Origin of the sequence: Vibrio sp. 10N.239.311.G01 (assembly GCF_041465805.1) — a bacterium.
Taxonomy (GTDB): Bacteria; Pseudomonadota; Gammaproteobacteria; order Enterobacterales; family Vibrionaceae; genus Vibrio; species Vibrio crassostreae_C.
Genome location: NZ_JBFSRM010000017.1, coordinates 57,672 through 114,056 on the forward strand (window position 1 = coordinate 57,672; position 56,385 = coordinate 114,056).

Genomic DNA, 56,385 nt, shown 5'->3' on the forward strand with positions numbered 1-56,385 from the left:
TCAGCTGCGCCAACCGCTTGTTGCTTCGCGTGGTAGAAAGTACCTAAATCACGCAGAGGTTGGTAAAACTCTGGCGCCAAGATAAGGATAAACAAACCTGCGAATAGCGTAATGCCAACGCCGTAGTGGCCGAAGTTAAGCTCGCCGATGTAAGTGAAACCAAAGTAAACCGCCGTCATCGCAATCGAGATAGACGTGAAGAACTCAAGCACAGCAGAAGACAAGAAAGCGATCTTCAATACATCCATAGTGCGCGTTCTGAACACCTCTGAAGCACCTTTCAATACTTCGGTTTCAGCGCTAGTACGGTCGAAAAGACGAATCGTTGTCATTGATTGCAAACGGTCGTAAAAGTGACCTGAAAGACGCTGAAGCGCTTTGAAGTTTTTACGGTTTGCATCAGCCGCTTTCATACCTACAAGTGCCATGAACATCGGCACCAGTGGCGCAGTCAGTAGGAAGATAAGGCCAGCTGCCCAGTTTACTGGGAATACCACGACCAAAATAATGAACGGAATCATTACCGACAAAGACATCTGAGGTAAGTAACGAGAGAAGAAGTCTTGCATGTCTTCAACTTGTTCTAGCAACAACGTTGCCCACGTACCGGCAGGTTTGCCTTTGATATAAGCAGGGCCCAACTCACGTAACTTATCAAGGATCAGTTGCCTGATGTAGACACGGATCTGTTCACCACAGCGATAACCTGCGATCTCACGTCCCCATGTACAGCCAGCACGGCCAACGACCGATAATGCCAAGCCTGCGAAATGACCAACCAGTTCAGACTTATCGACATTTTCGATGATCAGCTGGTGAAGAATAGAGGCGAGAAGAGCTGCTTGAGCAATTAAAAACACGCTTGAAAGTACGCCAAGGCTAATCGCAATCATAAGCCAGCGTTTCGCTAACTTACTCTGTTGCTTAAGCCACTTGTTCAAGCTGCGTTGTTTTTTCTTATCCATTATGAAGGCTTAATGATAATTATTATTTGTTGAGGGCGGCTAGTATACAAAAGAAAGCCCAGTGGATATACCACTGGGCTCTAGGGATTTACAACAAAATGTGATGACGCCCTGCATCTACTGAGGCGAGAGCACCGATAATCAAATCTGCAATCTCAGATTTACTTATCGTTAAGGCCATCTAGGAAGCGTTCAGCATCCAGTGCAGCCATACAACCTGTACCAGCAGAAGTGATTGCTTGGCGGTAGTTGTGGTCCATTACATCACCTGCAGCGAACACGCCTGGGATGCTGGTTTGTGTCGCGTTACCTTCAAGACCAGACTGAACAATGATGTAATCATCTTTCATGTCGACTTGGCCTTTGAAGATTTCAGTGTTTGGTTGGTGACCGATAGCAATGAATGCGCCCATTACTTCGATATCTTCTGTCTTGTCAGACTGAGTATCTTTAATACGAACGCCAGTCACGCCCATGTCGTCGCCTAGAACTTCGTCTAGCGTGCGGTCAGTGTGAAGAACAATGTTGCCGTTCTCTACTTTGTCCATTAAACGCTTCACTAGAATCTTTTCAGCGCGGAACGTGTCACGACGGTGAACTAGATGAACTTCAGACGCGATGTTAGATAGGTAAAGTGCTTCTTCAACAGCCGTGTTACCACCACCAACAACTGCAACTTTCTGGTTGCGGTAGAAGAAACCATCACATGTAGCACAAGCAGAAACGCCACGGCCTTTAAATGCTTCTTCAGACTCCAAACCTAGGTACTTAGCCGATGCGCCCGTTGAGATGATCAACGCATCACACGTGTACTCGCCAGAATCGCCTTTAAGACGGAAAGGGCGGTTTGAAAGGTCTACTTCGTTAATGTGGTCGAACAGGATCTCTGTTTCAAAGCGCTCTGCGTGCTCTTTCATGCGATCCATCAGTGCTGGACCCGTTAAACCTTCAGCATCACCCGGCCAGTTTTCCACTTCTGTTGTGGTTGTAAGCTGACCACCTTGCTGCATACCCGTAACAAGTACTGGGTTTAGGTTTGCACGAGCAGCGTAAACTGCAGCTGTATAGCCAGCAGGGCCAGAACCAAGAATCAATAAATTACAGTGCTTTACGTCGCTCATGAGGACTCCGAAATTGAAATTGTTTTTATTTATAATCGCTTAGGATTGTATGGAAAATATGGAGGCAATAAAAGGTTAAACAAGGGCAGAAGTGTAATTAATCGTTATACGTTAGAACATAACCGAACTAAATGATGGTCTTGTAATCCTGTGTCTTAGATCAATAGCGATAAGTCAAGGAAAGTGCTCTTGCAAACAGCTATGCATATTGCTCACTTTTAGGGCCTTCTTGATCATGGTGTTTCTATAGCAGTATTTACTTTTTTTCGTATACATTGATGAGTAGAAAAACAAGAGAACCTGAATCCTATGTTTTATTTTAAAAAGTTTGCGTTAAAAGACGCTGCAAGAATTCATCAAAATTAGCGTGCAGATAAGCGACCACAAGACGCACTTTTAGTATGAACGGCATGATTACAAACAGGTGTAATGTTGGTTAATACTTGAACTGTTGAGTGTTTCTCGGTTGTTATTTTTTTGTATGTGTTATTATTGATATTTATATATTGCGCGGAATCATTTGAACTCTATGCAGATTCTAATCCTTTTTATCAATGTGTTTATTGTGTGCCTGAATTCGGTTTTTGCTTCTCCGCTGCAGGTCAGCGGGGAACAATCTGTGTTAGCTAATGAAGCTGTAAGATGGTATGAAATGCCTTTGTTATCTGATCCAGTCGATTTTCCCATATTAAAAAAACACATTGAATCCTCTCCAAGGATTGAAACGATATTTGGTGGTGAAGGGGCGTTTGGGTTGAGAGTTGATTTGGCCAACTCCGATATCAAGTCGTCACAACAAATAGTTACACTCCGTGCAAACTATTTGGATCAAGGTTGGGGGTACTGGCAATCAACAAATGGTCAAGTAAGGCGAATACTTGATTTTGGCCAATTAAGTAACAAGAGTATCTTGCATCTGCATAGGCAAAGCTTCCCGTTAATATTGAATGCGGAGGAATCTGGAACACTTTGGCTCTACTTGGAAGCAAAGAAATTTCCAAAGGCAGTTAACTTCACTCTTCAACCTGAATATCCATTTTATATTCACGTTTTCCGCAACAATACGCTCACATTAGCTTCTATTACTGTCATGCTAACGTTGGGAGTTTTCGCTCTTTTTTGTTACTTTCAAACTAAACATCCAGTCACACTGGCTTGTGCTGGTTATGTTGGGCTACATGGCCTGGGATGGTTCGCCGCTTCAGGCGCTTGGGGGTACTTATTATCAAGCCAAAGCTGGAACCCAGTTTATTTTGGAATGGTATTGTTTCCGTTTGCGGTTGCTTTTTCTTGCTATTACACAAGATTATTGTTTGGATTTCCGCAGCATTTTATTCGTATTAATCTTACCTTTCAGGCCTTTAGTTGGCTGTGTGTCATTATCGGGTTTATTAATGTCTTTGCCCCGTTTTCGTTGACTTTTGTTATGTCCCATTTAATTGCGGCAATCTGGGTGCCGACAATGATAGTGACTGGCGTATTGATGGTTTATCAACGAAACTTTGTCGCTAAATATTATTTGATCGGTGGTCTTTGTTATGGCACGGCTTTGGTATATTACATTTTTGCGCATTTTGCACCATTGCCGACTCAGAGATCGACAGAAGTCATCGTTGTTGTTGCATTAGCAATAGATTGTACCTGCATTTTATTGTCACTGATTGAATGGTTGCGGATTCAACAACATCAACATCAGAAAACCTATATCCAGTCGAGGGTGGATAGTTTAACGGGGCTTGGAAACCGGCTGGATTTTAATGATGCGAGTAAACAATTAGTACATCATTCCTATTGTATCGTCTTCATCGATTGTGATGGCCTTAAATCGATTAATGATACTTATGGTCATGATGAAGGGGATCGCTTTTTAGAATACACCAGCCGCATGATGCGAGAAAAATTTACAGACCTTGGAATGGTTTATCGAGCTGGTGGCGACGAATTTATCTGGTTGTTGAAAGTGGATAAAGAGAAACAAGTTGAGGCTCTCTATTCTCAGATTGAGCTTAGAGTGACTCAGGTGGAAGAGCAAATTCGCAGTGCTGATTGGCCTCAGTCTGGCCTCAGTTTTGGAAGCGCATCTAGTTTTGAATGTGTCAATTTTTCTGAGTGTTTGAGCTTAGCTGACCAGCGAATGTACCAGCAGAAGCGCTCGAAGAACGGTTTTAAAAATCAGTCCAGTGAAATTGAGTGTTAGCTAAATTCCCTATTTTCTAAGTGAATCGTTTTAAGTCTAGTTAACTTATTTTCGTTTTGACTTTTGGTGTAAATGTCACCAAAGGTGGCTCTTTTAGCAACCAACCTTTCAAGCTTGCTTACCCTCTCATCTGTTTTGTGTAGAACATTCCCAATCTTTATAGTCGCCTATTTTTAACGAATTCTAAGTTAGGACATAAAGGCAGACCATCATATTCCAAATAAACGCATCATTTATAATTGTAGGTTTTATTAGAAAGCACTCTATTTGAGGGCGGTCGAGTTCCCCCCGAACTCGACCTGTTCCAGACGCGCAAGCAAAGGCGTTTGGTTTCTGGCTTAGTCATAAATTAACCAATTTCAGTTTGTTGTGTAAATAATCAATAGCTTGGCAACTGATAGGTAGGTCGTATTTTGCTGTGCAAAAGCATAGAAATGAATGATGGCGAGAGTGATGCCTGAGCTCATGCAAGGAGGCTGGCGTATTGAAGCAAAAGGGCTGACACAATATGAAACCTGGCTTGCTAGTTAATAATATCGTTAAATTTAAATTTGTAGGGATTTATAACTAGCTAGTGGAGTGTGCTAGTTTTAAGAGTTGGTCATCTTTTATTCTGGTGTTATACACTGCTTTTGAATCTCAGGTTAGATTTAGTGTCTGAATTATTAAATCTGACGGGATAAATGATTGTTTAATGTTGATTTGGCAAGATCTTCAAGTATCCTTTATGTAAATAAAACGTTAAATATCGAAAGTTAATTAACAATCATTAAGGAGTCGATGATGTTACATGCTCACGAAAATACCCTACATATTACCCACCTCAGTAACCACGCGGTTAAGGAGTTGTCACCTTCATTCTCTAAGCTACCAAGCACAGAGCATGCGGATGGACAGTTCCGATTGAGAAGGTACTCAGTGGTTGAATTCAGTAATGGACAAGTCGTTGAGCTAGACAAACATAACTTTGTTCAGTCTGAAGACATTAATCACTTTCAAGGTGACGTTGTTCGTCAATTCGAGCCGATTGAAGCACAAATTCTAAGCAGCGAAGGCATGCAAGAGATGTGTGAATTGTTTATTGAAACCAACGGGCTTGAAGACGGACAAGAAATCGAAATCCATCAAATCCGCATTGCCGCTATTTTTGAAGAAACTCAAGTTGCACCAGAAGGTGTTCACCAGGACGGTTTTGACCACATCGCGATCATTGGTGTTACTCGCCACAACATTGTGGGTGGTGAAGTGATGCTTTATCAAGATAGCCACGAAGCACCGTTCTTCAGAAAAGTGTTAGGCGATGGTGAAGTGGCAATGCTTGCTGATAGTAAGCTTTGGCACAATGCACAACCGATTCGTACCATAGACCACGGCGAGATGGGCTACATGGATGTGTTTGTTCTAACGGCTAAGGATGCGCGCAATGTCCTTCACTCTTAATGATGTGCGCCAGCAGTTTAGCGCGCTAGGCCAATACCATAACGGTAAGCCGGTGACCTTTTTTGATGGGCCGGGTGGCTCTCAGGTACCTGAGAATGTTTTAGCTTCAATGACCGAATACCTAGGGCATTTTAATTCAAACCTAGGCGGCCACTATTTTTCTAGCCAAAAGACCACAAGCTTAATGCAGCAAGCAAGAGAAGCGGCGCAAGCACTGCTTAATGCGGAGTCTTCTGGCAATGTTGTGTTTGGTGCCAACATGACTTCGCTGACATTTCAGCTTAGCCGAGCGATCAGCCGTGATTGGCAAGCTGGCGATGAGGTGATTGTTACCGCGCTAGACCACTACTCGAACGTATCTAGCTGGCAGCAAGCGGCAGACGACAAAGGCGCGATAGTTCGCCAGGTTCGTGTCGACGAGTCAGATTGCAGTTTGGATATGGCGCATTTTGAGTCACTGTTGAACGAGAAAACCAAGCTTGTCGCGGTGACGTTTGCTTCGAACACGACTGGCTCTATTGTCGACATGGCAAAAGTTATTGAGCTTGCACATCAGCATGGTGCGCAGGTTTATGTCGATGCCGTTCATTACGCGCCACATCACTTGATCGATGTTCAGCAGCTGAATTGTGATTTCTTAGCGTGTTCAGCGTATAAATTCTTCGGCCCGCATGTGGGCATTGCTTATGTTGCACCTCAATGGCTACACACGTTAAAGCCTTACAAGGTTGAGCCTGCAACCAATATTGGCCCAGGCCGTTTTGAAACAGGTACGCAAAGCTTTGAAGGCCTTGCAGGTGTGATTGCGGCGGTAGATTACTTGGCGCAATTCGGTGAGCCAACCGACTCATTGCGTTCTCGTTTAGAGCAAAGCTACGCGCTTTATAATAAGCATGAAAGCCAGCTCAGTGAGTACTTCCTTAAACGCTTGTCTGATCTTGAAGGGGCAAAGCTTTACGGGAAAACAGAGTTTGATTCGAACCTAAGAACGCCAACCTTTGCGGTTACCTTTGAAAACCATTCTCCAGAGTTCATCGCCAAGAAGCTGGGTGAACATAATATTTGTGTGTGGAACGGACATTTCTACGCATTAGGTTTGGTGAAACAGTTGGGTATTGAAGAGCAGGGCGTGGTGCGTATTGGTTGTATGCATTACAACTCGATTGAAGAGATCGACTTGCTGTTCAATGTGCTTGAAGGGATCTTGCGAAGTAATTAGCGAGAAGCCATTAGCAAGAAGTAATTAATAAGAAGTCACTTGCCTTTGCTGTTTGTGCCTTTAGATCGAAAAAAGAGCTTATTTGAACAACGCCAGTTATTCGAATAAGCCCTTGATTTAACTAAGACAGGTGCTTAACCAGAGTTGCACCTACAGCGTGCGCGCTGGTTGGGTTTTGGCCAGTAATCACTCGCTCATCAACAATCACAAGCTCTTGCCAAGGTTGAACCTTGTTGAAACGCGCTGCGCTGCGAGCAAGAGACTCTTCCAGTAGGAACGGAATGTCGTTGATGGTGCCAAAGTCGATCTCTTCTTCACGTGTAAAGCCAGTCACCGATTTAGAGCTTAGTAGCTTCTCGCCGTTGCTTAAAACAATCGGAAGCAGCGCCGCAGGGCCGTGACATACTGACGCAATCACACCACCATCTTCGTAATGCTTAGCCGCAATAGCAGCGAATTGCTCGTTGGTTGCTAGGTCTGAAAGCAAACCGAAACCACCTGGGTAGAAGATAGCATCGTAGCTTTCTGCATTAATTTGGTTTACAGGAATCGTATTGTTGATGCGGTTTTGGAAGTCATCATCAGCCAAGATCTCAGCGTTTACTGAATCCCCTTCAATATCGGTTCCGTACAATGGGCCTTTACCACCCTTGATAGAAGCGATGTCGTACTCAAAACCCGCAGCAATGATCTCTTTGAGAGCATGAGTCAGTTCAGGCGCATAAGTACCATTCGCTTGATCTGTATCGCCTAGTGTTGCGTGGTTAGTTACAGGTATTAGTATTTTTTTCATGATTCGTCCCTTTGAGCTGCTGTTTTTTTTATTTAGGTGCTGACGCTTTTCGTTAAGCACTGAAGCTTTTCGTTAGGCGCTAGGTATCGCGTTGTTACTTAGCTATCGCCGCCTTGTTGTATCTAATACTAGTTCCAAACTGATTAGGTGATAATATACGAAACAGGCAAAACATTGTTGCTATATAGCAAAGATAGAATGCGAGTAGATTAAGTATGGATAGCTTTGAAGGGATTAATGAATTTGTTGCGGTCGCCGAATGCCACGGCTTTTCAGCAGCCGCTAAACAGCTAGGTTGCAGTACCAGCCATGTGAGTCGGCAGGTTTCAAGGTTGGAAGAGAGAGTGGGAGTGGCCCTGCTTGCGCGTTCAACACGGATGGTTAGCCTGACTGAATCGGGCCACACTTATTACCAACAGTGCAAAGACTTGGTGATTGGGCTGCAACAGGCCAATGAACAAGTCACGTCTCAACAAACTCAGTTGAGTGGTACTTTACGTGTTAGTGCGGCGGGCGCATTTGCAGAGAACCATGTTGCCGCGGCGCTGATGGAATTTGCTAAAGATCATCCTGAGCTCACCATAGAAATGAATTTCAATACCAAGATGGTTAACTTCATCGAAGATGGCATCGATTTCGCGATTCGTTATGGTCGATTGGACGATTCAGGATTGGTGGCAAGAAAGCTGGTTGATCGCCCGATGGCAGCGGCAGCAAGCAAAGATTACATTGCTGAGTTTGGTGCTCCAGCGAATCCAGAACAACTCAAGCTGCACAGCTGTATTATCGCCAACAGTGACCAGTGGTTGTTCGAGAACGATGGAAATCCGCTAACCGCAGTCAGAGTTCATGGCCGTTGGAAAAGCAACAATTCAAGCGCTGTACTGAAAGCTTGCGAAGAGGGGCTTGGCATCGTTTATCTTCCTAAAAGCAGTTTCAATGGCAGTCTTAGCAATGGAAAACTCGTCCCTGTGTTAGAAGAGTATTGGGGAGCGGGCACAAGCAGTTGGATTGTTTATCAGAACCGTCGTTTTCTTCCACAGAGAGCACGGTTAGCTATCGACTTCTTAGTCTCATATTTCTCTGATTGGAATGAATAGTTCGTAGGTTTAAAGAATAGTGCGCAGGTTTAAAAGAATAGCGAACAGGATTTGAAGTGGTTGGGAGCGGATTCTTTCATCAGTTCAAGGCCAAAAGTAGAAAAAGATAATGGTTACATTGGTATAGGTTATCTATTTCTGTTTTTTGACGCGAATAATGGGATTGAGATGCTTGTCTACTTTTACTAACTCGTGTTAGCAATTGAGTTGTAGAGAAGGCCGCAACAGTACGATATACTAGATGGCATATTAATGTCCCTAGCGCGTGATAGATTGTGTGGAAGCGTTGGCAGGATGTGTTGTTATGCTCCAGTTTGTGGAGTATAGCGAGAGTGCGGAGTTGGCAATGTCTTCAATAAATTTCGAATCCACGTACGGTGTAATAACTATTCAAGATATGAATGTAGTTAGTGTAGACGCTAATTATGCTCGCATCTATGGATACCAATCACCCGAAGAACTACTTACTAATATAGATAGCTTCCTAGATCTAATCTCAGAAGAATACCATGTTTTAGCCTATCAAAATTACCTTGAAACGATCAGTGGTCAACGCGATCCGCAGGTCCACACCTATGTTAATGTTGATCGCAATGGTCGAGAGTTCACAGTGTTCTCTATTGACCATGTGACAGAGTGGCAAGGTCGGCCAGCACTGCAAGTCACGGTGATCGATCTTTCCCCTGCGATTCAGCTACAAAATGCGGTGCGTGAACAAGATAAGATGTATCACGATATGATCATGCAATCCGGGCAGGGCATCTTGGTTCACCGAGAGTTCAAACCGCTGATGGTCAATCAATCGTGGGTCAACATGCAAGGCGCGGCTTCCATCGAGCAAGTTCTAGAGCTGGACTCGATTCTTGAATTGGTGCCAAAACAGAATGCCGATGGCATCAGCAAGCACTATCAGGCGATCGTGTCGGGTGAGTTGTCTGGCACGAGTACCGTGGTTGAAAATATCGGCTTTGACGGCGTTCATCGGTTCTTCAATATTTACGACAATGCGATTACTTGGAAAGGTCAGCCAGCCGTTCAGGTTGTACTCGAAGATGTGACTCAAAAGGTGATGTTGGAAAAGCAATTGGTTCATCAAGCGAATTACGATGAAATGACTGACTTACTCAATCGCAGAGCGATTTATGAGTGGTTAAGGGAACATATTGCCTCTGATACTCATGTCGTCAGTATGCTGCTTGATATCGATGACTTCAAATCGATCAATGATACTTACGGCCATATGGTCGGTGATGAGGTCATTTGTGCTTTGGCTAATATTACCAAGCGCAGTGCCGAGAAAGCCGGCGGAGTCGCAGGCCGTTGGGGTGGCGAAGAGTTCATTATATTTATCCCAAACACGTCTCTTGAAACAGCACACGAAGTGTCAGAAGAGATTCGCCAACAGTTCAATCAAGTTGAATTCAGAATCGATGAACAGTTACGATTTAATTCGAGTGTCAGTATCGGAATCAGTGATAGCCAAGCCTGTGAAGACGGTGTCACGATTGATGCACTCGTGAATTTAACCGATCAATCTCTCTATCGCGCGAAAGCCAACGGCAAGAATTGTGTAGACGGAGATGTGGTTGCGCTCTAACGCCTAAAATCGTCATCGAAAGCGAATAGGATCGACAACGAAAAATGCCCTCAAGTCATCACTTGAGGGCATTTTAGTTTTTGGCTATTCACTAAGCGCTTCTAACTATAAGAAACGCCTCTAACTATAAGAAACGTTTAAGTTCTACAAGTTATGCCGACACTTCCACTTCGTAAGAACCAAATTTACGGATGTTAATCACACCAGTATCTAGGATTAGGTATTGGCCTTTAATGCCTTGAAGTACGCCTGTCACTTCAGGGTTCTTATCAAAGTTATGCGACACAATCTTCACTGGGTGCTGTTCAACTGGGTAGCTCAATGAAGTGATGTTTTCGCTCAGAATCTCGATAGCATCATCACCAAACTTCGCTCTGATCTCTTGGATTTTATCCTCAACCAACGGCAACAGTTCTTTGGCTTTTTCTACCAATTCCATATCGTCGCCGTCGCCTTTAAGCAGCGTGCGCCAGTTGGTTTTGTCAGCAATGTGCTTTGCTAACTCAACTTCGATCAGGCCAGAAATCTGACGTGTTTTTACCTTCAAGATAGGCAAACCTTGAGTCGCGCCTTGGTCAATCCAACGGGTAGGGATTTGAGTGTGACGAGTGATACCTACTTTTAGGCTTGATGTGTTCGATAGGTAAACGAAGTGATCAACCATGCAGTTCTCTTCACCCCATTGAGGCTCGCGACACGTGCCTTCATCGTAGTGACAAGTCTCTGGCTTCATGATGCACATGTCGCAGCTTGCTAGCTTTTTCATGCACACAAAACAGTGGCCTTGAGAGTAGCTCTTCTTAGTTTTCTTACCACATGAGCAGCAAAAAATATTGCCGGTGTGAGTGAGGTTGATGGTTTTACCAATCAGAGGGTTTAGCTCTACAAACTCTTCGCCTACAGGCAAACGGTAGGTAACCGCGCCATCAAGGGAAGCACTCATCTTTTTGAGTGTTCCTTTTGCTAATAAAGACATGACATTACTCGTTGTATTTTGATTATTATTTCGTCGACTCGATTGCGCTGTGAGCAGGCAGTACGGTTAACGATGATTATGCGATGAGTATAACAAATAGAGCCTGTTTTTATACGCAATATTACTTGATTCTCGCCGTGAATAATCAACAGCAAATACATCCATTAAAATATAGTATGACATTTTGTTCGGGCGTGATATAACGTTTTTTAGTGATTTATTGGTATTAAGATCACTAATTTATCTAACTTGTTTTTTATCGTGAAATCCCAACTATAGGGATATTAAGCAGGAAGCTTAGACGTGAAGTGGATCCATAAGATTGTTATCTTTCTAGTTATCGCAACGCTTGCCATTGTGCAGTATTACCGTGTGAGCGGAAATCGTGTGATAACGGCAATTACCCCTGATAAATATGAATTTATCGCGACCAGTGATCAAGTTGATAGGGGAGTCAGTACGTCCCAGTTATCCTATGAAAATGGACAGTACACTCTCGATTGTGAACTTAAAGAATCTGAGTATCCGTGGCCTTACTGTGGGCTGTCGATTCGTATCAACCCTGACATCACCTCGGGCCTTGACCTTTCTCAGTACCACACCTTTAGAGTGAACATTGATTACCATGCGGAGGCTGACTCTAGTGGCCGTTTGAGAACCTATCTACGTAACTACAACCCTGCTTATTCAGTTCCTGATGACGAGTACACGCACAAGTACAATGGGATGGAGTTTTCTCCAGGAATCGATGGTGGTGTGATTGAAATCCCGATCAAAAATCTGCAAGTGATGACATGGTGGCTGGCTGACAACGACATTGCGTTAGAGCATTCGGCCCCTGAATTTTCGAATGTGAATATGGTTGAGTTTGCTACTGCGTCTGGAGCGAAACTCGGTCACCACAGAATCGTCATCCTCAGTATTGAGTTCGAAGGTTCGTATATCACCGCAGAAAGCTTGTTCATGATCCTACTGTTTGTGTGGGTGGGGACGGGCACCGTATTCTTGCTGTCAGAGTTAAACCGTTCAAGAAAACGCATGGTGATCGCAGAGAAAAGACATCACCACTTAAAGAACGTCAATCGCGCACTGAGAGAACAGAATTTTGAATTTTCAGAGATGGCCCATCGTGATGAGTTAACCGGAATACTAAACCGCCACGCGATTCGTGATTGGTTGAAAATGCAGTCACAACATGTGAAGCAAGGACATGGCAAGCTGGGTATGTTGTATCTCGATATCGACTACTTCAAGAGTGTAAATGACAAGTACGGACATCAAATGGGTGACCATATTTTACGCGAGTTCAGCATGGTGGTGGGCAGTTCGATCAGCGCTACCGACAAGTTGGTGAGATGGGGTGGTGAAGAGTTCATTGTTTTTTGCCCTGAGACCGAAGCCGGAGAGGCGCAGATAAAAGCTGAACGCATTCGATTATTGGTTAGCCAGCACCTTTGGGTTCATGGCGATCCGCTGACATGCAGTATCGGTGTTGCCGAGATGAAGCAAGAGCGAGTGACAGAGACCATTGCTCGCGCTGATGAAGCTTTATATCAAGCAAAGCATTCAGGTCGAAACCAGGTGATCTTGAGTCACTAATCTGAAAATTGTTTTGATGAGTTTATAAGCCACACGTGCATATGTGACGTGTGGCGTTTTTATGGTTCTTCTCCCAAAAGCCAAAACAAAAAAGGTGGCGCGGGGCCACCAAAAGGGAAAGCGTTTCTTGTTTTTATATGCCCGTTCAGTGCTTGCTTACGCTGAACGGGCATTTTTGTCTTGGTTGAACCGGGGGAAGTTCAACCAGTTTAGGGGAGCATTCCTGTAAGCATGCGCTTATAGAACGTTAGTGTTTACCAGAAGATCCAAGCGAACAGAGTCAGAACTAGGATACAAACTAGGTTCAACACCATACCGATTCGCATCATCTCTTTCTGCTTGATGTGACCCGAGCCAAACACGATTGCGTTTGGTGGTGTTGCAACAGGAAGCATGAAGGCACAAGACGCAGCAACAGCGATCAGTGCAGACAAAATAACTGGCGACATACCAAGTGCTTCAGCGATGGTTGCGAATACTGGCACCAGAAGTGCTGCACTCGCTGTGTTACTCGCAAATTCCGTTAGGAATACCACGAACGCTACCACGGCTAGAATCGTAAGCAGTACGCCAGCTGTTTCTAAAAATCCGCTTAGTGAGTGTGCTAAGAATACGCTGGTTCCTGTCGCTTTTAGAATGTTACTTAAGCAGATACCACCACCGAATAGGATAAGAACACCCCAGTCCGTTGTCTTCTCAACGTCTTTCCATTCCACCGCTCTAGAAGCGCCAAGCAGTACAATTGCGCCAATCGCTACCAAGCTATCAAATTTAGAGAATCCGCCAATCATTGCGTTGATTGGTTTACCGAATATCCAAAGCGTTACGGTTAGAAGGAAGATAGACAGTGTGATTTTCTTGCTGTTTGTCCATTCAACTGGGGCATGGTCTAGCTCGAATTTGTGGTCAAGCTTCGGCTTAGTCATCACGTAAAGAATAATCATCGCGATTGGCAGTAAGATCATTGAGATTGGTAGGCCAAGTGCCATCCACTCTGTGAAGCTCAAGCCAACTTCTGCCGCCGCAATTGCGTTTGGTGGGCTACCAACCAAGGTTGCGATACCACCAATCGATGCACAGTAAGCGATACCCAGTAGTACGAACACGTAGGTGTTGCGGTCTTCACTTTGGTCAACCTTGTTCATGATGCCAAGAACAAGAGGAAGCATCATTGCTGTGGTGGCTGTGTTTGAGATCCACATTGATAGACCTGCACTCACACCGAACAACATGAACACAGCGACCGACATTCTGCCTTTTGCTATCAGCAGCACTTTGTCAGCTATCGCTTTATCTAGCTCTTGCTTGTTCAGTGCAGCTGCTAATGCGAAGCCACCCATGAATAAGAAGATGATCGGGTTTGAAAAGTTAGCCAGCGCTGCGGGCGTATTGAACACACCAAACAAGACAGCCAAGAGTGGAACGAGCAGAGCGGTGATGCTGACATGAATAGCTTCGGTTAACCATAGAACCGCAACGAACACGAGAATACTCAAACCAGTATTGACTTGTGATTCGAAAGGAAGGGTGTTGAGCAAGAGTGCGAATAGCGTGAAATTACCAATTAATATCATGCTGTTGCGGGTGAACAACCAGTGTTTCAGTGTAGTAACAAGTGCCGTCATAAGACGCTCCTTTTGTTTATCCTCGTTGTATTGGTGCACGACTTCATTGAGTCATGCTTATTATTGTCGAGGTATATAGCTTGATGTAGGGTCAGACTTTGTTGGAAGAATGTTACTCAAGTTAATAAAGGAGTGTTGGTGTGTTTTTGCTTAACAATGGGGAAGTGTGAGGCAACAAATTCAAAATGTGTAGTTTTCTACACATCGGTCTCTGCTGGGTCTGCAATCGGGCTTGTTATAGGGTCTACAATAGGGTTTACAGTGGGGTCGGTGATAGGGTTTGGGATCGGAAATGATTCCGGTTTTGGACTCGGTTGAATGGGCTCTTTAGGTCCAAGGAACTTTGGCGTTGTCCCCATAATATACAGATCAAGAAATGCCTTGGTACGCGCAAACACTTCACGCAAACGTATTGAGCTTCCCGAGTGATGGGTTGGTCCTGAAACCGCTAAACACTGCGCGTGAATATCGTAAGAATTGGCGATGAATAACGCTCTTTCACAGTGGAATTTTTGAGTGATGATCAGAAAGTTATCGGTATCGAATATCTTTTTGGCGCGAACAATCGAGTCTAAGGTTCTGAAACCCGCGTAATCTAGATTGATGCGTTCCTCGGGGACGCCCGCTTTTAACAAGTCGCGTTTCATCGTCCACGGCTCATTGTAAGAGCGATGAGCGTTATCGCCGCTCAGTAGAAATTGGTCCACTTTTTCACGATCGAACAGCTCAATCGCGGCTTCGATTCGGTGCTTATAATAGTCGTTGAGTGTTCGACCCAAATATTTGCTCGTGCCAAGCACAACGGCGACCTCAAGCTCGGGCACTTCATCTATATCGTAGATGATGCGATCTTCCGCTTGCCATGAAACCCAATAATCGATCGCAATAACCGCAGCGCTGCCTACTAAGAACACGAGGAAAGCGCCAAACAGAAAACCTTGCAGTTTTTTGTAAGCTTTTTTTATGTAGCTACGGATAATGTGAGAATCAAATTTCACTCTCGGTATGGTCCTTTCACTGAGCATTAATTTTTGAGTGCTCGATAATACCAAATAAAAATGAGAAAAATCAGTTAAAAAGACAAGACAGTTTAAAGAAAAAAGCCCCTGCAATTGCAGAGGCTCATATAAGAGTCGTTAACGCTCTTTATTCCAAGCGCAGTACGCTTTATTAGAATGCCGTGCGCTTGTAGCGACGGTAAACTGGCTGCCAGAAGTGCTGGTCAATCGCTTGTTGCAGTGCTTCTTCAGTGATCTCTAGAGCAACGCCCTGTTCAATCGCCTTTTTACCTACCGCAAGAGCAATTTTCTTAGATACCGTGTGGATCTCTTCCAATGGTGGAAGTAGAGCACCTGTGCCATTGATTGCTAGTGGAGAACACGTAGCAAGTGCACGGCTTGATTCCATTAGCATTTCGTCAGTGATGCGTGAAGCATTCACAGCCAATACACCAAGGCCAATACCTGGGAAGATGTAGCTGTTGTTACACTGAGCGATTGGGTAAGTTGTGCCGTTGTGAACGACTGGCTCAAATGGGCTACCTGTCGCAACAAGTGCTTGGCCATCAGTCCAACGAATAATGTCGTTTGGCGTCGCTTCAACACGGCTTGTTGGGTTCGACAGTGGGAACACGATAGGGCGTTCACTGTGTAGGTTCATCTCTTTGATGACTTCTTTGCTGAATAGACCCGGCGCCCCAGATACACCAACCAATACTGTTGGTTTAGCGTGACGAACAACGTCTAGTAGTGAGAAGCCAGTGCCATCGCTTTCCCAGTCTTTAGTATTTGCGTTGGTTTGAACTAGGCGCTGTTGGAAATCAAGCAAGTTCTGCATGCCTTCCTGTAGCAGACCCCAACGGTCAACCATGTAAACTTGAGAGCGTGCCTGTGCATCGCTGATACCTTCAGACACCATTTGAGCAATGATAGCTTCAGCAATACCACAACCCGCAGAACCCGCACCCAAGAAGGTGATACGTTGGTCTGAAAGTTTGCTGTTTGCTGCTTTACATGCTGCAAGTAGAGAACCAACCGTTACGGCTGCTGTGCCTTGGATATCATCGTTGAAACAACAGATGCGATCTTTGTAGCGCTCAAGCAGTGGCATTGCGTTCTTTTGTGCGAAATCTTCGAACTGAACTAATGCATCAGGCCAACGGCGTTGAACCGCTTGGATGAACTCTTCAACGAATGCATCGTAGTCAGCACCCGTAATACGAGGATGACGCCAGCCCATGTACATTGGGTCAGCAAGACGTTGAGGGTTGTTAGTACCCACATCGAGCACGATTGGTAGCATGTAAGCTGGGCTGATACCGCCACAAGCTGTATAAAGTGCTAGCTTACCAATTGGAATACCCATACCACCGATGCCTTGGTCTCCCAAACCAAGAATACGCTCACCATCCGTAACCACGATAACTTTAACGTTGTGGTTTGTCGCATTATTCAGTAGGTCATCGATACGATCGCGGTTCGGGTATGAGATAAACAGACCACGGCCACGACGGTAAATATTTGAGAAGTTCTCACATGCTGCGCCAACGGTTGGCGTATAAATGATAGGCATCATTTCAGAGATGTGGTTTTGAACTAAACGATAAAAAAGCGTTTCATTAGTGTCTTGGATGTTACGAAGGTAGATATGCTTATCCATATCACTTTCGAAGTTACAATATTGTTTGTATGCACGTCCTACTTGCTCTTGGATTGTTTCGGTTGTTTCCGGTAACAAACCTTCAAGGTTGAAAGAACTGCGCTCTTCAGCAGAGAATGCGCTGCCTTTGTTTAGAAGAGGTGTACTTAGTAGAGCAGGACCAGCATAAGGGATATATAGAGGGCGTTTATCGTTGTTCATTGGATGCCTAATATGGGAGAAAGGGTAACTAAAAAATGATAACGGTTTAGTTATTCAATTGTAAATAGTTTCTCCGCGATCTGAGCAAACAAAATGATATTCTTACCTCTGTCCCACACTTATCGAATTTCAACACGATAATTCGTTATACTTTGCTCACACTTTTTCGCTACTCGCCATTTTATGTCATTACTTCCCATCGATGCTTATCAAAACGTATTCCACGAACAAATCGCTAATTCTCACCTTGTCGTAGAGGCGGAAACCGGATCAGGTAAATCAACGCGCCTGCCACTTTGGGCTTCTCAGCATGGACGAGTGCTGGTGGTGGAACCAAGACGTATCGCGTGTACGTCATTGGCTAAATACCTCGCACAGCAATCGGGTGAGAAGCTTGGTAGCAAGGTTGGCTATGCGATTAAGCTTGAGTCAGAGTATAACGAGCAAACTAACGTTGTTTTTGTGACGCCCGGTATCGCGCTGCGTTGGTTATCAGAAGACGGATTAGCCAGTTTTGATGTGATTGTGGTGGATGAGTTTCACGAGAGGCGCTGGGACATTGATCTGCTGGTGGCGATTCTGAAACAAAAAGAGAGCCATCGCTTGGTGATCACTTCAGCAACCATTGAAGGGGAGCGTCTTGCTGATTACTTGGATGCGAATCGAATTAGCTGCGAGGGGCGAACTTATCAAGTTGAGATTGAACACAGAGCGAATGAATCCAGAACACTGCCTGATAGTCGACATCTAGGGCAGCGCATCGTGGAAGAAGTTAATCATCAGTTGATCGCTTCTTCTGGCGATATGTTGGTTTTTCTACCGGGTAAAAAAGAGATCGTGCAATGCGAACAAGCCTTAGCGAAAAATCCAGATATCCAAGTTGTTAAATTGCATGCGTCGGTCAGTGATAAAGAGCGAGATTCAGCGTTATCGGGTCGGAATATCCATACTGAAGGTAATGGTTTGAGAAAGGTCATCCTTGCGACCAACGTTGCAGAAACCTCATTAACCATTCCTGACATTGGCGTGGTGATAGATTCAGGATTAGAGAGACGCACCGTTCAGCGTAATGGCAGAGCCACACTGATGCTTAAATCCATATCACGAGCGAGTGCCAAACAGCGAGCTGGCCGCGCGGGTAGGGTAATGGATGGCGTTTGCGTGCGTCTATATGGTGAACATGCGGCGTTAGAGTTAGTCACACCGCCTGAATTGCAGCGTGAAGAGCTGACTGAACCTATGTTGGCCGCAGCATGTTGTGGATCTCCGCTTGAGAGCTTGTCCTTCCTTGACCCTATTCCAGAGAAATCACTCAACAGTGCAACTCAAACCTTGCTGACGATGGAAGCGATTAACGCCGACCATCAAGTTACCGAGCATGGTAAAAAGCTGTATCCGTTGCCGATTGATGCTTTGTATGCCGATATCGTTACTCGAATCAAAACCAAAGCATTAAAAGAGGCGATGGTTGATCTCACTGCGGCGCTGTCCGTTCCTGCTCGCTTGTATCAGTTACCAAACAATGCAGAACATCTTGAAGCGCTCGCGCAACAAGAGAAGGAAGGGTGTGATTTAAGCCTGTTGATTCAGATTGTGCGCGGTCGAGAATATCCGCATTTAGACATCGACCAACAGGCTCTGAATGAAGCTCAAGGATTGGCGAAGCAAATGCGGGAGGTATTTGAACTTCCTCAGCTAGAAGTCGCGTCACGTTTCCAACGCATTGAATTGCTCAAGACCATTGTGAATCTGCATCCTGAACTGGTGTTTGTGCGCCGACTGAAAAGGAAAGAAGCCTTTGCCAATGGTGTTTTAGAAGTGGTGCTCGGTCGTCAGAACCGTTTCCCTGATAATGCACAAGCGATGTTGGTGTTGGATACTCACAGCTTGCCGGGAAGAGGCGTTAAGCAAACACTGACCTTAGCGACGGTCACGACACCCATTCCTCTTGAGCTTCTCATTGATGCTGAACTAGGAGAGTGGGAGCAAGGCGAAACCGTTGTGAATGATGATGGTGTTTTTACCGAGATGGCATTGGTGTACGCAGGCTGCACGATTACAACCAAACTCGTCGCCGCTGAAGGGCAACTATCGTTAAAACCTATCGTCGACCTTGTGTTAAATGGAGAGCAGCTTCCCGGTTTTGCAAAGGCTCGCACTCAAGAAATCAAACACTGGCAGTTGTATGTGAAACTTGGTCTCGATGAACAAACTAAATACACACCAGAAATTGAGAACATTAACTTTGAGCTATGGTTTATAGAGCAGCTTGAAGTACTAGGTGTTACTGATGTCAGCGAATTGGAAATGTTCGATCATGCAGACATACCGTTCGATGGCATTCCAACTTGGCTCTACTCAGAATTTTCGGAAAAATACCCGTTTGCATTGAGCCTTGCCGACTTGCAACTCGATGTTGAATACTTGCCCGCAAGAAAGCTGATTTACGTCCATTATCAGTCGGGTAGCCGAAAGTTATCGCCAAAACGTTGGGAGCTACCGACATGGTCTGGTTGGCGTATTCAGTTCAAAAAAGCGAGTCGAATAATTGATATCAAATAGATGGATAAGTTTTATCTCTAAAATATTAATCAAATAGATGCATATATGATTTTTCAGTGCTTATTTTGTTACAAGTTTGATTTTTATATTCCTTTTTAACCAATCAAAAGGTCATAAAAGACTATTCTTCTATATCCTATTGCTATAAAGAAAGAGTTGATAGATATTGAGTATATTGTGTTGCCAAAGTGTCGGGGGACATCATGGATAAACAGGAAGAGACGCGTGTAGAGTTCGATTACACAACATTTCTTGGCGCCTCATGCAGTAAAAAATGGACTTTTCTGGAAGCACTCACCACAATTGCGCCAGTGTTCAGTACCGTCTGGCGAGATAGCATTAAAGAGTTGGGCACCCCAGAGGATCGTTTATGGCAGATGGCATTGAAATCAATGTCGACGCGTAAAAGTGATGAGTCGAACATTGTTACCTTACTCAAGCTCGCTAAGCTGGAAGGGATCAATGAGCTCAAAGTGGTGATGCCATATTCACTTGAAGAAGAGCAGATCGAGTATATTGAATCGCGCAGTCATTTAGTGATTGCGGGTAATTCTGGAGAAGAGTTCACGATTAAGCTGTAACTTCAGCTCGCCTATAATCTCTCTCGAGGAATAGTAAAAACGTACACGTAAAAAGGGCCTCAAATATTGAGGCCCTTTTAGTATCTAAAACTTGAGTCTACGAGCTTATTAGCTTTCGAGCTTTTTATTTTGAGATTAAGCGATTAAGCGATTAAGCGATTAAGCAATTAGCAATTAAGCGACTAGTCGATTAGACCATAGTCAGCGCGCAGTACATCGATGATCTCTTGCTTAGGATTTTCGCTCAGTACGATCTCCGCACCTGTGATTTTCGCTGCGATATCAAGGTAAGTGCGAGACAGAGACATTAGAGAATCCAGTGGAAGTTCATTGTCACGAGCCAATGCTTCACGTTCTGGCATACGCTCTTTATTCAAAAGAATGTCGGCATCAGGGAAGTAGTTAAGCAAGAACTGACGGAAGCCTTCTTTTGAATTCTCAACGATGTTGCCGTTGTTATATTCCTGAGTATCCCAAATGCGAGATGAATCTGGAGTACCGACTTCGTCCATGTAGATAAGCTTTTCTTTGCCTTGAGCATCGTTGACGTAGCCAAACTCAAATTTGGTATCAACAAAGGTTTGGTCTACTTTTGCTAGCGCTTGGCTGATTACGTTGAAGCCTTCTTTAAGAAGTTTTTCGTAATGCGCGATGTCGCTTGCTTGAGTAAAGTTGAATGCTGCGAAGTTATCTTCGATGTTGTTGCGTGTGATGTTCACATCGTCAGCTTCTGGAACGCCAGGAATACCTTTCAGAATCCCTTTTGTTGAAGGCGTGATCAGTAGCTCAGGCAACTTCTTGTCTTTCTCAAGGCCTTCAGGCATCTCGATACCACAGAATTCACGTTCGCCGTTTGCGTATGCACGCCACATTGAACCAGTGATGTATTGACGACAAATCGCTTCGATCATGACTGGGCGAGCTTTTTGTACAATCCATACGAACGGGTGAGGGATATCAAGAATATGACTGTCAGCAAGTCCGTTGTCTTTAAACAATTTGAACCAGTGGTTAGAGATAGCATTCAGAGCCGCTCCCTTACCTGGAACACCTTTAAGATTCCCTTCACCACGCCAGATACAATCAAATGCAGAGATACGGTCACTGATCACCATGATAGCTAGAGGCGCATCGGGTGCTACGTCGTAGCCATTCTCTTTAATTAGTCGTTGGCTATCTTCTTCAGTTAACCAGTAGACTGAGCGAACCTTGCCACTGTGGACAGGTTTGTCAGTACGGATTGGTAGGTCATCATTTACGGCAAGAACTTGATCAGCAAGGCTCATTTAGACATTCCTATCTTTTATCAAACGTCATACAGAGAAGTGCGGTGTGCACATGATTAGACGGGCATTATACCCAATCTACTATTTGCTTCCAGAGAAAAAGCAAACGATTGCTAAATCTGTTGTTTAAATAAAAACCCCCGCCTAACAATCCGCTAAAAAATGGGCGAATTGTAGGGCAGGGGAAGGCAGTATGTTTGGACTGTGTTTTGGCGAATTGTTTCTTAAGTTAAATTAAGTTTGTTAGCTAAAAGATTAAGCTATGTTTGTGGACCATGTTTTTGAGCCAAAATGTTATTAAGCCAACATGTTATTAAGCAAGGTGGCTTAGTGAATACGCTCTGAATTTGCATCCATAAAGAAGACTTCACATTGAAAGCGTAACCCTAATGTTCTTAGGTACTGTTGGCTGAACTGATCAATCGATGCACTTGCAACAATCGCGCTCGCATTCTTAGAGCGGATTGCTTTCTCGACAGTCTCTACCTCAGTCATTTGATGAGAGGCTTTCATATGAATAACGCGGTCGCAGCAAACATTATGTTGCTTAAGCTGCTTAGCCGATGGTCTTGGTGTTTGAGCCGTAAACAGTAACCACTGATGTTGATTGGACAGCAACGCCATTCTTGCAAACAACGCTTCCTCGTTTGAATTTTTGCTTTTACGAGAAACTGATGTAAATGCGCAGTGAACTAGCGGGCTAGAGTGTTGTGCTTTAACGTGTGCTTGAATCATTTTGCTGTCCTTATATACATGCTGTATGTGTATACAGTAGTTTTAGTTGCTTATAAGATCAAGCGTTTTTTGCGGGATTATTGGACGATTTCGTCTGAGGTTATGGATGGTAAATGATTAAATCATTGAAAGTATTCGATAAATTAAATTTGAATGAATCTACTGTTTTGTATCATAAGTTGAATAAATGTGAGCTTTATACAGGTGTATACACTGGTTTTTGCAGAAAAGTACTGTATATACCTGTATAGAAGAGAGAACAAAGAAGAAAGAAGAAAGAAGAAAGAAGAAAGAAGATCTAAAACCACAGGCACAAAAAAAGCGCCTTAGGCGCTTTCTTATATTTCACGGTGTTGCTTATCTCAATGTCGCTTGGGAGAGTTTTGCTCTCATTTCCATTTCACCAATATTGAACTGGCGAACATCAATGGTTGCAATATCATTGCACTCGTTACATGCATGATGACACTTACCATCTAGGTAGTCGTGCTTTTTAACTAGGCTTGGCTTTTTGCACCAATCACAAACGCCTTCTATTGTGAACATATTCTCTCCTCACCTGTTTAAGTCAGGTGTATTTTCGGCGCAAATTATGACACAAGTAAGACCCATTAGTTAATAGTTTGTTACCCATTTTTGAGAGGGGGATCGATTGCAACACCAATAAAATCGATATCTTTGAGATCTAGGAAAATGAAGATGTGTGTTTGTTTACGGTTTTGTAACATTTTGTAAAATGGTTTTTAGCGCATTGTTCAAACGTTTCATTTCTTCGTCACATCCGTGACCATCTGGATGGTAGATCTTTGATAGCTGTTTGTATCGGATCTTGATGCTTTTCTGGTCGGGGATTGAGCTAGGTGTGTAGCCAAATAGCGCGCAGGCCACCTGCAAATTACTCAGACCTTTGCTGTTTTTCTGCTTCTTCAATTCGTGGAACATAGTGTTCAGCTGGCGTTTTTGCTGCTTAATCGTAAGGTCCTTCGAGCTAAGCTGCGCTTCAAGTGATTGTTGTTGCTGTCGCGAATCACCCGACTTTAGAGCTTGTCTTTTTCTTGAGATAACGAGCGTCGCAATAATGCTGATGATTGAAATCAACACGGCCAACGCAGCACCAATCATATAGTCAGAGCTAGTTAGGTTAGAACTGGAGAGGTTAGAACTGGAGAGGTTAGAGCGTGATGCTTGGTTAGATTGAACGTGCTTAGATACCCCCTGACTGGTGTCTATTTCAGAGTCGATGCTGTCATCGAGCTGTTCTATTGAAGAGATCTGTTTTGCACGTTGCTGGTTGAATTGTGCTTCCAAAATGCGGTTGTAGCCCTCTTCTGCTTGTGGATTATCTTTTAAGGCTGCTTCATACCATAGCTGCGCTTTATCTAATGGTTGAAGGAGGTCTTGTTCTAGCGAGGATTCGTAGAGTTTTGCTACCTCGATAGGTGCGCGCTGGTTACCTTGCAACGCCGCTTTAATAAACCATTCCAAAGCAAGCTTGTTACTTTGTTCAACACCTGTACCTGCCAAGTACCATTCACCCAGTCTAAATTGCGCGTTTGGGTTGCCGTTTTCTGCTGACTGCGTGTACCAATACAATGCATCACTGGTGCTAACAGGAACGTCGACACCCGATTCATAAGCTTGAGCCAATTGGTATTGAGAAACTGGATCTTGAGGTTGTGATTCTAGTGAAAATTCATCACTGCTTGCTGCGTGCACGAAATGTGTGGTGGACAACGGTATCGTGGAAAAGATGAGGGCTAGAAATAGAGCTCTAAGAAATGATGAGGGGGGAAAATTGGACACGATAAACAATGGGACCTCATAGTTAAGTCTAATACGATATGTGGTTGTCAATTAAGTCGTATCTTCTTCGGCGAGTGATACGACTAAAGTAATCACTATCAATACCCTAAGCCAATGTGCATCGGCTCTATGATTTAGTTATCTTTTTAGCTGCCTGGGTACCGCCAACTGGTCGATTAACAGACAATTTACGACCTTTCTTCAAACCAACTTCATAATCGGCGGTGAGGTTTTTCATCGCTTCTCTCAGTTGCTGCTTGAACGTTTCACGGTCGATATTTTTGAATTCTTTATCAATGTAGTTATTGATCTTGTTGTTTGATTCGTCGTCGGGAGTAATGGTTGGTAGCTTTTCAAGCGCACCTTCAACCCAGCCTGAAACAAACGAGTTCACGCGGCGTGTCACTTCTAAGGACCCTGTGCCAGAGCCAGCAAAGCTATTTCTGAATTGGCCGGTGTGTTCATTCAGTTCACGATAAATGATATCGAAAGCGAACGCTGCGAAGATCGCGCGGTCGGCTTCACCAATGAACTCAACACGCTTGAGGCCTTTATGATTCAGCAATACGGCTTCTACGCCAAATTTGGTGTTGATACCGCGAATAACACGCAGCAGTGTAGAACTGATATTTGCAGGTAACAGGTGACTGGACTGAGTTTTCCCCATCTTGATAAATTCAATATCGTCTTTTTCGAGACCATATTTCAGCATCAAGTTATGCGCCATTTTTATCGCATTGGCAGCTTCATTGACGTTCGCAGAATTTCCAAGCTCAAGACACTTGGCAATTTTCTTTAGGGCTTTTTTCTTATCCATCGACAATTTAATCAGTACCGCAAATTTTTAAAAGTCCAACATTTTACATGTTTTCGCGGGTAACAGAAAGGCAAAACTGGTTTGATGAACAAGGAAGGCGGTGAACATTGAACTGCATGAGCCCAGTTGGCGGTAAAAACAAAAACGCCATCAAGCGTATTGATGGCGTTAGTGACACGTTTTTTCAATATGTCTAGAGCATTCGTAAACTAGATACCCAGTTCATCGAGTAGATCTGCCGCAGAATCATTGCCAGAGCTTTGAGCTGGCTTGTTCGCTTCTTGCATTTTTTTCTGAGTCGCCTCAAGAATGCTATCTGGACATTCGTCTTCTGCGATTTCAAATTCTTCTAATTGAATGAACTCAGTCTTATCCATCGCAAGCTCAAGGTAGAAGATGTTGTTATTAGCGGTAGAGAAGGTCACACGACGAGCTTGTGGACGGTCGAGATTGGTATCAACAGAAAGGTTAACTTGCTTGTTCAGAGCCAGCATTTTCGGTTGGTTTTGTGTGATGTTGGTTTGCAGCTCTTTGCGGATTTTATTGGTGAAATCGCCAACTAATTGGTTCATCAACTCACCCAATACATCACCCACTTCGTCTGAAGTATGAAGCACAGCAAGCTCGTTTTCAGGCATGCCCATATTGCGCATGTAATTGGTGTAGATCTCTAGCGCTGCTTTGGACGTAAAATTAATAACAACGAGACCAGAAAAGCCGCCGTCAAACAGAACGAAGCAACCAAAATCTGGCTTTAGGCTTGTCTTGTTGATCTTTTGAACCATGGCTGAATAGGACACCTGAGAAGCCGTCGCTGAAGTCAGTACGCTTGAGACTGATTGGCATAGTTTAAGAAGGATATCTTCAGTTGTGACTGTTTTGTTTTTTTTCATTGTGATGTGCTCGTGGAGATGTCTTAAACAAAATGTTATTCAGTATATTGTTACTGAATTAAGACGAAAGTGACTATTTCTCCATTCTTGCACTGAGATTCTGATTTGATCACCTTTTTATATGATCTTAATAGTAGTAAAGTGACGAAATTCAAAGAAAATTATTATAAATCTCAGATAACCCAATGCTGATAGGATCAGCGAAGTAGGGGCAGGAAGCAAATGTTACCAAGACTTCAACTCAATGCTGATGTCGATCCAGTTGTCGTACGCTTTTTAGATGAACTAAAAACAGCGGGCTTTACTGGCGACATTGAATCTCAATATTCTAGCCGTTTGGCTGTGGCGACTGATAATAGTGTCTATCAGCAATTGCCGCAGGCGGTCATCCTTCCTAAAACAACGCAAGACGTTGTGCTTATCGGTAAAGTGGTTTCTAAATCCGCTTACGAACGCGTGACTTTTTCCCCTCGTGGCGGCGGTACCGGAACCAACGGACAATCTTTAACAAAAGGTGTCGTGGTTGACCTGTCGCGATACATGAATAAGGTTCTTGAGATTAACGAGAAAGAGGGCTGGGTAAGAGTTCAGTCTGGTGTCGTTAAAGATCAATTGAACGACGCTGTTCGCCCTTATGGTTACTTTTTCTCTCCAGACCTTTCTACCAGTAACCGAGCAACCTTGGGTGGCATGATCAATACCGATGCTTCGGGCCAAGGGTCATTGAAGTACGGCAAAACGTCTGACCATGTATTGTCGCTGCAAGCGGTGTTCGCAGATGGTTCATGTCTAGAATCTGATTTATCACACGGCTTACCTGTAGAGGGTGAATTCGCTCACCATGCACTTGTGGTGACAGAGGCGGTTTGTCGAGACAAACGCGCTCAAATCTTAGATAAATTCCCTCCGCTGAATCGCTTCTTAACAGGCTATGACCTAAAGAATGCAATCAACGAACAAGATGACAGCTTTGACCTAACTCGCGTTCTATGTGGCGCTGAAGGTTCTTTAGCATTCATCACGGAAGCAAAGTTAAACCTAACCAAGATTCCAAAAGCGCGCACACTGGTTAACGTGAAATACAACACGTTTGATTCTGCGCTGCGTAATGCGCCGTTCATGGTGGAAGCGAAAGCACTGTCTGTTGAAACGGTAGATTCAAGAGTATTGAACCTAGCGAAGCAAGACATCGTTTGGCACACCGTGAGCGATTTGCTGACTGATGTTCCGAACAAAGAGATGCTTGGCATCAACATGGTTGAGTTTGCAGGCCAAGATGAAGCGGAAGTTGAACAGCAAGTTCAAGCGCTGACTGCACGCCTTGAAACCATGGTTGAAAGCGAAGAAGCCGGCGTGATTGGTTTTCAAGTTTGTAGCGATTTGGCGAGCATTGGCCGAATCTACAACATGCGTAAGAAAGCAGTGGGTCTGTTAGGTGCGGCGAAAGGCCGAGCTAAGCCAGTCGCTTTTGCTGAAGATACTTGTGTACCACCAGAAAACCTCGCGGATTTCATCTCTGAATTTAGAGTGTTACTCGATTCAAAAGAGTTGAATTACGGCATGTTTGGTCACGTTGACGCGGGCGTATTACACGTTCGTCCAGCATTGGATCTGTGTGACCCGATGCAAGAAGCATTGATGCATGAAGTCTCTGATGAAGTGGTTAAGCTGGTGGCGAAATACGGCGGTTTAATGTGGGGCGAGCACGGTAAAGGTTTCCGTTCTGAGTATGGCCCAGACTTCTTTGGTGAAGAGCTGTTTACCGAATTAAGACGTATTAAAGCAGCATTCGACCCGCACAACAAGATGAACCCAGGCAAGATCTGTACGCCTTTAGAAAGTGACGCTGAATTGGTGAAAGTCACCGATACCAAGCGTGGTTTCTACGACCGTCAGATCGACGTACAAGTTCGTGACAGCTTCAAACAAGCAATGGAATGTAACGGTAACGGCTTGTGTTTCAACTACGATACTAGCTCGCCAATGTGTCCTTCAATGAAAGTTACGGCTGACCGACGTCACTCACCCAAAGGCCGCGCAGGCTTGGTAAGAGAGTGGTTGCGTCAACTGACTGAACAAGGCGTTGATATTCTCGACCTTGAGCAAGAAGCGTTGAAAGACAACACACCCGTTAAGACTATGATTGAGCGTGTTCGCAATACGATGAACAAACGCCATGAGTACGATTTCTCGCATGAAGTTCATGAGGCGATGAACGGTTGTTTGGCGTGTAAAGCGTGTGCGAGTCAATGTCCGATCAAAGTCGATGTACCAAGTTTCCGTTCTCGATTCTTGAACATCTACTACTCGCGTTACCAGCGCCCTGCAAAAGATTATCTAGTTGCCAACATTGAAACCATGCTGCCGCTGATGGCGAAAGCGCCAAAAGTAGTCAACGCTGCATTGGGTCAAAAGTGGATCCAAACGGCAACAGCTAAAACGGTCGGTTATGTTGATGCACCATTGATGTCGGTGCCTACGCTCAAAAATCGTCTAGCGAGTAAAGAGCTGCAACTCTTCGATTTACAGTATTTAGAAGGCTTGTCTTCTGAACAGAAGAAACAGCATGTGCTGATCGTTCAAGACCCGTTTACCAGCTTCTATGATGCCGAGGTGATTGAAGACTTCGTCACTCTGGCTCAAAAACTTGGCAAAACTCCGGTACTGCTGCCGTTCAAACCGAATGGTAAAGCGTTGCACATCAAGGGCTTCTTAAATCGTTTTGCACGTGAGGCGAAATCGACTTCGGATTTCTTGTCGATGGTGGCGGATATCGGAATTCCTTTGGTCGGTGTTGATCCTGCTCTTGTGCTTTGTTACCGCGATGAATACGTCGAGATCTTAGGTGACAAGCGCGGCGACTTTGATGTACTTACTGTGCATGAATGGTTAATGCCATCGCTAGGTGAGTTCGAAGCACGCTCAGCAAGTGAAGATATGTGGTACTTGTTTGCTCACTGTACTGAGAAAACCAAAATGCCGAACGCTGAAAAAGAGTGGGGTACTATCTTCAAACACTTTGGGGCGGCGTTAACCAGCGTTCCTGTCGGCTGTTGTGGTATGGCGGGAACTTTCGGCCACGAAGTCGATAAGCTACAAATGTCGAAAGACATATATGGTTTAAGCTGGAAGCCTCAAATGCAGGACTTACCAAAAGATCGTTGCTTGGTGACGGGCTATTCTTGCCGCAGCCAAGTGAAGCGTTTTGAAGGTGAGAAGCTTGCTCACCCATTACAGGCGCTAGCAAAAATTCTCTAATACATTTAGCCCAGCAATTGCTGGGCTTTTTTCTAAACTAACAAAGGAATGTTAATAAGGAAAAGTATGAAATTTCTAGAATTAAAAGTACCACCAGTTGCACTGTTCATTATTGTATTCGTAGCATCATACTTCTGCGCTCAACAGTTGAGCCAAGGGACACTGGCATTGCCTTATGGAATGATTGTGTTAGGAATCGGAGTCACATTGAGTGGTGTGATCGGAATATCCGGTATATTGGAATTTCGAAAACAGAAAACCACCGTTAACCCGATCAAAGTAGAAACCGCTTCAGCCGTCGTGGACAGTGGAATTTTTGGCTACACGCGAAACCCAATGTACTTAGGGTTGTTCATCCTGCTATTTTGCTTTGGCTACTTCTTCCAGAATATCTTCAGTGTACTACTTAGCTTTGGCTTCGTAATCTACATGAATTACTTCCAAATCAAACCCGAAGAGCGAGCACTAGAACAATTATTCGGCGCAGAATATGTTGATTACAAACAAAAGGTTAGACGCTGGATTTAGTGATGATTTGAGTGCTGGCTTAGTAATCGAAATAAAAAAGCCCAGCTTGAGATTATCAAGCTGGGCTTTATTGATCTTGTTCTAGAGCTGATTAAGCAGCGGCTGTGAACTGAGCTAGAAACATCTCTTTGCGTTCGTTGAAGCGGTTTACTAGGTCGTCTACAGAAGCTTGGTCGTATGGCTTAAGGCCACTTGCTACCATACGCTTTACGCCTTTACCGACAACTTCGCCGTCTTCTTTAAAGTCAAAGTTCAGTGTTACGATGCCACGCTTACCTTCAACGTCAAAAGTCGCACCAGAGAATTCAACTTCTGGATGAGACAGGTCTAGGCGAGTAAACTCAACTTCCATGCTCTCGTAGATCACAAGAGGACGCTGGCAGTTGATCATCATCTGTTGCTCTTCCATAAGAGGAACCATGATGTGTGGAAAGTTCATACCAGAGAACTTAACGTAGTTTGTTACTACGTGTTCGATGAATGCTTGATCGTGGCTCTTTTCACCTTCACAAGACATGTGCAGGTACTCTTTGCCTTTCTCGTCAACCAGTGAGCTTTCTTTCTCACATTTGTTGTCAACGCTTAGCGCAATACCGTTACCCACCATACCTGAAAAATCAAAACGCATTTTTTGGCTGATGCCTTCTTTTTGCAGAAGTACTGCAAACAAAAGATCGCCAGGCACGCAGAAGCGCTTGTTGTCTTCATCGTGAATTGGGTTGAAGTCAGCGGCTACTTTTTTAGCAAAGTGGCTAGCCTGTTCACGAGTGAATTGAAATTGATTGTCTTCAGTAGAAAAGTAAGGTGTCAGAAACATAGTATCGCTATTAGTCATCAAATCTGGGGTGGATTATAGCTAACTAACTTCGTTCTAATGGTCTATCCAGTTAACTTTGCTTATATATCAGTCGATTAGATAAATACGTCGGATGGTATGTGACGATTTGAAGGGAAATATGGCCTTTGGCTCAATGCAACAAGGGCTAATCGATAGCCCTTGTTTATATGACACTCTAATGGGTGTTGTTTAGAATGTTTTTGCTTTAAAAGCTACACAAAGTGCCCTCTGGCATTAGGTGATTATGAACGGACAATTTGAGCAATAAGTTCGCTTGTTCAATATCCGGTGCAAAATATCTGTCTTTGTCGTAGAAGCTGACTTTCTCACGCAAAATCTGTTTTGCTTCTTCCACACGAGGAGAAGATAGATTCGGAGTGCGGAAGTCTAGCCCTTGTGCTGCTGCTAAATATTCTACTGCCAATATCCCACGGGTGTTTTCAGCCATGTATCTAAGCCTACGAGCGGCAAAGGTGGCCATTGAGACGTGATCTTCTTGGTTTGCTGATGTAGGCAGGCTGTCTATTGACGCAGGATGAGCCAAGGTTTTGTTCTCACTAGCGAGTGCTGCAGACGTTACTTGAGCAATCATAAAGCCCGAGTTCACGCCGCCGTTATCGACCAAGAAAGGTGGAAGTTTGCTTAGCGCACTATCAATCAACAACGCCATTCTACGCTCTGACAAGCTACCGATTTCAGCTATCGCTAGTGCAAGGTTATCGGCTGCCATTGCGACAGGTTCTGCGTGGAAGTTACCGCCCGAAATGATGTCGCCATCGTCAGCGAAAACTAGCGGGTTGTCGGATACGGCATTTGCTTCAATGTTTAAGGTTTCTGCTGAATTACGAATTTGCTGTAAACAGGCACCCATCACTTGAGGCTGACAGCGCAACGAGTAAGGGTCTTGAACCTTTTCACAGCAAGTGTGTGATTCACCAATCTCACTCTTTTGATCAAGCATATGGCGATAAGCAAGCGCGGCATCCATTTGACCACGATGACCACGAACGCGATGAATTCGAGGGTCAAACGGACGACGACTACCCAGTGCAGCTTCTACAGACATCGCGCCACATACGGTTGCAGACGCAAACAAGTCTTCCGCTGCGAACAGACCTTCTAATGCAAAGGCAGTCGATGCTTGTGTGCCGTTTAACAGAGCTAAGCCTTCTTTCGGAGCAAGTGTGATTGGCTCCAAGCCAGCGATCTGCATTGCTTCTAAGCCAGTGATGATTTTGCCGTTGTGGCGCGCTTGGCCTTCACCTAGAAGTACCGTACTCATGTGGGCGAGGGGAGCAAGATCTCCTGAAGCACCCACAGATCCTTTTTGTGGAACACACGGATAAACCTGTGCGTTCACAAGATCGATAAGAGCATTGATGACCTTGAGTCGGATACCCGAGTAACCACGAGACAAGCTGTTAATCTTTAACACCATCATCAAGCGCACGGTTTCATCAGACATGAATTTACCAATGCCGGCCGCGTGAGAAAGCACGATACTTTTCTGTAGTACTTCTAAATCTTCAGGCGCAATTTTGGTATTTGCCAATAAGCCAAAACCCGTGTTGATGCCATACACAGTGCGGTCTTCAGCAATCACTTGTTCGACAACTTGCATGCTCGCTTCGATATCCGGGATTGCTGTAGGATCGAGTGATAAGTTCACAGGGCTACGGCTGATTTTTCGAAGTTCAGATAGGCCAAGAAGTCCTGGCTTAAGTAATAAGTTCAACATGTTCTCTCCAGACATTAAAGGCGACGAAGTTCTTCGTTTAGCATAGGTAAATCAAGCTTTTGCTCTTTGGCACATTGCTTGGCAATATCGTAACCTGCATCAGCATGACGCATAACGCCGGTTGCTGGGTCATTGTGAAGTACGCGAGCAATACGCTGTGATGCATCTTCACTGCCGTCACAACAAATCACCATGCCTGAGTGTTGCGAGAAGCCCATACCAACGCCACCACCGTGGTGCAAAGAAACCCAAGTTGCGCCGCCCGCTGTGTTCAGAAGGGCATTCAATAGAGGCCAATCTGATACGGCATCTGATCCATCCATCATGCCTTCTGTTTCGCGGTTCGGGCTTGCTACTGAACCTGAATCTAGGTGGTCACGACCGATAACAACTGGTGCTTTCAGTTCGCCATTTTGCACCATTTCATTGAATGCTTGGCCTAAGCGTTCACGATCTTTCAAGCCAACCCAACAAATACGCGCTGGCAGGCCTTGGAACTGAATGCGTTCACGCGCCATATCTAGCCAGTTATGTAGATGTGGGTTGTCTGGAATCAGTTCTTTTACTTTTTGGTCTGTTTTGTAGATGTCTTCTGGGTCACCAGATAGTGCCGCCCAACGGAAAGGACCAATACCTTCGCAGAATAAAGGTCGAATATAAGCCGGAACGAAACCCGGGAAATCAAACGCGTTTTCTACGCCTTCTTCCAGTGCCATTTGGCGAATGTTATTACCGTAATCCACGGTCGCTGCGCCGCGGTATTGCAGGTCTAGCATCGCTTGTACTTGAATCGCCATTGATTGCTTAGCGGCTTTCACCACTTTTGCTTCATCAATGGTGCGCTCTTGTGCGGCTTTCTCCATCGTCCAACCTTGCGGCAAGTAGCCGTTAAGAGGATCGTGGGCAGAGGTTTGGTCAGTCACCACATCAGGTGTGATATTGCGTTCAACTAACTCTGGGAAGACGTCTGCGGCGTTACCTAATAAGCCAACAGAGATTGGCGTGTCTGACTCTTTAATCATTGCCATCGCTTCATCTAAGCTGGTGGCTTTTTTGTCTACATAGCCAGTACGCAAGCGGTAGTCGATTCGTGATTCATCACACTCCACTGCGATCATTGAGAAGCCAGCCATCGTTGCAGCAAGAGGTTGAGCGCCGCCCATTCCACCAAGACCGCCCGTTAGAACCCACTTGCCGTTTGCTTCACCTTGGAAGTGCTTCTTCGCGATAGCGACAAAGGTTTCGTAAGTACCTTGAACGATGCCTTGTGAACCAATGTAGATCCAGCTGCCCGCGGTCATTTGGCCGTACATCATCAAGCCTTCTTTATCGAGCTCGTTGAAGTGTTCCCAGTTCGCCCAGTGTGGAACAAGGTTCGAGTTAGCGATCAGTACGCGAGGTGCGTTTTTATGAGTCGGGAACACGCCCACAGGTTTACCGGATTGAACAAGTAACGTTTGGTCGTCCTCTAAACGCTCTAATACTTCAACAATTTTGTCATAACATTTCCAATCACGTGCCGCGCGACCAATACCGCCATACACAACCAGTGCATGTGGGTGTTCTGCCACATCAGGGTCTAGGTTGTTCATCAGCATACGCAGTGGTGCTTCTGTTAACCAAGATTTAGCGCGCAAAGTGGTGCCGTGAGGTGCGCGAATTTCGCGAGTCGTGTCGAGACGAGGGTCACTGTTGTGGTGTTCCGTCATTTTGGAATTCCTTCTGTTTCACGTTATATCGTTGTAGTTGTAGTTGTAGTTGTAGTTGTAGTTGTAGTTATCGGTATAGCTGGATTAGTCGCTGGCCATTGCACTGGCAATATCCCAACATAAACGAGCCGCTAATCGAGCCGTTTGGCCATCGACGTCGTAGTCTGGGTTGTATTCCGCTATGTCCGCGATAATGAGTTTTTCACTGTGTTGGAAAATCTGTTCTAGAAAAGGAGCAAGCGCTTCATAGCTCACGCCTCTTGCCGCTGGTGCACTTACGCCCGGCGCAGTAGCTGCGGGGAAAACATCGAGATCAATGGTGAGATAGAGATAATCACACTCAACGATGAATTTTTGTAACTTGATCAGTTGAGCGACTTGATTCACTTGGGTCATGTTGCGGTCGTGTTCATACCACACGCCCAGTTGGTCAGCTTTGTTAAACAGCGCTTTGGTATTGCTGGCGGCACTCACACCAAGACAAGCGTAATGAAACGGCCATTGATGTGCGTGGCAGTAATCACTGATCTGGTTAAAAGGCGTGCCGGAGCTCGGTTTAACATCGGTGATGTCGCTTTCAAATTCACGAAGATCAAAGTGAGCATCAAAATTAACGATGCCGATCTTAGGATTGTGTTCTGATTGAATTTTATTTAGGTGCTCAGCGAGACCTTGGAACGTTGCCCAAGCCACCTCGTGACCACCGCCAAGGGTAATCACTTTGTTGGTTGCTAAGGCATTGGCAATCACAGAAGCACACTGTTTTTGGCTGACTTCTAATTGACCATCATTGCACTCGATATCACCAAGATCGGCGATGTGTGCGTCACTGTGCCAAGCCATATTCGCCAACGCTTGGCGTATCAAGTTAGGTGCTTGTTTCGCGCCCACGCGTCCTTTATTTCTTGCAACACCGGCATCGCTGGCAAAGCCTACCAAGGCGATATCACCGTCAGTCAGCTTGTCACTTAACTCACTACTTTGCACTTGCTTGGTAATGTGATGAACGCGAGTACCGAGTGCGCTATCTTCAAGATCATTACGTCCGGTCCACACAAAGTTATGCACGGTTGTTGCGTTCTCTTGGATACCGTTGGATTTAGATTGAGTCATGACACACCTCGCCATTAACAATGCGTTTATGCAGGTGAGGAACACCGACTTGATAGCTTAGATCTGCAGGGTGGTCGATGTTCCAGATAGCCAAATCTGCGGCATAACCGATTTCGACTTTGCCTTTGGTTTGTGACTTACCAATGGCAGCCGCCGCGTTACAAGTTACACCGCGTAGCGCTTCTTCAGGCGTCGTACCAAACAGGGTGCAGCTCATGTTCATCATCAGCGTTAAGTCTGCAAAGGGAGATGTGCCGGGGTTTAGGTCGGTCGCGATCGCCATTGGGATTTTGTGTTCACGAAGTAAAGCAATAGGTGGCTGTTGAGTCTCTTTCAGGAAGTAGAAAGCACCGGGTAGCAAGGTGGCAACTGTGCCTGATTCTGCCAGTGCTTTTACTCCGGTTTCATCAAGGTATTCAACATGGTCAACAGAGAGTGCGCCGTATTTAGCTGCAAGCGCGCTGCCACCCATATTCGAAAGTTGTTCAGTGTGGCCTTTAATCGCGAGGCCATGTGCTTTGGCTGCTGCAAATACACGTTCGGTTTGTTCTAGGTTGAAGCCGATAGATTCGCAAAACACGTCAACTGCATCGGCGAGCCCTTGCTTTGCAGCTTTAGGAATGATCTCTTGGCAAACCAGATCGATATAGCTGTCCGGTTGCTCTTTGTATTCGGGTGGCACAGCATGCGCTGCAAGGAGAGTAGTGGTGATCTTAATTCGGCGATGATTCTCTAAAGCTTTGGCTGCGCGTAACATTTTGAGTTCATCATCAAGTGTTAAACCATAGCCAGATTTTACTTCGATGCTGGTTACGCCACTTCTTAGCAGGCCATCGAGTCTAGGCAAAGCCATTTCAACCAGTTCGGATTCTTGCGCTGCGCGGGTCGCGGTTACTGTCGCCAGAATGCCGCCGCCTTGTTTGGCGATGTCGGTGTAAGACACACCATTCAAACGCTGCTCAAACTCGTTGGCACGATTACCTGCAAATACGAGATGAGTGTGGCAATCAATTAACCCAGGGGTGACGAGTTTGTTCTTGCAGTCATAGGTGATGTAATCCGCAGAGCTATCTGTGCTCAGTTGTTCTAATTCAGAAGCAAGGGCCTCGTGGTTTGAACGAGAGATGGATACGATCTTACCGTTTTCGATAACGATATTTTGAGGGGAAGAGGGCTGATAACCATCGGCTCCCGAACTCATGGAGACCACTCGTGCGTTTTTGAGGATCAAATTCATAATCACCTAGATCTTTGCTAAACATTAAATGTATATACAAATAAATAGGCTAAACGCTGACCCGAATCAAGTTGATGTTGCAAAAATGTGATCGGCGATCAGGATGATATTCTTTAATCTAGAAGTATCTTGGAGCTTAATTTGTACTTAGAGCCAGGATGGTAGAGCAATGCAAAGCTGATGAGCCGTTCTTTGCTCCATGTTCTTCTATTCAAAAGAAGGCAAGGCTCTGATTCAGAAAGCTTTAGTGACGTTCTGATTTGAGAGTCAGGAATAATAGCTTCAACCGTGTGCTCGATAGCACTCAACGGGCAGCTTTTTGAAAGGTATTCATTGGGTGTCGAGGTTGAAAAGTCTTGCTCTAGGTATTTTGGAGCGGCTTGAGAGTTCACCCAGCGCGCTTCCAATTGAATCGGTGTGTTGTCAGCAAAATGAATGATTTCACTATAAAATACTTCTGCGTTAATCATCACACCTAACCGTGTGGCGGTGCTTTCATCAGCCTTGATGTTATCGTGTTTGATAACTTGACTAGCATACGTTTGGCCACGGTCTTTGATCTCTTGCGCGATGTTGTTGATATCAAGCAGCGGAGATTGCGCCTTTTCGTCGGGTTCACAAACAAAAGTACCTAGCCTTGGCTTCCTGATGAGTTTGCCTTCAGACACAAGATCTCGAATGGCTTTATTGACCGTCATTCGACTCACATTGAACTGCTCTGTGAGTTCGAGTTCTGTGGTTATCTGGTAACCCACTGGCCAGTGACCACTGTTGATATTATCGTCTATGAACTGTTTTATCTGAAGGTAGAGCGGCGCTTTCGACATAATGAAACCTTATTTGACTATACAAATAGAGTAACGGAATTTTTCACGATTTCAACATTTCCTCGGGCAATGTGACCTTATTCAACATAGATGGGGCAAATTGCTTGATTCTGTGAGGCAAGTGTCGCAAATTGTCACGTAATAACTATTCGTAAATCAGATGATTAGAAAGGGAAATAATATGTTTAAGAAATTAAAGGCCTCGTTGGGCATCGGTGCAGCAAAGGTTGATACTGTCTTAGATAATATTGAAGTTTTCCAAGGTGGAGAGTTGTCTGGCAATGTTCACATTGTTGGTGGCGACGTTGAGCAACAAATCGACTTGATTAACTTGGTTCTCAACACAGAAGTAAAAGTAGAAACGGAAGACAGTACCAGCTACGAAACCTTTTCACTGGGTCGTATTCAAGCGGTAGAGCCTTTCGTTATCCAACCGGGCGAAACCAAACTGGTTCCATTCCGACTTAAGTTAAATGATGAAACGCCAGTCACCGCGTTGAACGCACAAATGAACCAATGCCATGTGTGGGTTGAAACCAACCTAGATATAGGCTTCGCGATTGACCCTAAAGACCGTGACTTTATCTCCGTACACCCACTGCCAACAGTTGCTAAAATCATCCAAGGCGTGGAAGCATCCGGTATGGCAATGGTGAAAGCTGACGTAGAGAAGGGCTTCTTAAAAGGCAACAACTTTGCTTCTCGTTCGGGTTGTTACCAAGAGATTGAATTTCGCAGCGGCGGTTTCATGAATAATAAAGAGATCGAGCTGTCATTCATCGTTGAAGGCTCAATGGTTCACTGCCTAGCAGAAATCGATCGCTCAATGAGCTTCCGTGGCGATCAATACATCTCATTCAGCTTGCCTGCGAACGCTGCCGATTCAGACATTCGTAACGCAGTCTCAAGAATCATGAATGCGTAGTTGCTCTCTCTGTTAGTCGTTACTCTTTCTATTAATAGAGACAAGACAGTACGATTTCTAAAGCCGAACTTATCCGTTCGGCTTTTTTAATTCTACTATCTCGACCATAAATGGACTTACCACTGATGACGATAGGCCAGCTGGAAGGCAACATCGGTGGAGTTGTCCATGTTGAAGATGTTTTCGATAATGGATATCTCGACTGCTGAGCGTTGCATTAGATACCTATATCCAAACATCATTTCATTCGCGGCCTCTGAAAACTCAGTTTCACCGTCTTCTGCGCCTTCATACCATCTATATTCAAGGTGTAACTCATGATTTTCAAATAGTGTGAGTTGATAGCCGCCCATCCATGACCATGTTGTTTTCTTATGTGCAAAGCCATTCTCTACATCTCGATTTGACTGATTGGCGAGCCCTAAGCTTGTGTAAAAGGTATTGATATCGAGTTGGTAGGCATAGTTGAATTGAGCGCTTTGCTCGGAGCTACTTCCTTCAAAGGCACCGTGGCTGACATTGTTGTGATAAAGGGATACACCAAAGGATAAACCGTGGTTTTCAAGGTCTATGATTTGGTATTGAGTGTAGAGGGTGAAAGCACTAGTCAGCGTATCGCCGGAGAAGTCTCTAATATTGATATCGTGGTCTGGTGCGTGAATATCAAATTGATGCCGTTCTTTACGATCGCGTCCTGCTTGGTCGATGTCGAATAGGTCATGAAAGTTGATGGTGATTTTGTCTAGGTTATTGTTGGCGGCGTAAAGGTAGCGGTAATTGAATTCTACTTGCCACGTTTTAGTTAATTGCCATCGCAAACCAGTGTGAAGCTGATTCTGATAATAGTCTAAGTGGTAGTCGTGGGAATTGGCCCAGATACTCGCGGCAGTTAAGGCGGTAAATATTTCAACTTTATTCTCTTTGAGGGGGAAGCCAGAGCGAAGTGCCGGAGTGAGACGAACAGACTGCAATGGTGCTTGGGTATAACTGATTAAGGGGCCGTAATCTTTGTTGGCCCATGCGTTTGGCGCAGAAAACATGGCGGCTATTACTAGCGGTAAAGGTCGTATGAGCGATATACAAGTAGCCCGTTTCTCCATATGTACCTCATCTGCATTCCGTTGCTTCTATATAGCTTAGTTCTAAATAACTAGTTTGTAAGAGATAAGTTGAATGAGCGAACTCGGAACAGGTAGGGTGCAGTTGTTAAGTTGATACAGCTGGGTAATTAAGAGGATTAGAAGAGCAGGTAAATCATCACAAGTATGGTTTACCTTACCAAACGAAGCCGTTGGATAGCTTGCAAATCCGCTCTGTCATTGTCATTTCATATAATTTCGTTACAATGTTTGGCTACTCACAGATGTGGCATCTGTATTTGCTTCTATGTGGGTATATTTATTATGCATATATCCCCAATCAGCGTACTCGTTGATTGAAAGACATATATTAAACATTTTCATGTGTTGCTTGGTGTGCAACACCACTGTAAAGGACAAATAATGCCAATTATTACTCTTCCTGACGGTAGTCAGCGTCAATTTGACAACCCTGTATCAACTCTAGATGTTGCCCTATCAATCGGTCCTGGTCTTGCGAAAGCTACCATTGCTGGTCGTGTAGACGGCGAGCGTGTTGATGCTTGTGATCTTATCGAAAACGATGCAAGCCTAGAAATCATCACAGCTAAAGATGAAGTTGATGGCCTTGAAATCGTTCGTCACTCTTGTGCTCACCTTTTAGGCCACGCGGTTAAGCAGCTTTTTCCAGAAGCGAAAATGGCGATCGGTCCTACTATTGATAACGGTTTCTACTACGATATCGATCTTGAGCACTCTCTAACGCAAGACGATCTAGAAAAGATCGAAAAGCGCATGAAAGAGCTAGCGAAGACCAAATACCAGGTTGTTAAGAAGAAAGTTAGCTGGCAGGAAGCGCGCGACGCATTCGAAGCTCGCGGCGAGACTTACAAGATTGAAATCTTGGACGAGAACGTTTCTAAAGACGATCGTCCAGGCCTGTACCATCACGAAGAATACATCGATATGTGTCGTGGTCCACACGTGCCTAACATGAGCTTCTGCCAGCACTTCACTCTACTTAACGTAGCGGGTGCATACTGGCGTGGTAACAGTGACAACAAGATGCTTCAACGTATCTACGGCACTGCATTCCACGACAAGAAGGCACTTAAAGCTCACCTTGTGCGCCTAGAAGAAGCGGCTAAACGTGACCACCGTAAAATCGGTAAAGCGCTTGACCTATTCCACATGCAGCAAGAAGCACCAGGCATGGTGTTCTGGCACCACAACGGTTGGACTATCTTCCGTGAGCTAGAAGTATTTATTCGTCAAAAACTGACTGAGTACGATTACCAAGAAGTTAAAGGCCCATTAATGATGGACCGTGTTCTTTGGGAACGCTCTGGTCACTGGGATAAGTACGCTGAAGCGATGTTCACTACTTCTTCAGAGAACCGTGAATACGCTATCAAGCCAATGAACTGTCCTGGTCACGTTCAAATCTTCAACCAAGGTTTGAAATCTTACCGTGATCTACCGCTACGTATGGCTGAGTTCGGCTCATGTCACCGTAACGAGCCGTCTGGCGCACTTCACGGCATTATGCGTGTTCGTGGCTTCACTCAAGATGATGCTCACGTATTCTGTACTGAAGACCAAGTTCAACAAGAAGTTAAAGCTTGTATTGAAATGGTTTACGATACTTACACAACTTTCGGCTTCGAAAGCATCGTTGTTAAGCTATCTACTCGTCCAGAACAGCGTGTAGGTTCAGACGAAATGTGGGACCGTGCAGAGGCTGACCTTAAGCAAGCGCTAGAGGCAATGGACATTGCATACGAGATTCAAGAAGGCGAGGGTGCGTTCTACGGACCTAAGATTGAATTTACTTTGCATGATTGTTTGGACCGCGCTTGGCAATGTGGTACAGTGCAGCTCGATTTTGCATTACCAGAACGTTTAGGTGCTACTTACGTAGGTGAAGATAACGAGCGTCACACGCCAGTTATGATCCACCGCGCGATTTTAGGTTCACTAGAACGCTTCATTGGTATTCTTATTGAAGAATACGCTGGCTTCTTCCCAACGTGGTTGGCGCCAGAACAAGCAGTTGTAATGGGCATTACAGACAAACAGTCTGAATATGTACAAGAAATTACGAAAAAACTGCAAAAAAGTGGATTTAGAGTCAAAGCAGACTTGAGAAATGAGAAGATTGGCTTTAAAATCCGCGAACATACTTTGAAACGTGTACCGTTCATGCTTGTGTGTGGTGACCAAGAAATGGAAGCCGGCGAAATTGCAGTACGTACACGTAAAGGTAAGGACCTTGGCAAATTTAAAGTGGATGACTTTATTTCATACATCCAAGCCGAGGTTTCAAGCCGTAAGCTCAATCTGGAGGAATAGCTATTAAAGGCGGAAGACGTGGCCAACAACCGGCCAAACAAAACCAGCACCGTTTAAACGGTGACATTCGTGGCGTTCGTGAAGTGCGTCTAACTGGCGCAGACGGCGAAGCTGTTGGTGTAGTATCAATCGCTGAAGCGATGGAAGCTGCAAATGAAGCTGGTATGGATCTTGTAGAGATCAGCCCTAACGCCGAGCCGCCAGTTTGTCGTGTGATGGACTACGGTAAGTTCCTCTTCGAGAAGAGCAAAGCTGCGAAAGAGCAGAAGAAGAAGCAAAAGCAGGTTCAGATCAAGGAAATTAAATTCCGACCTGGAACTGATATTGGAGACTATCAGGTAAAACTACGCAACCTGACTGGTTTCCTAGAAGACGGCAACAAAGTGAAGGTAACAATTCGCTTCCGTGGCCGCGAAATGGCTCACCAAGAAATCGGTGTTGACGTTCTTAATCGTTTGAAAGCGGATACTGAAGAATTTGCAGTAGTCGAATCTTTCCCAACGAGAATTGAAGGTCGCCAGATGATCATGGTGTTGGCCCCTAAAAAGAAGTAATTAACGGCTTTGCAAGTAATTGAACCCTGCAGCCTCAGGTTGCGGGGTTTTATTCGCCCTAATTACTATGTTATTAACAACTCAACAATGCGGAGTTATTCATCATGCCTAAGATGAAAACCAACAAAGGTGCTGCTAAGCGTTTCCAGAAAACTGCTGGTGGTATTAAGTTTAAGCACGCTGGTAAACGTCACATCCTGACTAAGCGTACTACTAAGAACAAGCGTCAGCTACGTCCGAACTCGATCCTTCCTAAATGTGAAGTTGCTCAAGTTCTACGTATGATGCCATACGCTTAATTCTTTTTAGTTTATAAATTCGTTTAGTTTAGGAGAAGCATAATGCCTCGCGTAAAACGTGGTGTACAAGCTCGTGCACGTCATAAGAAAGTTCTAAAACAAGCTAAAGGTTACTACGGAGCACGTTCACGTGTTTACCGCGTAGCTTTCCAAGCAGTTACCAAAGCTGGTCAATACGCTTACCGTGACCGTCGCAACAAGAAACGTCAATTCCGTCAACTTTGGATTGCACGTATCAACGCGGCATCTCGTCAAAATGGTCTATCTTACAGCCGTTTCATCAATGGCCTAAAGAAAGCATCTATCGAGATCGACCGTAAGATTCTTGCTGACATCGCAGTATTCGACAAAGCAGCATTTGCTGTTCTAGTTGAAAAAGCGAAAGCATCTCTATAATTTAGAGTTAGCTTAAAGGTTTAAGAAAAGGAGAACTTCGGTTCTCCTTTTTTATTGCCTGTAATTTGGCTTTGCCATACTCTCTCGCATCTCGCATCTCGCATCTCGCATCTCGCATCTCGCATCTCGCATCTCGCATCCCGCACCTAATTTTTATTCGCTTGAACACGCATTCTGGTATATAAACATTTACCTAACCTTTAAATGTAAAGCGACCGAAATAAATGACCGCACCGACCACTATGACGTTCTTCGAACGTTTTGAAACTGACATCCTATCTGGCAAGAAGACGATTACTATTCGTGATGAATCTGAGCGAGACTACCGGCCAGGCAGTGTTGTGGAAGTATCGACGCTAGAGCAAGACCGTGTGTTCTGTAATCTTAAGATCATCAGCGTTGAGCCAATTTTGTTTGATGACTTAGGTGAGTTCCATGCGGAGCAAGAGAACATGACGCTAGAAGTTCTGAAGGGTGTGATTCAAGATATCTACCCAGGGATCTCTGAGCTTTATGTTGTCTCTTATGAGTTGGTAGCTTAAGCCTTATTGGATTGACTAGCTAGGGATGGCGATTAATGAGTAATAACCAGCAGACACTGCTTCAGCTTTACTGTCGTGAACAACAAGATCAAACGTTACTGTCTAAGAATGACCTTGATAGTGATCTGAGTGAGAGTGCCGATTATTTAAAGTGGTGCGAGAGCAAAAGAAACTTTGTTGAAGAAGATGTCTTAGGGCGGACTTGGGTAAAAAGTTGCCCAGCAGGGTACATTACCGAGGTTCACTTTCATTCTGATGGTAGTCTAACGGAATATCATTTGTTTGACCGATTTGAAACCCAAGGTCATTGGTTGCTGAAAAGTGGGTTGCTGCAAGTCGAAATCAATAAAGGTGACAATCGTTACCAGTTTGATGTTGTCGCGTGTAAAGACCTCAATATTCATTCGGCAGTGGAGTATAAGAATCAAGAACTCCACTCTTACCTCAAGCTTGTTCAAGTGGAAGCTAGTTAAGTCATTCGTAACAGAAATAAGCCAAACTTGAGCCTGATTGGATTCATCAAATTCCAAAACAAAAAAAGCTAACGATAAACGTTAGCTTTTTCATTTCCGGAGAAACTTGATTGAACGCTTAAGCTTGGTAGCTCTTATGCGTGATAGTTTTCGAGTTTCTTATACAACTCTGAATTGATATCGCTTGCAGCGCAAACCGTCAATAGGTCTTCAATAAAGTACTTGAGAGCGCGAGCTTCGATTTGTCGAATACCTTGTTGCTGCTCTTCTGTTAGGTAACCGTAGATAGTCGCTGCTCCAAAATCGCCAAAGATCATTCGGCCTTGCTCATTGACCAGGGTGTTGTGCGCATACAAGTCACCGTGACACACCTTATTGGCATGAAGGTGTTCAAACACATCAATCATTTGTTCGGTAATGCTGTTGATCTGAGCAATTGAAAGCTCGAAGCCTTCGTTGAACGTATCACGAGTACAACTTTCAAGAGTAGGGGGCAAGCCTAGGTTGTAATAGTTGCTCGGAATCAGTTCCATGACTAACGCTAGGTAGTCAGACTCGTCGACTTGAGCGATAGACTTCACTAGGTTGCTATGATGACCAGCTTGAAGGCAGGCTTCGAGTTCATCGTGTGGGTAACCGTCGCTTGTTACTTCGCCTTTGAATACTTTAACCGCCACTTCTTGTGGGAAATCAAAGTCACGATTTAACCAGTTAGCATGAGAAATTATCCCAGACGCACCTTGCCCAAGAACTTGATTCAGTGAGTAGCATTGTGAGCTTACGGCAGGCACGCTATCTAAGCTGCTTGGGTGTTTGCAAAATGGGTTACCCGCAAACGCTAACCAAGCCAGTTTTGGTAGCTTGATAAGAAACTCTGGGAATTCAGTCAGTTGGTTTGCAGACAGACGAACCAGTTCAAGGTTCGATAGGTTTTCCATACTTTCTGGTAAAACGCGAATCTTGTTACCCGCCAATGCGAGTTTTTGTAGGCGTGGTCTTTTACCTAAAGAGTGAGGGAGAACCTCGATTGCGTTGTCTGTCAGGATCAACCAGCGTAATTGAGGTGGTAGAGATACTTCACTTACGGTTTTGATTTGGTTGGTCTTGAAACCGATCATTTCAAGCTTAGGAAGTGACCCAAGAACATCAGGCAGGTGCGTAAACAGGTTATTCGACGCGAAGATAATACGCAGGTTAGTTAGCTTTGATAACTCGGCTGGTAGGTCTGACAGCTGATTACCTGAAAGGTCTAGGATCTCAAGAGAATCTGCAAGCTCTATGATTTCTAGAGGAAACTCGGTGAGACTTTCCGACAGTTTTAAGCGCTTAATACCTTTAAGTTGCCCTGATTTTAATTGTTCTAGAGTATGCAAACCTTAGCCTTATGAATAGATGTTCGAGGCGTGTAGTTTACTTGTCTCAACCGAGAAAGGCGAGCATCAGTAATGAAGCTCGCCTAACAGGTTTAAGACTCAAGGTTTAGGGACATGGACTAAAGCTGGATATGGTTTTGGCTAACGCCGACCTCCTCAACAAAATCGCTATCATGACTGACCAAGATGAACGCACTTTGGTATTCACGCAGAGCCGAAGCCAATATTTGCTTTGAGTCTATGTCCAAGTGATTGTCTGGCTCATCAAGCAAAAGAAGTGGGGCATCCTGCTTATGGCTAACGATCAACATCGCCAGTTTCATTTTTTCACCACCACTTAAATGAGCCACTTTTCGGTATACAGAGTCTCGCCTGAACCCAATCCCTGCCAACAAGGTTCGAGCGTCACTTTCTGTTAACCCAAAGCTGTGTGTCATCAAACTATCGAACATGGTGTCGTTGGTGTCCAACAGGCCAAAGTGTTGATCCAAGTATACCGTCGCCCCTAAGCGCTTAATGGATCCAATATAGTTCGAGCGTTGGCCGTGAATGGCTTTTAACAGTGTCGATTTTCCGCACCCATTAGCCCCAGTTAGATAACATCGTTCCCCTTGTGATAGAGAGAAGCTAATAGGAGCACCAGAACCAAAACTCATGCGACACTCTTCAACGGTTAATAGTGAGTGTTTTTTAGAACGATTCGCTTGTTGTAGGTACAACGCTTGCGGCTTCAGTTGCTCTTGCTGTTCTTTAAGAGATTGAAGCTTATGTTGGTTTTGATCCTTTAAGTTCCTGTGGCTTGTTGCCGATGCTCCTTGGGTTCGTCCTGCTTTATCTTTCATTGCATCCAATAATATCTTGGGTTGGCTACCTGATTTTCGGAGTCGGTTACCTTGAGATTCACGTTGTTGTGCTTTTTCCTTGTTAGTCTGAGCTTGGCGCTCGAGTCGTTTCTTTTCCGATTGATGATGCGTTATCTGCTTGTCCAGTACTTCACTTTGACTCGACATTTGCGTGAAGTAATCATCGTAATTCCCTTTATAGAAACGCATGCCCAAACTGTTGAGGTGATAGATCCCTTCCATGTGTCTCAACAAGCTTCGATCGTGACTGACGACAAGTACTTTTCCTTCAAACAACTGGCACTGTTCTAGTAACCAATTGCGCCCTTCGCTATCCAAATGGTTTGTAGGTTCGTCGAGAATCAGTATGTCGTGGTTTGAGGCGAATAACCGATGAAGCTGTAAAAGGGCGAGTTGCCCACCACTCAATGTATGGCACGGTGTGGTTAACCCACTGGTTATTTTCAATGTGGCTAAAAGTTGCTTTGTGTTCGCTTGTAAATCCCAATCCTCGCCAACGATATTGAAGTGCTGAAGTTCGCAGCTGCCTTGTTCTATGGCATGTAATGCGTCTAACTTTTCGGTGATCCCCAAGAAGTCAGCAATGCTGGTTGTGCTATCCAATAGCTTTGAAGGCAACTGGGAGTAAAAGCCGATCGAGCCTTGTCTGGAAACACTGCCTGATGTGGGTTGTGTTTGCCCGACCAGTAATGAAAGCAGTAGTGACTTTCCCGCCCCATTTCTTCCGACTAAGCCTGTCAGGCGACTGCTCAAATTAAAGGTGATGTTTTTGAATAACCACTCACCAGTATCGAGTTGGAATGAGAGATTATTGGCTAATATAGTCGGCATAGAAATACCTCCCTTTACGTGTAAACGAGTAAAAGGGGTGAGGCGCTTTTCTGTGTAAGCTCCTGCTGGATGCTAACAACAGATCGCCAAAGGCGTTACTTAGATAGATGACCAATGAAAGAGAGAAAGCGGTATTGAGATGGTTCCTGTCTTTGAGGTACTGATCTTAAAGATGTTTGTTTGTCAAAAAACGGATCTTTAAGAGCTTGATTTGTCGTGAAAATAGATGATGAAGTAACGCCCACTAACCCCGAGTGTCCAAATGATTTTTATAAAAATAAATCGGATGTCAGGATGTTAGTACTTCATTATGGCGTTATTCTCTTTTGAAATGATGGTGGGATGGTACTGAAAGAAAGTACTCTGAGTCAATATGTTGAGGTGATTAAATTGTGTTCAAATAATTAAAGCGCCTTTGTGGCGCTTTAGTGATCATTATTGGAAATCAGTTGAGTCTAGAACTTATATCTTTGGGTTTAGAGCTTAGAGCCTTGGGCTTAAAGCTAAAGCTACTTGGTTTGCCCACCAACGGCGCGCCAACACATATCAAAGCTATCGTTGATGTACTTCGATGTTTGCTCTGGTGGAGACTCGCTTTGTTCAATCAGCCAGTTTGCACAAATCAGAAAGTGGCTATGAATGAAGTGTCTAACAAGGTTAATGTCCAACACCATCAATTCACCATCTTGTTGCCCTTTCAAAATGATCTCGTCTAGCGATGCGAACATCTGTGAAACAATCACTTCTCGAGTTTGAGTCGTTGGGTCGAAATGAACATTGGTGAAGAACTTCATCGCAACCGGATTCTCTAATGCCCACTCAATTCCTGTGATCCACATGAACTTAAAGGTTTGGTAGCGATCTTCTACAGCCACATCAGTGTGCGGTTGAAGGGTCGAGAATAGCTCTAGCTTCAGCTCGCGAAACAGTTCATCAATCAATAGAGATTTATTCTCGAAGTGGTGGAACAACGTCGCTTTTGCCACGCCGGCGGTTTTCGCTATTTGTCCGGTAGATGTGCCCTCTAGCCCTTGTTGAGAGAAGAGCAGGAGTGCAGCATCTAGGATTTTTTGTCTTTTGGTGATCATCTATTGAGTACTTTGAACATCAGTTTCTTGATTGGGTTGTTGTAAGGAGGATGCATTAACTTGGTGAAGTTGATTTTTCCTCTACTTAGAACGGTTTTGGCATGGCTAAGGGTCTTGAAGCCCTCAATGCCGTGATAGTGTCCCATGCCTGAAGGGCCGATGCCACCGAATGGTGCGTCTTCTGCAGCCACATGCACCAAAGAATCATTAATACACACGCCGCCAGAGTGCGTGTCTGATAAAAGCTTGTCTTGGGTTTCTTTATTATGGCTCATTAGGTACAGAGCCAGTGGGCGTTCTCTCTCTGTGATGTAATTGATTGCTTCTTCGATGGAATCATAAGGCACGATAGGCAAAACAGGACCAAACAGCTCTTCTTGCATCGCGAGCATCTCATCGTTCACTTCGGTGAGAAGGTGCGGCGTCATTCTGTGGTTTACATCGTCTTGTGCTTGTTCGGTTACCGTGTGAATAACCGCGCCTTTGGCTTGTGCGTCTTCAATGACACCTTTCAAGCGATTGTATTGGCGCATGTTGATCACTGAGGTTAAGTCTTTGCTCTCAATACCGGCTTTATAAAGCTTCTTGAAATAACGCTTATAGGCTGTGATGAACTCGTCTGATTTTTCTCGCGGCAATAAGATGTAATCAGGCGCTACACATATCTGGCCAGCGTTTAGACTCTTGGCAAACAAGATACGTTCAACAGCGTCAGCCACATCAAAGTCAGGGGCAATGATGGTTGGAGACTTGCCGCCTAACTCCAAAGTTACTGGCGTTAAGTTGTCGGCTGCTGCTCTCATGACGTGCTTACCCACAGAGGTCGAGCCTGTGAAAAGGATATGGTCAAACGGCAGTTGGCTAAATTTAGCGGAAACATCCGCTTCGCCTTCGATAATCGCGACTTGATCTTCACTAAAGCCTTCGGCCAGCATGGTTTTCAAAACTCGGTTGGTCGCAGGAGTAAACTCGGACATCTTGAGCATTGCAGTGTTGCCCGCCGCTAACGCAGTGATGAGAGGACCTAAAGAGAGCATTATAGGAAAGTTCCAAGGAACGATAATGCCTACAACGCCTACCGGTTGATAGTGAACAGTGATCTTCGCTGGTGTTAGCATCAAGCCTGCTTTTCTACGAGATGGCTTCAACCATTTCTTAAGGTTCTTATCACTGTAATTAATTTGGTGAAGAGAAGGGGTGATATCAGCAATCAAGCTGTCGTGCTTTGCTCGATGGCCATAATCTTCAGATACTGCCTCAATCAATTGCTCTTGATAGCGCATTAACAACGCTTTTAATACTGAGAGGTTTTCTCTTCTCTGCTCAAGCGTAGGATTAACGTTATTGCGGTAGTGATCTTGTTGTCGGTTGAATATTTGATCCATGTCGTTGGTGCTCGACGTGTTTGGTTCAAGGTCTAGATTATGGCTCATAGTATCCCCTAAATTCGAAGGCTGACCGATTGGTTGGTCAGTTGAAATTACAAGAAGATTGAACCGAATACAAGATATGCGCGAGAAAAGTTCAAAAATTGAGCGGTTACAACATTGAAGTGAGCGAGTTCTAGTAGGAAGAATGAAGTGTTTATCGGCATCGAATCGCGGGACACAAGCTGTGTTGGTGATAGCGAGAGTTCAGATTGTGAAGTGCTTATATTTGTCACAACTCTGACTTAACCTCACTCAATTTACTAAAAATCTTTTGGTTTCTGCACATTTTTTCTCCCTAATTTAATGTGAGAAATTGCTTTATATTTAATGCGCTTCAGCCTGTTTTTTACCCTAAAACCTTGTAATTCCTTACCTGTCATTTTAAGTCGATCTGTCGATAAAAAAACGTAATCGTCACCACAAATATCAATGGTTGGACTCGCTCTTAATAATATCGGTTAATGCAGCCAACAAATCGTTTTTGAACGCTTTTTGTTGGGTTATACCTCGCTATTCCAAAGAGGTATCTTCTGTCGATGGCCCTATAGTGTGAGGTCTCTAGAATTGGAAAATTCGGTTAATTTGGAACGCATCCGTGCTGAGTATAATGTAAAGCACTGGAGCCAAGGTTTTTATGGAATTGATGATAACGGTGAGGTGTATGTTTCACCGAGCGAGACGGATCATCAAGTCCCACTAAGTAAGATCGTAAAACAGTTAGAGCAAAGAAATATTGGTTTACCTGCTCTTGTGCGTTTTCCTCAAATAGTGCATCAACGTGTGCACAATATCTGTAACGCATTTAACCAAGCGATCGACGAATATCAGTACGACAATCGTTACCTACTTGTTTATCCGATTAAAGTTAACCAACAAAAAGAAGTGGTTGATGAGATCTTAGCGAGCCAAGCTCAATTAGAGCAAAAGCAGCTAGGACTAGAGGCGGGCAGCAAACCTGAACTATTAGCGGTACTGGCGTTGGCTCAAAAAGCGAGCTCTGTGATCGTGTGTAACGGTTACAAAGACAGAGAATACATCCGCCTTGCACTGATTGGCGAGAAACTAGGGCACAAGGTTTTTATCGTTCTAGAGAAGCTGTCTGAGCTTGATCTTGTTCTTTCTGAAGCGAAAGCACTTGGCGTAAAACCTCGTTTGGGTTTACGTATCCGTCTTGCTTCTCAAGGCGCAGGTAAATGGCAAGCAAGTGGTGGTGAGAAGTCGAAATTCGGTTTGTCTGCATCACAAGTGCTTACTGTTATCGAACGCTTGAAAGCCGAAGACCAGCTGGATGTACTTGAACTTGTGCACTTCCACCTAGGTTCACAAATGGCAAACATTCGTGACGTGCGAAATGGCGTGAGTGAAGCAGCTCGTTTCTACTGTGAACTGCGTGATATTGGCGCTCAACTGAAGTTCTTAGATGTTGGTGGTGGCTTGGCAGTCGATTACGACGGCACACGTAGCCAATCTTCAAACTCAATGAATTACGGCTTACTTGAGTACGCTCGTAACATTGTGATGACAGTAGGGGATATTTGTAAACTCTACAATCAGCCACAACCTGTGATTATTTCAGAATCTGGTCGCTCACTGACAGCGCACCATGCTGTACTGATCACCAACGTGATTGGTACTGAAAGCTACTCGCCGGAAGATATGGCTGCGCCTGAAGCTGAAGCTCCAATGTTGCTAAACAACATGTGGAAGAACTTCTTAGAGCTCGATGCTGGTAATGATGACCGAGCGTTGATTGAGATCTACAACGACACGCAAAGTGATATCGCAGAAGCACACAACCAATTTGCAACAGGCATGCTGAATCTTCAACACCGTGCTTGGGCAGAGCAGATGTCTTTGCGCATTAACTACGAACTTAGCTCTCGAATGAGCACTAAGAACCGTTACCACCGTCCTATTTTGGATGAGTTGAGCGAGCGTTTAGCCGACAAGTTCTTTGTTAACTTCTCGTTGTTCCAATCGTTGCCAGATGCTTGGGGTATCGATCAGGTATTCCCTGTATTACCTCTAAGTGGTTTGGATAATGCGGACGAGCGACGCGCTGTTGTATTGGACATCACATGTGACTCTGACGGTACGATTGACCAGTATGTTGATGGCCAAGGTATTGAAACGACTCTGCCAGTTCCTGCATGGAACCCAGATGAACCATACCTGATGGGCTTTTTCTTAGTAGGCGCATACCAAGAGATCTTGGGTGATATGCATAACCTATTTGGTGATACTCACAGCGTAGTGGTCAACGTTGACGAAAGCGGTGAAGCGAATATCGACTACATCAACGAAGGCGACACGGTTGAAGATATGATGCGTTACGTTCATATCGATATGGACTTAATTCGTCAGAACTACAAAGAATTGGTCACGGCGAAAGTACCAGCGCAAGAACAGCAAAGTGTACTTGAAGAGTTAGAGCAAGGCTTGATGGGTTACACCTATCTTGAGGATTTTTAATGAACGATCTATTTACCAAACCAGATTACTCGCTGTATTCCAATGCGATGACGTTTATGCGTCGTCCATTGGTACAGAACCCAATTGATAACGATGCTGATGTGGTTGTGTTGGGCGTGCCGTTAGATATGGCGACGTCTGGTCGACCGGGTGCTCGTATGGGCCCTGATGCGATTCGTCGTGCGTCTGTAAACTTGGCGTGGGAAGGCAAAAAATTTCCTTGGGACTTCAATGTATTTGAACATACCTCGGTGATTGATGCTGGCGATCTTGTGTTTGATTGCGGTGATGCTGAAGATTTAACTCAGCGTTTAGAAGCGGCTGCAAATGCGATTCTAAACAGTGGTAAAACATTGTTAGGTTTAGGTGGCGATCACTTCATTACATTGCCTTTGCTAAGAGCATACGGCAAGAAGTACGGTGAAATGGCTCTGATTCATTTTGACGCGCACACTGATACTTACAATCAGGGCAGTCGTTACGATCACGGTACTATGTTCTACTATGCGCCAAATGAAGGGTTAATCTCGCCTGAGCATTCTGTGCAAATAGGTATTCGTACAGAGTATAAGCAGGAAGGTCATGGCTTTAATGTTATCAATGCGATGCAAGCGAATGACATGAGCGTGGATGAGATCATTGCTCAAGTGAAAGGCATTGTTGGTGATAAGCCAGTTTACCTAACGTTTGATATCGATTGTCTGGATCCTGCTTTTGCGCCGGGTACTGGGACGCCTGTGTGTGGTGGTTTGAACTCAGATAAAGTACTCAAAATCATCCGTGGCTTACAGGGTATCAACATGGTTGGTATGGACGTTGTAGAAGTGTCTCCTGCCTATGACCAAAGCGAAATTACGGCATTGGCTGGTGCGACGATTGCTCTCGAGCTGCTTTACGTCTGGACTGCAAATCGCCTTGCTAAATAGTTGTGTGTCATTGCTAACAGCATAACGCTATATACTGATTTTAAAGCCCACTAAGGTTCAACTTAGTGGGCTTTTTTTGGATACCTCGAAATATCCATTTGCAACTTCTACTCATTGTCCCTGTATACCCATTCAATACTCTAACTGTTGTATATGCAATTGACGCCATATACGGTGTTTGAACAGTTTCTCATCAGCTTTATGCTGCACCTTGTCTCAAATATGGGATTTAGTTCTTCTTTGGGGTTTAGGTATATATCGACCCTATCAATCGCCCATAAATCCTAATGATTTATCAACTTTATTACTGTATATATTTATAAAAATTTGAGGTGTAATTAAGGTATGCGTTTTATTGCATATTAATCAACACCCTATAAACTTTTGCTTAGTCCATGAACAAACTAAAGTGAATGCCTAGATTTGTGAAAAGAAGTCACTTCGCACAGACATGACATTTCGGATAAGGAAGACTAGGCTTAAAGTTAAGTAAACTATAAAAAAAACAGGCGAAACGGAACTGACTCATCACATACATCAGTCTACGTAATTGATTGTTAATGCAGAGAATAAGTTCTGAATATAATTTAAGCCTGAAACCGTTATTACTATCATTTTCACGATGTTGGGCAATACAGCATTTTGTGACCTCGGGGGATATATGGGTATTGAAGTTTCGCGCCAAGCTGCAGTTGTAGAGGCAGTGAGTGGAGAAGTCATTGCGGTTAAGTCTGATGGAAGCGCACGAAAAATTTCAGTTGGCGATATTATTCGTGAAAACGAGATTGTTATCACTGCAAACCAAGCAGAGCTGTTATTAGGTAACCCAAACGGTGTCACTGAGGTGGCAAGTAATTGTGTTGGCTGTGTTGATCAAGACTTAGTGTGGGCTGATGCTCCTATCGCTGGAGAAGTTAATTTTGACTTACAGCAAGCCGATGCAGGAGATTTTGATGATGATGAATTTGCTGCTATCCAAGAAGCCATTTTAGGTGGTGCCGATCCGACCCAAATCTTAGAAGCAACGGCTGCGGGGGGCGGATTAGGTTCTGCAAACGCTGGCTTTGTGACGATTGACTACAACTACACCGAAACTCATCCGTCGACATTTTTTGAGACCGCAGGTCTAGCAGAACAAACGGTTGATGAAGACCGAGAAGAGTTCAGAACAATAACCCGTTCATCGGGAGGTCAATCAATCAGTGAAGTGCTCACCGAAGGCTCCATTTCTGGCAATACCTACCCCCAATCTATTACAACTACCGAAACGATTATTGCTGGTAGTTTAGCGCTCTCCCCTGATTCTTTTGTTCCAGAAGCACTGTCTCTCGCTTCGCTACTCACAGAGCTAAACAGTGATATTACTTCAAGTGGTCAACCCGTTACGTTTACTTATGATGCGGCGACGAACTCTATCATTGGTGTTCAAGGCACCGATGAAGTATTACGCATCGACATCGATGTTGTTAGTGTTGGAAATAACGCTGAGCTTTCATTGACCACAACGATTTCTCAACCAATTGATCACGTAACGTCTGTTGGTGGCGGTCAGGTTTCCTATACAGGCGATCAAATTAACATCACTTTTGATATTCAAGGTGAAGACACCGCCGGAAACCCATTAGCAACACCAATTAATGCGCAAGTTGCCGTGGTTGATGGGGGCGATCCGTCTGCTGAAAGTGTGAATATCAGTAACGTAGAAACTAGCAGTGCAGCAATTGAAGGAACGTTCTCCAATATTGGTAGTGATAATCTTCAATCAGCTGTATTTGATGCTGGTGCACTGGACCAGTTTGATGGGTTGCTCAGCGATAATCAAAATACGCTTGCAAGGCTATCTGATGATGGGACAACGATCACTTTGTCCATTCAAGGTCGAGGTGAGGTTGTTCTCACTATCTCACTAGATACCGATGGTACTTATAAATTCGAGCAGTTTAATCCAATAGAACAAGTGGGCACCGATTCACTGACGTTCGATTTACCGATCACGATTACCGATTTCGACCAAGATGTTGTAACCAATAACATCAACATTGTTATCACTGATGGCGATAGCCCAGTCATTACTAATGTCGACAGTATTAGTGTCGATGAAGCAGGCATCATTGGTGGCTCACAAGAGGGAACCGCGCCTGTAGCGGGGAGCGGAAGTATCACTGCCGATATTTTCGAAAGCGACATCATCGACCATTATGAACTGGAGCCGACGGAATTTAATACGGGTGGCACCTTGGTTTCAAATGGTGAGGCTGTGCTACTTGAGCTGATTGGTGAGATCGGTGGTGTAAGAACTTATGAAGGTTACGTTGAGGTCAATGGAACGAGAATTACGGTCTTTGATGTTAAAATTGATAGCCCTTCATTGGGCAACTATGAGTTTAATCTTTATGAAGAACTTTCTCATCAAGGCGCTGAAGATGCGCTGCTAACTTTTGCATTGCCAATTTATGCTGTTGATGCAGATGGCGACCGTTCTGCACTGTCTGGAGGTTCGAACACACCAGAAGCTGCTGAGATTCTCGTTAATGTAAAAGATGATGTACCAGTGATGACAGCACCTACAGGGGAAACAGTTGTCGATGAGGATGACCTCACTGGTATTGGTTCCGATCAATCTGAAGACACCATTATTAATGGATTATTCACGGTTGATGAAGGCGCCGATGGTGTTGCGAAGTATGAACTGGTTGATGAAGATTTGGTTCTGACTGGCTTAACCTCCGATGGAGAAAGTCTAGAGTGGCAAGCTGTTTCACAAAACGGCACAACATTTACTTATGTTGCTCAAACTGCAACGAGTAATGAAGCGGTGTTCGAGATTATTTTCGATACCTCGGATAACAGCTATCAATTCGAACTGTTTAAACCAATTAAACATCCTGATGGCTCGGGTGAAAACACGATTGACCTTAACTTCTCTGTTGTGGCTGAAGATTCCGACCAAGATAAATCGAATGCGGTCGATCTGCAGATCACGGTGACGGATGATGTGCCAACCATCACTGATATGACTGCTGCGAGTACGTTTGTCGTTGATGAAGATGATTTAAGCTCTGTTATCGCTCAGGCGACAGGTGCATTTGTTACGACTGAAGGTGCAGACAAAGTTGAGGTTTACGAACTGCGTAATGTCTCAGCGCTTGAAGCGACATTGACCTCTGGAACTGAAGCGATTTCTATTACAGAAATTACAGGGGCGGCTAACACAACGACCTATCAAGGTACGACGACAAGCGGGACTCCTATCTTCACGCTCGCGCTAGCGAATGATGGCTCTTATACCTTTACGTTGTTAGGTCCTCTAAATCATCCTACAAGTCCGAATTCCAATACCTTAACGATTCCATTCGATGTCGTTGC

43 protein-coding genes and 2 pseudogenes (1 of these 45 cut by a window edge) are annotated in these 56,385 nt (G+C 44.5%); 20 read left to right on the plus strand and 25 right to left on the minus strand.

Annotated elements, in window-relative coordinates; genetic code table 11:
* Both cydD and trxB read right to left on the minus strand, forming a co-directional pair.
* Window positions 1-965: the 5' portion of a heme ABC transporter permease/ATP-binding protein CydD gene (cydD, locus tag AB6D06_RS14550; protein ID WP_372110668.1), read on the minus strand. 820 nt of this gene lie to the left of the window's left edge; 965 of the gene's 1,785 nt are visible here — the first part of the coding sequence; it begins with the start codon at window positions 963-965; its stop codon lies off the left edge, out of view.
* Window positions 966-1,126: 161 nt separating this feature from the next.
* Window positions 1,127-2,086 carry a thioredoxin-disulfide reductase gene (gene trxB / locus AB6D06_RS14555; RefSeq protein ID WP_050052961.1) on the minus strand — a complete coding sequence of 320 codons (960 nt, stop codon included), beginning with the start codon at window positions 2,084-2,086 and terminating at the stop codon, window positions 1,127-1,129.
* 529 nt (window positions 2,087-2,615) lie between these two features.
* Between trxB and AB6D06_RS14560 the strand changes: the two genes are divergently transcribed.
* The 3 genes from AB6D06_RS14560 (at window position 2,616) to AB6D06_RS14570 (ending at window position 6,942) form a co-directional block, all read left to right on the plus strand.
* Window positions 2,616-4,283, plus strand: coding sequence for a diguanylate cyclase (locus tag AB6D06_RS14560; protein WP_102332090.1), 1,668 nt, complete (start codon window positions 2,616-2,618; stop codon window positions 4,281-4,283).
* 783 nt (window positions 4,284-5,066) lie between these two features.
* Window positions 5,067-5,723 carry a 2OG-Fe dioxygenase family protein gene (locus tag AB6D06_RS14565; RefSeq protein WP_048607150.1) on the plus strand — a complete coding sequence of 219 codons (657 nt, stop codon included), beginning with the start codon at window positions 5,067-5,069 and terminating at the stop codon, window positions 5,721-5,723.
* A complete protein-coding gene (locus tag AB6D06_RS14570; protein ID WP_372110672.1) occupies window positions 5,707-6,942 on the plus strand; it encodes a cysteine desulfurase-like protein in 1,236 nt (411 codons plus the stop codon). The genes AB6D06_RS14565 and AB6D06_RS14570 overlap by 17 nt, the downstream gene beginning before the upstream one ends.
* Window positions 6,943-7,063: 121 nt before the next feature.
* On the opposite strand, the gene AB6D06_RS14575 is transcribed toward AB6D06_RS14570, so the two are convergent.
* Window positions 7,064-7,735, minus strand: a complete 672-nt coding sequence (locus AB6D06_RS14575) for a type 1 glutamine amidotransferase domain-containing protein (RefSeq protein WP_017063583.1) — start codon at window positions 7,733-7,735, stop codon at window positions 7,064-7,066.
* A gap of 215 nt (window positions 7,736-7,950) precedes the next feature.
* Here AB6D06_RS14575 and AB6D06_RS14580 point away from each other — a divergent pair, with 215 nt between their 5' ends.
* Window positions 7,951-8,835: a LysR family transcriptional regulator gene (locus tag AB6D06_RS14580; RefSeq protein WP_372102888.1), complete on the plus strand. Its 885-nt coding sequence runs from the start codon at window positions 7,951-7,953 to the stop codon at window positions 8,833-8,835.
* Window positions 8,836-9,139: 304 nt separating this feature from the next.
* Window positions 9,140-10,432 (plus strand): diguanylate cyclase, encoded by a 1,293-nt coding sequence (locus AB6D06_RS14585; RefSeq protein ID WP_372110675.1) that lies wholly within the window; start codon window positions 9,140-9,142, stop codon window positions 10,430-10,432.
* 151 nt (window positions 10,433-10,583) lie between these two features.
* On the opposite strand, the gene AB6D06_RS14590 is transcribed toward AB6D06_RS14585, so the two are convergent.
* A complete protein-coding gene (locus AB6D06_RS14590; RefSeq protein WP_017063586.1) occupies window positions 10,584-11,408 on the minus strand; it encodes a DUF2797 domain-containing protein in 825 nt (274 codons plus the stop codon).
* A gap of 303 nt (window positions 11,409-11,711) precedes the next feature.
* Between AB6D06_RS14590 and AB6D06_RS14595 the strand changes: the two genes are divergently transcribed.
* Window positions 11,712-13,007 carry a GGDEF domain-containing protein gene (locus tag AB6D06_RS14595; protein ID WP_372110679.1) on the plus strand — a complete coding sequence of 432 codons (1,296 nt, stop codon included), beginning with the start codon at window positions 11,712-11,714 and terminating at the stop codon, window positions 13,005-13,007.
* A 254-nt stretch (window positions 13,008-13,261) separates the two neighbouring features.
* Here the strand turns inward: AB6D06_RS14595 and AB6D06_RS14600 are convergent, their stop codons facing one another.
* From AB6D06_RS14600 to AB6D06_RS14610, 3 genes are all read right to left on the minus strand, one after another.
* Window positions 13,262-14,632, minus strand: coding sequence for a DASS family sodium-coupled anion symporter (locus AB6D06_RS14600; protein ID WP_017059762.1), 1,371 nt, complete (start codon window positions 14,630-14,632; stop codon window positions 13,262-13,264).
* A 197-nt stretch (window positions 14,633-14,829) separates the two neighbouring features.
* Window positions 14,830-15,630 carry a vancomycin high temperature exclusion protein gene (locus tag AB6D06_RS14605; RefSeq protein WP_372110682.1) on the minus strand — a complete coding sequence of 267 codons (801 nt, stop codon included), beginning with the start codon at window positions 15,628-15,630 and terminating at the stop codon, window positions 14,830-14,832.
* Between the two features lie 172 nt (window positions 15,631-15,802).
* On the minus strand, window positions 15,803-17,491 hold the full coding sequence (locus AB6D06_RS14610; protein WP_136973971.1) for an NAD-dependent malic enzyme: 1,689 nt from the start codon (window positions 17,489-17,491) through the stop codon (window positions 15,803-15,805).
* A 183-nt stretch (window positions 17,492-17,674) separates the two neighbouring features.
* Here AB6D06_RS14610 and AB6D06_RS14615 point away from each other — a divergent pair, with 183 nt between their 5' ends.
* Both AB6D06_RS14615 and AB6D06_RS14620 read left to right on the plus strand, forming a co-directional pair.
* The gene (locus AB6D06_RS14615) at window positions 17,675-20,053 is read left to right on the plus strand and encodes a helicase-related protein (protein ID WP_372110687.1); all 2,379 of its coding nucleotides are present in this window, start codon (window positions 17,675-17,677) and stop codon (window positions 20,051-20,053) included.
* Between the two features lie 203 nt (window positions 20,054-20,256).
* Complete coding sequence (locus tag AB6D06_RS14620; protein ID WP_017059766.1) at window positions 20,257-20,634, plus strand: hypothetical protein; 378 nt, start codon at window positions 20,257-20,259, stop codon at window positions 20,632-20,634.
* A gap of 182 nt (window positions 20,635-20,816) precedes the next feature.
* Here the strand turns inward: AB6D06_RS14620 and AB6D06_RS14625 are convergent, their stop codons facing one another.
* The 7 genes and pseudogenes from AB6D06_RS14625 to AB6D06_RS14655 all read right to left on the minus strand — a co-directional run bounded on the left by AB6D06_RS14625 (window position 20,817) and on the right by AB6D06_RS14655 (window position 26,168).
* The gene (locus AB6D06_RS14625; RefSeq protein ID WP_372106127.1) at window positions 20,817-21,920 is read right to left on the minus strand and encodes a phosphoribosylaminoimidazolesuccinocarboxamide synthase; all 1,104 of its coding nucleotides are present in this window, start codon (window positions 21,918-21,920) and stop codon (window positions 20,817-20,819) included.
* A 327-nt stretch (window positions 21,921-22,247) separates the two neighbouring features.
* Entirely contained in the window at window positions 22,248-22,655 is a 408-nt protein-coding gene (locus AB6D06_RS14630) for a SulA-like leucine-rich domain-containing protein (RefSeq protein ID WP_017055178.1), read from the minus strand.
* 357 nt (window positions 22,656-23,012) lie between these two features.
* A complete protein-coding gene (locus AB6D06_RS14635; protein ID WP_017059767.1) occupies window positions 23,013-23,201 on the minus strand; it encodes a hypothetical protein in 189 nt (62 codons plus the stop codon).
* A 165-nt stretch (window positions 23,202-23,366) separates the two neighbouring features.
* A pseudogene (locus tag AB6D06_RS14640) lies at window positions 23,367-23,804 on the minus strand (hypothetical protein); the annotation flags it as partial.
* Between the two features lie 95 nt (window positions 23,805-23,899).
* Window positions 23,900-24,467: pseudogene (locus tag AB6D06_RS14645) on the minus strand (tetratricopeptide repeat protein); the annotation flags it as partial.
* 118 nt (window positions 24,468-24,585) lie between these two features.
* Complete coding sequence (locus AB6D06_RS14650; RefSeq protein WP_017059769.1) at window positions 24,586-25,275, minus strand: DUF2786 domain-containing protein; 690 nt, start codon at window positions 25,273-25,275, stop codon at window positions 24,586-24,588.
* A gap of 209 nt (window positions 25,276-25,484) precedes the next feature.
* Window positions 25,485-26,168, minus strand: coding sequence for a DUF3334 family protein (locus AB6D06_RS14655; RefSeq protein WP_017059770.1), 684 nt, complete (start codon window positions 26,166-26,168; stop codon window positions 25,485-25,487).
* 222 nt (window positions 26,169-26,390) lie between these two features.
* On the opposite strand from AB6D06_RS14655, the gene AB6D06_RS14660 reads away from it, so the two are divergent.
* Entirely contained in the window at window positions 26,391-29,426 is a 3,036-nt protein-coding gene (locus tag AB6D06_RS14660) for an FAD-binding and (Fe-S)-binding domain-containing protein (RefSeq protein ID WP_065585192.1), read from the plus strand.
* 66 nt (window positions 29,427-29,492) lie between these two features.
* Window positions 29,493-29,954 (plus strand): isoprenylcysteine carboxylmethyltransferase family protein, encoded by a 462-nt coding sequence (locus AB6D06_RS14665; RefSeq protein WP_017066183.1) that lies wholly within the window; start codon window positions 29,493-29,495, stop codon window positions 29,952-29,954.
* Between the two features lie 91 nt (window positions 29,955-30,045).
* Here AB6D06_RS14665 and AB6D06_RS14670 read toward each other — a convergent pair whose 3' ends face one another.
* The 6 genes from AB6D06_RS14670 to hutC form a co-directional block, all read right to left on the minus strand.
* Window positions 30,046-30,771, minus strand: coding sequence for a DUF3581 domain-containing protein (locus AB6D06_RS14670; RefSeq protein ID WP_016792117.1), 726 nt, complete (start codon window positions 30,769-30,771; stop codon window positions 30,046-30,048).
* A 226-nt stretch (window positions 30,772-30,997) separates the two neighbouring features.
* Window positions 30,998-32,530, minus strand: coding sequence for a histidine ammonia-lyase (gene hutH / locus AB6D06_RS14675; RefSeq protein WP_372110692.1), 1,533 nt, complete (start codon window positions 32,528-32,530; stop codon window positions 30,998-31,000).
* A 14-nt stretch (window positions 32,531-32,544) separates the two neighbouring features.
* Entirely contained in the window at window positions 32,545-34,239 is a 1,695-nt protein-coding gene (gene hutU, locus AB6D06_RS14680) for a urocanate hydratase (protein ID WP_372110695.1), read from the minus strand.
* A gap of 84 nt (window positions 34,240-34,323) precedes the next feature.
* Entirely contained in the window at window positions 34,324-35,352 is a 1,029-nt protein-coding gene (gene hutG / locus AB6D06_RS14685; protein WP_372101262.1) for a formimidoylglutamase, read from the minus strand.
* A complete protein-coding gene (gene hutI / locus AB6D06_RS14690) occupies window positions 35,339-36,589 on the minus strand; it encodes an imidazolonepropionase (RefSeq protein WP_372110698.1) in 1,251 nt (416 codons plus the stop codon). Before hutI ends, hutG begins: the two co-directional genes overlap by 14 nt.
* A 113-nt stretch (window positions 36,590-36,702) precedes the next feature.
* The gene (hutC, locus tag AB6D06_RS14695) at window positions 36,703-37,416 is read right to left on the minus strand and encodes a histidine utilization repressor (RefSeq protein ID WP_372110701.1); all 714 of its coding nucleotides are present in this window, start codon (window positions 37,414-37,416) and stop codon (window positions 36,703-36,705) included.
* A gap of 181 nt (window positions 37,417-37,597) precedes the next feature.
* Between hutC and AB6D06_RS14700 the strand changes: the two genes are divergently transcribed.
* Complete coding sequence (locus AB6D06_RS14700; protein WP_280590822.1) at window positions 37,598-38,341, plus strand: sporulation protein; 744 nt, start codon at window positions 37,598-37,600, stop codon at window positions 38,339-38,341.
* A 116-nt stretch (window positions 38,342-38,457) separates the two neighbouring features.
* Here the strand turns inward: AB6D06_RS14700 and AB6D06_RS14705 are convergent, their stop codons facing one another.
* Window positions 38,458-39,381: a DUF3187 family protein gene (locus AB6D06_RS14705; RefSeq protein ID WP_372110704.1), complete on the minus strand. Its 924-nt coding sequence runs from the start codon at window positions 39,379-39,381 to the stop codon at window positions 38,458-38,460.
* A 462-nt stretch (window positions 39,382-39,843) separates the two neighbouring features.
* Here AB6D06_RS14705 and thrS point away from each other — a divergent pair, with 462 nt between their 5' ends.
* The 6 genes from thrS to AB6D06_RS14735 all read left to right on the plus strand — a co-directional run bounded on the left by thrS (window position 39,844) and on the right by AB6D06_RS14735 (window position 44,036).
* A complete protein-coding gene (thrS, locus tag AB6D06_RS14710) occupies window positions 39,844-41,772 on the plus strand; it encodes a threonine--tRNA ligase (protein ID WP_017059786.1) in 1,929 nt (642 codons plus the stop codon).
* A gap of 2 nt (window positions 41,773-41,774) precedes the next feature.
* A complete protein-coding gene (infC, locus tag AB6D06_RS14715) occupies window positions 41,775-42,326 on the plus strand; it encodes a translation initiation factor IF-3 (RefSeq protein ID WP_076654893.1) in 552 nt (183 codons plus the stop codon).
* A gap of 104 nt (window positions 42,327-42,430) precedes the next feature.
* Window positions 42,431-42,625 carry a 50S ribosomal protein L35 gene (gene rpmI / locus AB6D06_RS14720; protein WP_004738430.1) on the plus strand — a complete coding sequence of 65 codons (195 nt, stop codon included), beginning with the start codon at window positions 42,431-42,433 and terminating at the stop codon, window positions 42,623-42,625.
* Window positions 42,626-42,667: 42 nt separating this feature from the next.
* Entirely contained in the window at window positions 42,668-43,021 is a 354-nt protein-coding gene (gene rplT / locus AB6D06_RS14725) for a 50S ribosomal protein L20 (protein WP_004733517.1), read from the plus strand.
* Window positions 43,022-43,245: 224 nt separating this feature from the next.
* On the plus strand, window positions 43,246-43,563 hold the full coding sequence (gene yqfB, locus AB6D06_RS14730) for a N(4)-acetylcytidine aminohydrolase (RefSeq protein WP_372101416.1): 318 nt from the start codon (window positions 43,246-43,248) through the stop codon (window positions 43,561-43,563).
* A 35-nt stretch (window positions 43,564-43,598) separates the two neighbouring features.
* A complete protein-coding gene (locus AB6D06_RS14735; RefSeq protein ID WP_372101417.1) occupies window positions 43,599-44,036 on the plus strand; it encodes a hypothetical protein in 438 nt (145 codons plus the stop codon).
* 134 nt (window positions 44,037-44,170) lie between these two features.
* Here AB6D06_RS14735 and AB6D06_RS14740 read toward each other — a convergent pair whose 3' ends face one another.
* The 4 genes from AB6D06_RS14740 to AB6D06_RS14755 form a co-directional block, all read right to left on the minus strand.
* On the minus strand, window positions 44,171-45,409 hold the full coding sequence (locus AB6D06_RS14740) for a leucine-rich repeat-containing protein kinase family protein (protein WP_372101419.1): 1,239 nt from the start codon (window positions 45,407-45,409) through the stop codon (window positions 44,171-44,173).
* 119 nt (window positions 45,410-45,528) lie between these two features.
* Window positions 45,529-47,103 carry an ABC-F family ATP-binding cassette domain-containing protein gene (locus tag AB6D06_RS14745; protein ID WP_372101421.1) on the minus strand — a complete coding sequence of 525 codons (1,575 nt, stop codon included), beginning with the start codon at window positions 47,101-47,103 and terminating at the stop codon, window positions 45,529-45,531.
* A gap of 509 nt (window positions 47,104-47,612) precedes the next feature.
* Window positions 47,613-48,191 (minus strand): TetR/AcrR family transcriptional regulator, encoded by a 579-nt coding sequence (locus AB6D06_RS14750; protein ID WP_017066051.1) that lies wholly within the window; start codon window positions 48,189-48,191, stop codon window positions 47,613-47,615.
* Window positions 48,188-49,624 (minus strand): coniferyl aldehyde dehydrogenase, encoded by a 1,437-nt coding sequence (locus AB6D06_RS14755; RefSeq protein WP_372101423.1) that lies wholly within the window; start codon window positions 49,622-49,624, stop codon window positions 48,188-48,190. Before AB6D06_RS14755 ends, AB6D06_RS14750 begins: the two co-directional genes overlap by 4 nt.
* Before the next feature lie 561 nt (window positions 49,625-50,185).
* Here AB6D06_RS14755 and speA point away from each other — a divergent pair.
* The 3 genes from speA to AB6D06_RS14770 all read left to right on the plus strand — a co-directional run.
* Window positions 50,186-52,093 (plus strand): arginine decarboxylase, encoded by a 1,908-nt coding sequence (gene speA / locus AB6D06_RS14760; protein WP_372101425.1) that lies wholly within the window; start codon window positions 50,186-50,188, stop codon window positions 52,091-52,093.
* Window positions 52,093-53,019, plus strand: coding sequence for an agmatinase (gene speB, locus AB6D06_RS14765; protein WP_372101427.1), 927 nt, complete (start codon window positions 52,093-52,095; stop codon window positions 53,017-53,019). The genes speA and speB overlap by 1 nt, the downstream gene beginning before the upstream one ends.
* A 661-nt stretch (window positions 53,020-53,680) precedes the next feature.
* Window positions 53,681-56,385, plus strand: a 2,705-nt coding sequence (locus tag AB6D06_RS14770) for a retention module-containing protein (protein WP_372110711.1), incomplete at its 3' end; no start/stop codon positions are given.

What these genes read in the sequence shown, in the direction of transcription:
- AB6D06_RS14630 (WP_017055178.1), bottom strand. Translation starts at nt 22,655, where the DNA reads ATGATTCAAGCACACGTTAAAGCACAACACTCTAGCCCGCTAGTTCAC.
- AB6D06_RS14590 (WP_017063586.1), bottom strand. Translation starts at nt 11,408, where the DNA reads ATGTCTTTATTAGCAAAAGGAACACTCAAAAAGATGAGTGCTTCCCTT.
- rplT (WP_004733517.1), top strand. Translation starts at nt 42,668, where the DNA reads ATGCCTCGCGTAAAACGTGGTGTACAAGCTCGTGCACGTCATAAGAAA.
- AB6D06_RS14755 (WP_372101423.1), bottom strand. Translation starts at nt 49,624, where the DNA reads ATGAGCCATAATCTAGACCTTGAACCAAACACGTCGAGCACCAACGAC.
- AB6D06_RS14575 (WP_017063583.1), bottom strand. Translation starts at nt 7,735, where the DNA reads ATGAAAAAAATACTAATACCTGTAACTAACCACGCAACACTAGGCGAT.
- AB6D06_RS14615 (WP_372110687.1), top strand. Translation starts at nt 17,675, where the DNA reads ATGTCATTACTTCCCATCGATGCTTATCAAAACGTATTCCACGAACAA.
- hutH (WP_372110692.1), bottom strand. Translation starts at nt 32,530, where the DNA reads ATGTTGAACTTATTACTTAAGCCAGGACTTCTTGGCCTATCTGAACTT.
- AB6D06_RS14585 (WP_372110675.1), top strand. Translation starts at nt 9,140, where the DNA reads ATGCTCCAGTTTGTGGAGTATAGCGAGAGTGCGGAGTTGGCAATGTCT.
- AB6D06_RS14700 (WP_280590822.1), top strand. Translation starts at nt 37,598, where the DNA reads ATGTTTAAGAAATTAAAGGCCTCGTTGGGCATCGGTGCAGCAAAGGTT.
- AB6D06_RS14565 (WP_048607150.1), top strand. Translation starts at nt 5,067, where the DNA reads ATGTTACATGCTCACGAAAATACCCTACATATTACCCACCTCAGTAAC.
- AB6D06_RS14750 (WP_017066051.1), bottom strand. Translation starts at nt 48,191, where the DNA reads ATGATCACCAAAAGACAAAAAATCCTAGATGCTGCACTCCTGCTCTTC.
- AB6D06_RS14660 (WP_065585192.1), top strand. Translation starts at nt 26,391, where the DNA reads ATGTTACCAAGACTTCAACTCAATGCTGATGTCGATCCAGTTGTCGTA.
- AB6D06_RS14580 (WP_372102888.1), top strand. Translation starts at nt 7,951, where the DNA reads ATGGATAGCTTTGAAGGGATTAATGAATTTGTTGCGGTCGCCGAATGC.
- AB6D06_RS14635 (WP_017059767.1), bottom strand. Translation starts at nt 23,201, where the DNA reads ATGTTCACAATAGAAGGCGTTTGTGATTGGTGCAAAAAGCCAAGCCTA.
- AB6D06_RS14670 (WP_016792117.1), bottom strand. Translation starts at nt 30,771, where the DNA reads ATGTTTCTGACACCTTACTTTTCTACTGAAGACAATCAATTTCAATTC.
- yqfB (WP_372101416.1), top strand. Translation starts at nt 43,246, where the DNA reads ATGACCGCACCGACCACTATGACGTTCTTCGAACGTTTTGAAACTGAC.
- AB6D06_RS14735 (WP_372101417.1), top strand. Translation starts at nt 43,599, where the DNA reads ATGAGTAATAACCAGCAGACACTGCTTCAGCTTTACTGTCGTGAACAA.
- AB6D06_RS14665 (WP_017066183.1), top strand. Translation starts at nt 29,493, where the DNA reads ATGAAATTTCTAGAATTAAAAGTACCACCAGTTGCACTGTTCATTATT.
- trxB (WP_050052961.1), bottom strand. Translation starts at nt 2,086, where the DNA reads ATGAGCGACGTAAAGCACTGTAATTTATTGATTCTTGGTTCTGGCCCT.
- AB6D06_RS14655 (WP_017059770.1), bottom strand. Translation starts at nt 26,168, where the DNA reads ATGAAAAAAAACAAAACAGTCACAACTGAAGATATCCTTCTTAAACTA.
- AB6D06_RS14625 (WP_372106127.1), bottom strand. Translation starts at nt 21,920, where the DNA reads ATGAGCCTTGCTGATCAAGTTCTTGCCGTAAATGATGACCTACCAATC.
- AB6D06_RS14600 (WP_017059762.1), bottom strand. Translation starts at nt 14,632, where the DNA reads ATGACGGCACTTGTTACTACACTGAAACACTGGTTGTTCACCCGCAAC.
- AB6D06_RS14620 (WP_017059766.1), top strand. Translation starts at nt 20,257, where the DNA reads ATGGATAAACAGGAAGAGACGCGTGTAGAGTTCGATTACACAACATTT.
- hutI (WP_372110698.1), bottom strand. Translation starts at nt 36,589, where the DNA reads ATGAATTTGATCCTCAAAAACGCACGAGTGGTCTCCATGAGTTCGGGA.
- rpmI (WP_004738430.1), top strand. Translation starts at nt 42,431, where the DNA reads ATGCCTAAGATGAAAACCAACAAAGGTGCTGCTAAGCGTTTCCAGAAA.
- speB (WP_372101427.1), top strand. Translation starts at nt 52,093, where the DNA reads ATGAACGATCTATTTACCAAACCAGATTACTCGCTGTATTCCAATGCG.
- AB6D06_RS14560 (WP_102332090.1), top strand. Translation starts at nt 2,616, where the DNA reads ATGCAGATTCTAATCCTTTTTATCAATGTGTTTATTGTGTGCCTGAAT.
- AB6D06_RS14705 (WP_372110704.1), bottom strand. Translation starts at nt 39,381, where the DNA reads ATGTTTTCTGCGCCAAACGCATGGGCCAACAAAGATTACGGCCCCTTA.
- AB6D06_RS14570 (WP_372110672.1), top strand. Translation starts at nt 5,707, where the DNA reads ATGTCCTTCACTCTTAATGATGTGCGCCAGCAGTTTAGCGCGCTAGGC.
- thrS (WP_017059786.1), top strand. Translation starts at nt 39,844, where the DNA reads ATGCCAATTATTACTCTTCCTGACGGTAGTCAGCGTCAATTTGACAAC.
- AB6D06_RS14610 (WP_136973971.1), bottom strand. Translation starts at nt 17,491, where the DNA reads ATGAACAACGATAAACGCCCTCTATATATCCCTTATGCTGGTCCTGCT.
- AB6D06_RS14650 (WP_017059769.1), bottom strand. Translation starts at nt 25,275, where the DNA reads ATGGATAAGAAAAAAGCCCTAAAGAAAATTGCCAAGTGTCTTGAGCTT.
- hutU (WP_372110695.1), bottom strand. Translation starts at nt 34,239, where the DNA reads ATGACGGAACACCACAACAGTGACCCTCGTCTCGACACGACTCGCGAA.
- hutC (WP_372110701.1), bottom strand. Translation starts at nt 37,416, where the DNA reads ATGTCGAAAGCGCCGCTCTACCTTCAGATAAAACAGTTCATAGACGAT.
- AB6D06_RS14745 (WP_372101421.1), bottom strand. Translation starts at nt 47,103, where the DNA reads ATGCCGACTATATTAGCCAATAATCTCTCATTCCAACTCGATACTGGT.
- hutG (WP_372101262.1), bottom strand. Translation starts at nt 35,352, where the DNA reads ATGACTCAATCTAAATCCAACGGTATCCAAGAGAACGCAACAACCGTG.